A 56,437-nucleotide genomic window follows, 5' to 3' on the forward strand; every position below is an offset into this window, starting at 1 on the left:
CAAACCCCCCAAAACCCCCCCTATACCCCCAAAAAACCCTGTAACACCCGCCCCCCCCCCCCCCCCCCCCCGCAATTCGCCCCTGTAACCCGGAAAAAACCGGCTGCAAGCGGCAAATTCCCGCTATCCACCCCTGTAACCCGGAAAAACCCGGCTGCACGCGGCACCCCCCCCAATCCGCCCCTGTAACCCGGAAAAACCCGGCTGCAAGCGGCAAATTCCCGCGATCCGCCCCTGTAACCCGGAAAAACCCGGCTGCAAGCGGCAAACTCCCGCAATCCACCCCTGTAACCCGGAAAAACCCGGCTGCAAGCGGCAAACTCCCGCTATCCGCCCCTGTAACCCGGAAAAAACCGGCTGCACGCGGCAAACTCCCGCAATCCGCCCCTGTAACCCGGAAAAACCCGGTTACACGCGGCACCCCCCCGCAATTCGCCCCTGTAACCCGGAAAAACCCGGCTGCAAGCGGCAAACTCCCGCAATCCGCCCCTGTAACCCGGAAAAACAACGGTTACACGCGGCACCCCCCCGCAATTCGCCCCCGTAACCCGGAAAAACCCGGCTGCACGCGGCAAACTCCCGCTATCCGCCCCTGTAACCCGGAAAAACCCGGCTGCAAGCGGCAAATTCCCGCGATCCGCCCCTGTAACCCGGAAAAACCCGGCTGAAAATGAAAAATCCCTGCTCACCGATTCGGCGGGCAGGGATACGCAATGTTACAGGTTTCATAGACGTTTCCAGCGTCTTACGGCGCAATATTCTGAAGCCTTTACCTCCCTAAGACGCTCTGGCCGTCTTAAGACGATTACGCGCGGGAAATGTACTTGCCTTCGCGGGTATCGATCAGCAGCACATCGCCTTCGTTGATGAAGAGCGGAACCTGGACGTTCAGCCCGGTCTCGAGCTTCGCATTCTTGGTGGCGCCGGTCGCGGTGTTGCCTTTGATGCCCGGCTCGGTTTCCGTCACCGCCAGCTCGACGCTGTTCGGAAGGGTGATGCCGATGATCTCGCCTTGGTAGCTGGCGATGTTGACGCTCATGTTCTCTTTGAGGAAATTGATTTCCCATTCGAGCTGCTTCTTGTTCAGTTCGAATTGGTCGTACGTCTCGTTGTCCATGAACGTATATTCGTTGCCCGAGTTGTAGAGATACTGCACCTGCCGGTTCTCGATCATCGCGCGGGCTACCGTCTCGCCCGCCCGGAACGTCTTCTCGACGACGTTGCCGTTGCGCAGGTTTTTGAGCTTGGAGCGCACGAACGCCGCGCCCTTGCCCGGCTTGACGTGCTGGAAGTCGGTGACGGAATAGATGTCGCCGTCAACTTCGATGGAAAGGCCTGTCTTAAAATCGTTAACCGAGATCACTGAAAGTTCCCTCCTGTGGTAATGCCGCTCCTTAGTCCAGTACGATAAGTTCTTTGGGGGAGCGAGTAAGAATTTGGATGCCGGTATCCGTAATGACGACGTCGTCCTCGATCCTCACGCCCCCGAAGCCGGGAAGGTAGATGCCGGGTTCGACCGTCACGGTCATGCCGGGTCTCAGCACGATGTCTCCGGTTCGGGAAAGCCTCGGCTCTTCATGGATCTCCATTCCGAGACCGTGGCCCGTCCCATGGCCGAAATGGTCACCATAACCATACCTTGTGATGATGTCTCTCGTCAAGGCGTCGCCTTCACGCCCCATCATCCCGGGCTTCAAATGGTCTAACGCGGATTGCTGCGCTTCCTTGACGATGGCGTAGATTTCCTTATGTTTGTCGTTGGGCTTGCCGACGACGACGGTCCGGGTCAAATCGGAGCAGTAACCTTGGTAGTAGGCCCCGAAATCGAGCTTGACGAACTCGTTCGCGCCGATCACGCGGCCGCTCGCGACGCCGTGCGGCAACGCCGAACGTTCGCCGGATGCGACGATCGTGTCGAAGGACGGACCGGAAGCGCCCAGCTTTCGCATGAAGGTTTCCATTTCCGCCGCGACCTCAAGCTCGGTGACGCCGGGTTTGATGAAGCCGAGAATATGCTCGAACGTGCGGTCCGCCACCTCGGCAGCCTCCCGCATGACGCCCAGCTCAGCTTCTTCTTTCACCATGCGCAGCTCCTCGACGATCCCTCCCGCCGGAAGCAATTCTGCCGGTGCATAAGCCTTGACCCAGGACGCGTGCTCCGCGAACGTGACGTGGCGGTCTTCGAACAGAAGCTTCTCGATTCCCCACTCTTTCAGCAGGTCCGCGACGGTCGCCTTGATGTCGGGTCCATGTTCAACGATCTCGTAACCGTGCGCCTGCTTCGGAGCCTGCTCCCGATAACGGAAGTCCGTAATCAGAGCCGCCCGGTCTTCCGACAACAGCAGCACGCCCGACGTCCCCGTGAAACCGGACAAATACCTCCGGTTGACGCCGCTGCCGACCAGCATCGCCGTGGCGCCGGCCTCCGCGATTTTCCCCCGCAAATGGCGAACCCTTGCATTCGGCATCCCGAATCCCCCCTTAATTCCGGATATGATGGAGCAGCGCGGTCAACCCCAATTCGTAGCCTAGCGATCCGAAACCCGAGATTTGACCCACCGCGACAGGAGCCGTAACCGAAACGTGCCGAAACGCTTCCCGCTTGTGGATGTTCGAAAGATGGACCTCGACTACCGGCAAACCGACCGCAGCCAATCCGTCCCGCAAGGCGTAACTGGTGTGCGTAAGCGCCCCCGGATTGATCAGAATGCCGTCATGCCTTCCGTAAGCGGCATGGATGGCGTCGAGCAGCGCGCCTTCATGGTTGGATTGGAAAAATTGCAGCTCCGCTCCGAGACGATCCCCATGCTCCCTGAGCCTGTTTTCGATGTCCTGCAGCGTCATGGAGCCGTAAATCCCCGGCTCCCGAATGCCGAGCATGTTGAGGTTCGGTCCGTTCAATACGAGTATACTGGGCATAAGGTCGAATTCTCCTCCGCTTCCGCAGCCTTCCAGCCGGTATCGTTCACCAGAAGATTGTATCACAGCGGGAAGCGGAAGATAATCCCTTTATGGGGACGGTTAAGCGCCGGCCAGCTTCCTTTCGCGTTTCACGTCTTCATGGTACTCGAATGCGATGCTGTAACCGATGAACAGTCCCCAAACCGTAAAGAGGCACAAATCCGTGAGAATGCTGTTCCATCCGATTTTCCTGAGCGGCGGAACGGCCCCGATCGCGGGACCGACCGCCAGGTAGAACACGGCCCACCAAGCCGCACCGAACATCAGCCCCGGCAAGGGGCCCCGCAACGGCTTGAGCAAAGCGTAATAGACAAACGCTGCGACAATGGACATGACGATGAACAGAACGTATCCGACCGTCTGCCAGTAACCGCTTGCCAGTGCGCTTCGCCGGACCCACGGATCCGCCAGGAAAGCCGCCGGCACGCTGGTAAAATTCAGCGCTACGGCCAGCCAGCGGACGAACCCCCAAATGATTCCGGCAAAAAAGCCGATTTTCAGGCAATAGGCAATAGGCTCCGTTACGGCACCTTCCCCGCCGCGCCGGGAAGAGGTCGTTCCCGTTTCCTCGCCTTGGCGGGATGAGCCCGTTCCCGCGTCCTCGCCGCCCCGCGGGGAAGAGGCCGCGCCTGCGTCCTCCCCGCCCCGCCGGGAATCGGAAGTACCCGACATTCGATCCACCTCGATTCCATGCAAATGTTACCTTTAGGCTTCCCGCTCCCTTTCTTCCTTACTCCCCATACCGGCGGCCTCGTTGCCTGTGGCAATCTCCCATGCGATCTTGTAAAATAGATGTACATTCGAATGAAGCAGGTGAAAAGGCATGTCCCAAACGCCCGCCGTTTACGGCGGACAAGCCGTGATCGAAGGTGTCATGTTCGCCGGCCGGCACGTGAACGTGACGGCAGTCCGGCGCAAGAATCAGGAAATCACCTTCTACGAAGTTCCGAGGAAAGCTTCGTCCTCGTTCGTCAGAACCGTCAAGAAAATCCCGTTTATCCGCGGCATCGTCGGCATCGTCGAATCCGCGGCCAAGGGCTCCCAGCATCTGACCTACTCCGCCGAAGCTTACGCCGAAGACGAAACGGGACCGGACGAGGCCCCGGCCGAGAAGAAGGAAACATGGAACCTCACGATGATCCTCGGCGTCGCGGCGGTCGGCGTGCTGTCCTTCCTCGTCGGGAAATTCGTGCTTACCCTCGTGCCCGCGGCTTTGGAAGACATGATCTTCGGACGGGCATTCGAGAATAGAATATTACACAACCTGCTTGAAGGCGTTATCAAAATCATTCTTCTCCTCGCCTACTTGTGGGGGATCTCCCAGACACCTTTAATCAAACGCCTGTTTCAATACCACGGAGCCGAGCACAAGGTCATCAGCGCCTTCGAGGCCGGTCATGAGCTTACGGTCGAGAACGTCCAGAAGATGAGCCGGCTCCATTACCGCTGCGGCAGCAGCTTCATCATCTTCACCGTAATCGTCGGCGTCATCATTTATTCCTTTTTCAGCTGGGACTCCATGGGAGAACGTCTTCTGCAGCGGATCCTGCTGCTGCCCCTCGTGCTTGGCGTATCGTATGAAGTGCTGCGGGCCACGAATGCCGTACGGGACATTCCCGTGCTCCGCTGGCTCGGCTATCCCGGCCTCTGGCTGCAGCTGCTGACCACCAAGGAACCGACAGACGACCAGGTTGCCGTTTCCATCGCTTCGTTTAACCGGATGAGAGAATTGGACCGACAGGTGAATCCCGTGCAGCAATCCGTCAGAGTTTGACTTTAGAGGAGGAATCGCTTTGCAAAGCCGTTTCCACCCGATGTTTTACGTGATCCTGCCGCTTGCCGTGTTAGGTTTCGCGACCCAGTTCGAAACGCTGGTCCGATCGCTTGTCGTGCCGATCGCGATTATCGCAGTGCTGTTCGTCCTCTATTTCGTGATGCAGAAACGCCCCATCCGCCACCGCAATGCCCGGCCTGCTCCGCGGCAGACGCGGCGGCAGCCGGAGAAGTTAAAGCCGAAACGTCAGGCTTCCCCGTTCCGGGTCATCGAAGGACGCAAGAACCGGGACGACGAGGAGCCGCCCCGCTACCACTGAACAACCCCCCTCAGAAGAGACGCGAAGCTCTGCAGCTTGTTCCGAGAGTTCGATAAAGTAAGGGGGAGCCCCCGAGAATGGAAACCGCCTCACTGCCGATCGCCGGCAGGAGGCGGTTTTCCGTATCCGATCAGTTCGGCTTGACCTCGGTCCTGAGCTTGCCCGTTCTCCGGTCCCACAGGCGGAAAAACTTCTGCCCCGCCGCAAGGCCCGCTTCGTAGAGGCCTGCGCTCGCCTCCGGTTTCAGGTCGAATTGGGTCGTTTCCACCCCCATCGTGGGAATCCGAATCGTGCGGACCCACTTCTGCTCTTCGATATAACGTTCGTCATGCGCCCCGAGCATCGTTTCGAACATCGCCTGGAACATGGTGATCGGGCCCGAGATCCGATGCTGCTTGGCTTCCGTGCGCCCGATCATTTGGAAGCCGATAACCGGAATCGCGTTCTCTTCCGAAGCGTCTTTCTCGAACAGCCACAGTGGAAAATTACTCAGCAGCCCCCCATCCACGATGTAGGAGAACCTTGCCCGGACGGTTTCCCGCGAGCGGGCCTTCCTCGGACGAAGCGGCTGCCGGAGTACGACCGGGTCGAAGAAATACGGTATGCTGGTGCTCATCCGGATCGCTTTGGCGACCGGAAACCGGGACGGATCCATCCCGTACTCCGCGATATCGTCCGGCAGCACGAGCAGCTTGCCGTTCGTAATGTCCGAGGCAATGATCCGGACTTTCCCCCCGGGCAAATCGCCGAACACGCGCACTCCCTTCGCGGCCAGCAATCGTGCGACCCATTCCTCCAGGGCATCCCCTGCGTAAAGCCCCTTGCGCAGCAGCAAGCGGACGGCTGGACCGATGATACTCACGTTGAAAATGGGAGCCCGCTGCATGAACGACTTGAACGGCGTCGACTGAATAATCTCCCTCATCTCCGTCGCCGTATATCCTGTCGCCACAAGCGCGGCCACGATGCTGCCGGAGGAGGTCCCGGCCACCCGGTGGAATCGGACGCCAGCCATTTCGGCGGCGCGAACCGCGCCGGCAAGCGATATTCCCCTGACCCCGCCGCCTTCGAAAACCGCGTTGACCAGCGTCGATTCCACGGGTCATCCCCCTTTTCGCTCCCGAAGCCTCATAAGCCCAATCTATGCGGGCATTCCCGCCTCTAAAACCAGATGGCAAAAAGAACCCGGCAAAACGCCTCGAAGCTTGTCTTTTTTTGAAGATAAAGTCAAAGGGAGGCCTCCGATAACGACAAAAAAACCGCCCGTGCCGGGAAGGCATGAGGGCGGCAAAGGCCGTAAAACCATGGATGGTCAGCGGATCGCGAGCGGGCTGTTCTGGACGGATGCAGCCGGCTTTCGGCATACTCGTTGCCCAGGCGCCCCGCGATGATATACGGATATCCGTGGCCGAGAATGCGGTTCGGATCGTCGTTGCGTCCCCGGTCGCGTCCGTGATCGAGTCCCCTTGAAACAGGATCGTTCTTGGCGAAACGTTGCGGCTCATCTTCTCCGTCGCCTCTCCCAAGTCAAACGCCGATGCCATCCTTCTCGGACGGACAGACGTTTTGCCGCAGCGATCCGGAGGAGCATCGTGCGAACGATGCTTCCATGAATCATTCATAAAAACGGACTATCCCCGGCCATCCGTGGATGAGCGGCCAATAGTCCCGTTTCAATCGTTCTCCAGTTCTGCGCGGATCCGCTGCAGCTCCGCCTGCCGGGATTCGTCCCGGTTGAAGTACTCGACCAGCGTCTCGATGCAGGTGATCGAATCCCAGCTCAAGTGGTGCTCGATTCCTTCCACGTCGCGGTAAATGTTCTCTTCCTGCACGCCGATCATTTTCAAGAAAGATTCGAGCAGATGGTGGCGGTCCACCAGCCGCTTGCCCATTCTCTTGCCCTTGTGCGTCAGAATGAGGCCCCGGTACTTCTCATAGATCAGATAGTTGTCCTTGTCCAGCTTCTGGATCATCTTCGTGACCGATGAGGGGTGCACCTCGAGACCTTCGGCGATATCGGATACCCGGGCGTAACCTTTCTCGTCGATCAGCCGGTAGATCCGTTCCAGGTAATCTTCCATACTCGGGGTCGGCACGCCGAGCCCCCCTTTCCTCACGGTCGCTTGCTTAATGTATCATACACTGCTCCGGGGGCGGGGGGCAAGTCCGGTATCGGCGGAAACGGCCTAAAACTTCAACCACTCCGGCGTAATGCTCTGCAGCCAGATCGTGATGATGATCATCCGGTCCGTGAACAGCAGAATGCCCATCGCGACCATGAGGGCGCCGCCGATTTTCATCATCGTACCCGAATATTTCAGGATCCACCGGGTGGAGCCGATGAAGAAGGCCAGCACGAAAAAAGGAACGGCGAACCCGAGCGAATAGGCCGTCGTAAGCCCTGCCCAAGTTCCGGGGTTACTCGCCGCGAGCAGGATGATCGAGGACAGGATCGGCCCAATGCAAGGAGACCAGCCGGCCGAAAAACCGACCCCGAATACGAACGAGCCCAAATAACCCGCGGGTCTGGAGGAAACGTTGAGCTTGCGCTCCTTCAGCAGCAGCTGCGGCTGGAAAACCCCGAGCAGGAACAAGCCCATCAGCACGATGAGAATGGCCGAGATTTGCCGGATGACGTCCTGGTATTCCCGGAATGTCTCCGCGAAGGCGTTGGCGCCGTACCCGAGGGCGAAAAACACCATGGAGAAGCCGAGAATGAAAAAGAACGTATGCGCCATCGTTTTCACGCGGACTTGCGCGCTCGTATCCGTCTTGATCTGCGTCACGGAAATCCCGGTGATATAAGACAAATAGGAAGGATACAAGGGCAGGCAGCAAGGGGAAATGAACGATGCGAAGCCCGCGGCGAAGGCGATTCCTACGTTAACGTCGGCCATGCGGACGGTCCCTCCTTTCTTATACGCGCGTCATGCGGGTTCTCAGCGTGAGCGATACGATGAGCATGGCGATCAGCAGAAGCACGACCGTCCCGCCAGGCGCCAGATTCCACACGCCTGCGATCCAGAGGCCGGCCACGACGGCCGCCTCTCCGATCGCGACCACGATGACCACCGCTTGCCGGAAGCTTCGCGACAAAGCCAGGCTGCATGCGGCCGGAATGGTGAGCAGCGCGGAAACGAGCAGCGCGCCGACGATTTTGATCGCGGCGCTGATGACCAGCGCCGTCAGGATGCTGATCATGCTGTTGAAATAGCGGACGGGCAGTCCGTTCACGGCCGCCGCGTCTTCGTCGAAGGAGAGCAGGAACAGCTCCTTGCGGTGCAGCAGCACGACCGCGAGCACGACGGCGGTAACGGCCGCGATGACGATCAAGTCCACTCCGTCCAATGTGTAGATGCTGCCGAACAGGTAGGAATTCACGTTCAGGTTGAAACTCATGCCGAGCGTGAACAGAATGGACGCCAAAGCGATACCGCCCGACATGATAATGGCGATCGACAGCTCCGCGTACGTGCGGTACGTCCGGCGGAGCTTCTCGATTCCGAAAGCGGCGGCAATGGCGAATACAAGCCCGACGGCGACGGGGTAGACGCCGACAAGGAACCCGAGCGCAACGCCGGCGATGCTGACATGGGAGAGCGTGTCCCCGATCATGGCGAGACGTCTCAGCACGAGAAACAGCCCCATGAGAGGGGCTGTCACCGCAATGAGCGCGCCGCCGATAAGCGCTCTCTGGAAAAATTCCGCGGTAAGCAGATCCAACGGTCGTTAACCTTCTTTCCGTAAGGTATGAAGCAGGTCCGTTTCCGCGCAGTCTTCGAGATCATGCGAATGGCGAACATAGAAAGACAATTTGCCGGTCCTCTCCTTCGGTTCTTCCCCAAGGTAGGAGCGCACCATATCCATATCGTGGGACACCATCAAAAACGTAATGTCATGCTTCTGATGCATGTGGCGGATCAGATGGAAAAAGTTCATTTGCGTTTCGGCGTCGATCCCGGTCAGAGGCTCGTCGAGTATGAGCAGCTTGGGGTTGCTGATCAGCGCCCGTGCCAGAAACACCCGCTGCTGCTGGCCCCCGGACAGCGCTCCAATCCTCTTGTCCGCCAAATCCTCGATTTGCATCGTGCGGAGCGCGTCGTCGCAGCGGTGCTGGTCCTCCCGGGTCACCCTCCGGAACAGCTTCCTACGCCCGAACAAGCCGGACAGGACCACTTCGCGCACGGTGGCGGGAAACAACGGATTGAACTGGCTGCGTTGCGGCACGTAACCGATCAGATGACGATCCTTGAATTGGTCTGCCGGCGCGCCGAACAGCTCGATCCGTCCGGAATCCGGCTTCAGCAGTCCGACGATCAGCCGCAGAAGCGTCGATTTGCCCGCGCCGTTCGGACCGATCAGGCCGATGAAATCCCGTTCCTTCACGCTGAAGGACAGGTCCGTGAGCACGGGTTTCGCGCCGTAGGAGAACGAAACGCGGTCCAGCGTGATGATTTCGCGATGGCAGCCGGGTTGAACCGCGGGGGCAATCGTCATGGCGTTATTCTCCTCCTTCCCGTCGGGGCCCGTTCGAACGTTTTCCTTCTATTGTAATGCCTTCTGCAGGTTTTGCAAATTGCGCCTCATCAAGCTGAAATAGTCTTCTCCGGCCTTCTCCTGCTCCGGCGTGAGCCCTTCCAGCGGATTGAGCACGAGCGTTTCGGCGTTCGTCTCCTTGGCGATCGTCTCGGCCAGGTTATTGGACACCAGCTCTTCGAAAAAAACGGCCTTGATTCCTTTATCCTTGATGAATTGGATGATATTCACCATGTCCTGCGCTCTCGGCTCCGCTTCCGGCGACAATCCCATGATCGCCGTCTGATGCAGCCCGTAATCCCGGCACAGGTAGGCGAAAGCCTGGTGGGACACGACGATGTCGCGGCCTTGGTACGGCGCAAGTCCGGCGGCGAACTCCGCGTCGAGCGCGTTCAGCTTGTCTTTCAGCGCGTTGTATCGGCTCTCATAGGCGTCCTTATGCGCCGGGTCTGCTTGAAGGTAGGCGTCCCGGATATTCCCGGCCATAAGAAGGGCCGATTTGGGGCTTACCCACGTATGCGGATCGACGTCCAAGGCATGCCCGTCATGCGCTTGTTCTCCTTCTTCGCTCGCATGGTCGTGCTCGTCCTCCGGCGCTCCCTCGATCAGCGCGATGCCCCGGCTGGCCTCCACTTTCAGCAATTGGCTGCCCGAGCCCGCGCCGCTTAAGAAATCGTCCGTCCAGCCTTCCAGTCCCGCGCCGTTATAGACGAATAGCCGGGCCTTCGAGGCCAACTGGAGATCTTGGCTTTTGGGCGTCCAATCGTGCGGCTCGACGCCCGCGGGGACCAGGTTCACGACATGCGCGTCTTCCCCGCCGATTTCGGAGGCGAGAAAATAGAGCGGATAAAACGTGGTCACGACATTCACTTTGCCGTCGGCGAGGGAATCGCTCGACCTTCCGCAACCGCCAAGCACGAGGGCCGCGGCCAGCACGGCAACAAGCGCGGGAAGGAATGCCGGGCGAAAACGACCGTTCATTACACTGGAAATCGTCATATTCTACCCCTTAATCGTAAATATTATGATTAGGATTATAGAGTCGCCATTATCCGATGTCAATAAAAAAGACGGGCCGCGCTCGCCCGCAAGCGACGCTTGCTCGTCTTTTTCGCCGGCCGTACGATGTTTAATTTACATTGTATCCGTAATAATAGATACCGCTATTCGCCGTATAATAAACAGCGACGTAAATAGAGCCAGTCGAGGCCGTGCTGAACCATACGGTGGATTCTCCGACCGGCTTCGTCGCAATAACACTGCCATTGCTGTCCAATACAGACATCGACATCCCGGAATAGCCGCTCAAGAAATGCGATCCGGAGGGCACATTGGTGATCTTCCAATAGTCGACCGTATCGCTGCTGTTGACGGATCCGCCGGCTCCTTGTCCGTAATTGTAGACGTTGGCTTGCCCTAGGGTGTTATTCGACTCGGTTTCGCTCGCAGCGAACGCGGTGGTCGCAAAGCCAAGCAGCATAGCCATCGACAACATCCACAGTCCAATCTGTTTGCGCAAAACCTTTTTCATCATTCTCCACTCCCTCTTATGATCAAAAGATTCCGGCCGACAGATCTATTATAATCGTTAATAACTGAAATTTTTGTCATATTGTCCCTTGCACCGATAGGGACCTTCCGAATATCATGAAAGCCCTCACATACCAGAAGTTTGACTCATTCTTGGGATTCCGCATACCGATATATCGAAGAAAGACTACTTTTTCGTAAAATTTACGAAAAAGTAGTCTCCGACAAACATCCGTTCTTATTTCACCACGGCACCGTTGGGCATGCTGTCCGGCACCGTCGCCAGCGTCAGCTGTCCGTCCTGCGACGCCGCGAGAATCATCCCCTGCGACAGCTCGCCGCGAAGCTTCACCGGCTTCAGGTTCGTCACGCAGATCACTTTGCGTCCAATCATTTCTTCCGGCTTATAATGCATGGCGATGCCGGAGACGACTTGCCGACGCTCGAAGCCCAGATCGAGCTGCAGCTTCAGCAGCTTGTCGGCCTTCGGAATCGGCTCGCAGGCGACGACTTGCGCGACGCGCAGCTCCACCTTGGCGAAATCGTCGATGCCGATTTCCGGCTTCGACTCCGGCGCCTCCGCGGGCGGTGCCGCCGGTGCCGCTGCGGCACCGCCGCCTGCTTCTTTCCCCGGCTCGGGGGCCGGCGCGGGTGCGCCTCCCTGCATCGCCTGGGCGATCCAGGCGATTTCGTCCGCCATCTCCAGGCGGGGGAAGAGCGGCTCGCCTTTGTGGACCCGCGTTCCCGCGAGCGCGCCTCCGAACGACCGCAGCGACTCCCAAGCCGTATGACCGCCTTCCTCGATGCCGAGCTGCTCCCACATCCGGCGAGGCGTATGCGTCAGGAACGGCTGGATCAGGATCGACACGAACCGGAGCGTTTCCGCCAGATGCCCCATGACGGAAGCCAGTGCCGGCCGCTGGGCTTCGTCCTTCGCGAGTCCCCAAGGCTGCGTCTCGTCGATGTACTTGTTCGTCCGGCCGACCAGCGCCCAGATCGCCGAGAGCGCAACGGAAAACTCCATGTTTTCCATCGCGTTCTCCACCTTCTCCACCGTGAGATGAGCCATCGATTCCAGCTCCTCGTCGAACGGCGTGGCGCCTTTCTCGAACGCCGGGATTTCCCCGCCGAAGTATTTGTCGATCATCGCCACCGTGCGGTTGAGCAGGTTGCCGAGATCGTTCGCCAAGTCGTAGTTGATCCGCTCCACGAAATTGTCGGGCGTGAACGTGCCGTCTGAGCCGAAAGGCACTTCCCGCATCAAATAATACCTCAGCGCGTCCAATCCGTAGCGGTCGATCAGCGTGACGGGGTCGACGACGTTCCCTTTGGACTTGGACATTTTGCCGTCCTTCATGAGCAGCCAGCCGTGCGCGAATACCTTCTTCGGCAGCGGAAGTCCCAGCGCCATGAGCATGATCGGCCAGTAAATCGTGTGGAATCGGACGATTTCCTTGCCCACCAGGTGCACGTCCGCCGGCCAGAAATCGCGGAACCGCGATTCGTCCTCCGAACCGTAGCCCAGAGCCGTGATGTAGTTGGACAGCGCGTCGATCCAGACGTAGATCACGTGCTTCGGATCGCCGGGAACGGGCACGCCCCAATCGAAGGTCGTCCGCGAGACGGCCAAATCCTCCAGGCCCGGTTTGATGAAATTGTTGATCATTTCATTGCGGCGGGACTCCGGCTGGATGAACTCCGGGTGCTCCTCGTAATAGGCGAGCAGGCGGTCTGCGTATTTGCTCATGCGGAAGAAATAGCTTTCCTCCTGCACCCATTCCACCGGACGTCCGCAATCGGGACATTTGCCGTCCACCAGCTGGCGCTCCAGGAAGAACGCTTCGTCCGGCGTGCAGTACCATCCCTCGTACGTGCCTTTGTAGATGTCCCCTTGCTCGAGCAGCTTGGCGAAAATCTTCTCGACCGCCTGCTTGTGCCGGGGTTCGGTCGTTCGGATGAAATCGTCATTCGAGATTTCCAGCTTCCGCCATAATTCCTGAATGCCGGCCACGATATCGTCCACGAAACGCTGCGGCGTTTTGCCGGCTTCCTTGGCTTTGCGTTCGATTTTCTGCCCGTGTTCGTCCGTCCCCGTCAAATACCGCACCCGGAAGCCGCGAAGACGTTTGTATCGCGCCATAGCGTCGCCTGCTACCGTCGTGTAAGCATGCCCGATGTGCAGCTTGTCGCTGGGATAATAAATCGGCGTCGTAAGGTAAAAGGTTCGTTTTTCGTTCTTGTCGCCCATGTTCAGCCCATCCTTCATTCGTTAGTGGGAAAACAACAAAAGCTCCCGTCCCTATGGGACGAGAGCTGCCGCTCACGCGTTACCACCCAAGTTCCCCCCTTTCTCGCGAAAGGAGGCTCAGCCGGTCGAATCGACCGCATCCGTTATCGCCGGACAACCGCGCCGCGGACTTACGGAACGCCGAATACGCTCCCGCTCGTCCGAGGATCCTCCAGGACCATGTTCCGAAGCCGTCCCATGCCGGCTCTCAGCTTCCCCGGCTCTCTGGAATAGGCGATCGCCCCGTACTTATCCGTTCATCGGATTCCTTTATGGAAGTTCTTGACTTGCCCCCAATATACCGAAGCCGGCGATCCGTGTCAAGCCGAATCGCCGCGCGGCGGCACGGGGTCTAATCCGCCCGGGTGGAACGGATGGCATTTGCAGATCCGTTTCACGGCCAGGTAAGACCCTCTCAAGGGGCCATGTACTTCGATCGCTTCGAGCGCATATTGCGAGCACGTCGGCGCGAAGCGGCAGGTCGGCGGCTTCAGCGGGGAAATGAACTTGCGGTAGAACCGGATCGGCGCCTGCAGCGTCCTACGCGCGATCACGGCGATTTCCCGCCCGGAGCCGCCGAGCCTTCGGGCGATTCCCTGCATTCGCTGCAATAGCCGTAAATTTCGAATTTATGCTTGACAACCTGAAATCCGCCCGGCACTTCCGTCGCCGGCATCGGACAGGACCGGATCGGCAGCGTCTTCTCGCAATGCAGGCAGATCATGTGGTGGTGATGGTGGGGCTCCTCGCAGCTCAATTTGAACTTGACGCCTTCTTCGAAGACGAATTGTTCCACGATTCCCAAATCCAACAGTACCCGCAGGTTGCGGTAAACGGTATCGAAGCTGAGCCCCGGGTAAACCCGCTGCATATGGTCGTATACGTCCTTCGGCGTCAAATAGCCTGAGGTTGACGCGAACAGCTGGGCGAGCGTGCGCCGCTGTTCCGTAATCCTCAGTCCTTTATCCGCCATCTGCCGTACGATCCGTTCCGTTTCTCCCATTCGGCATCCTCTCCTGACCGGTTCCGGCTTCCCCGTCCTTCACCCCGCAACGGAGGAAGGGCGCTTTACGCGAACCACGTGTTGACGCTCCAGACGAGCCCTGCCAAAGACAAGGCGGACAAGCCCAGGAACAGGCCGCCCTGCCCCTTCCGGTGCTGGAACAGCCGTAAGACGCCCAGGCTGAGGAAAGAGCCGATCAGCAAAATAAACACCACGCCCGTTACGAACAGCGCAGGCGAAACGTTCGAAACATCGACCAAAGTCACTTTGATTGCCCCTTTACCCCGCCCAACCCGTGGACGGCGGTATCCGTTTATGCTTGGAATCCATGCATTCTCTAGCATTATACCGATTCAGGGGCGAATAAACAATTCCACTTCCTCTCTGTCGGCCGGCCGACGGCGAAAATGGATCAGAATCCGGTCCTCCTTCTGTTCGGCCACTCCCGTTCGCGGAAACACCCGGCAGGGAAAACGGATGGCGTGGATCCGCTGCTCCGGAAGTCCTTCCACTTTCAGACGTTCGGACGTCGCGAACAATCGAAGGCTGCGCATGTCGGTATTATTGGGCAGTCGAACCGTAACCGTCAGCTTCTTCGCGTTTTTGACCGTGTCGATTTGAACGAGCGAACTCGTTTCCATTTTGGCGCTTTCGGGACGGTCCTTCATCAGCCCTCGGACGATTTTGTCCAGCCATTCCCCGTCGTCTTGTTTCTCCCATTGTTCCACTAACTTCCAGGGCAAATCCTTGCCCAGCCAATTGCGGATTTCGCTCCAGTCCGGCAACGGCCCGCTTCCGAAAAAAGACGCCATGCGCGTCCCCCCCGTCGTAAACTTCCGTATCTCCATCCTATTCCGGAGCCGCGGAATCCGTGTCGCGGGCGGAGGACGGCGCACCTCTGGGCATCCGCCTTCATACACTGTACCAAGACCCCACCGCCAAAGGAGGCGTTGCGCCCATGCCAAGCATCGTCGGAGCCGTAAAAATAGTGAGCGCAAGCGGGGCCACTGTCGTCCAATTCGGGGATGCCCTGCAGATTCGACCTGTGAGCACATCCAAGACATACGCAGGAGCGGGTTCGTTCCTCACGGGCGATTTGTCCCGAACCGCCAATGCCGTGAGCGCTACGAATACGAACGATCCGGACATACAAGACGACTCCCCCAACCAAGTCGGCGGTGGCGCGGGAGGGACGGTCGTCTAATGGCGTGGAACATTTACCAGAACATCTCGATCAACTATATCCGGGTGGATTCCGTGACCAACTCTTCCGTTCTCCAGATCGGCAGCTCCGGCAGCATCCAGGCGCTGTCCCAGCTGTACAATACGGGAGGCTTCACCGGTCCGGCCCCTCAACTGACGGGGACGACCGCCCAGGAAGTGTCATTGGTGAGACTGCCGCTTCCCGTCTGAAAGGAGGCTTAGCCGATGTCTGCCGTCTACAATTGGCCCTATCCCTTCCCTGACGGGCCGGAAATCGCTCAGCGGCTTGCGCAGGCCGAACAAACCATCCGTCAGTTGACCGACCGGATCGGTCAACTCGAGCGGCAGTTGGAAGAACTGCGGAATAAACCGTCGCTGCACGTCGCATACCATTTCGACCAATTGAAGGTGAACGAATTGAAAGGCACGCTTAACGTCGGCCTATCTCCCCAAGGCGTTCAGGGCATCGATTCGTTCGAAACGCCCTTCACCGGCAATTGGCAGGTCACGAACGGAATGACGGCGGACGAAGCGGCTCAGCCGATCGGGCAGCTGCAGCAGCAGATGCTCGATTACATGGATCGGGAAGGACCGGGCGTGCTGTTCGGATTGGAGCAGAAATACGGCGTATCTCTCGGAGAAGACCATCGGCAGCGGGTATTGAACGATGTCAAAACCCAGTTGAAGGATCGGGTTCACTATTATGCCAAAACCTCGCCTTATCCGGCCGTGGGAACCGAAGAAGAACGGCGCCTCTGGGGCCAGTCGGTCATCGACAAGACGACGAAGGACGTCGGGATTGCTTTGACCACATATGTGGAAAGTTGGAAAGAAAAATACGGAGAGGGAGGCAAGAAACAATCATGAGACAAGGAGAGTTCCCGGTCGACCCGATCGTCATGAACGTGACGAACGGCCCCGTTTACGTCGGATCGATCCGGGTAATCGGAGCGGCGAGCTCCGCGGCCATCCTTGTGGGAGACGCGGAGTCCTTCCATCTCTACTCCTATTTCGACACTCCTGCCGAATCCTTGATCGTTGGACCGCTCGCCCCTCTGCCGCCCATGCCGGAAGAAGATATCGAATGAGCGTACAGAAAAGACTGTCCCGGGTCGGATCGTTAAGAATCGACAGCCTATTGTTCTCCACCGTGGCCCAACTGGGGGACAACGTCTTTACGGAGCTGAACAGCAAAGCCATCGCCCTGGCGCGGGCCATTCCCGATTTCGAGGGGGACGAAACCCGCTTCGCCGCCTACCCGATTTTCTTCCTCCCTCTGCGGGAGCTCCGGGGGGGACCGACGGTCCGGTTCAGCAGCCGGAGTCCCTGCGGCGAAATTCACGTCGGATCCGTGCGCGCCGTGGTCGCGGGGACTTCTTGCCTTCTCCGGCTCGGGACCTCGGAGACGTTTTTCGCCGAATCGCGAATCAAGCACATCCGGCAGTTCAACGACCGGATCGGGACATCCGCTGAATTCAGGGAACAGCAGCCGTCATAGGTGCAAACGCACAGGACAGCGATTGCCCTCCGCCATATGCTGAGACTGTGATACGACATCACAAACCTTTTACTCGGGAGGGTTGCACAATGGGTTACCCGATCGCAGGTGCTGGCGTCGGTTGTTATCCGGGATTCGGCTTCGGCGGCGCGGCGGCTTTCGTGCTTGTTCTGTTCATCCTTTTGGTCATCATTCTCAGAGCCGGAGTTTTCATCTAAAGCGCACCCTTCGCTCCGATAACCTTGCCGCGCCGCGGCAAGGTTTCCTTGAAGGTGTAGCCCCGCGGTTGCCGGGGCTCTTTTTTTTCATCGAAATATAAAAAGGGCTGACCAGAACCCTTCTGATCAGCCGTTTCTTGGAATTAGATGAAGACACCTGCGCGAAGGATGATGACCAGCAAAATGAAAAGAACGAGCGCGAATGTCGCAGCACCGCCGAAGCCGTATCCCGGATAACAACCGACGCCTCCGTATCCTACTCCGTAACCCACGAGATCACCGCCTTGATCGGATTGTGATTTGTCATCACATCCCTAACATATGGCAAGGACGAAAGTTCGGTCCATACAAGCGCATAGATCGGTCGGCTTTTCCGCACCAGCCCGGCATGCCCGCTTAACCGTTCGCGTTCATGGGAATCTTGCCGAGCTTCACCGCGATCTGGAGCTGCAAGCGGTCCTCGGAATCGTCCAGCGAGACGCCGAGGATGTTCTGGATTTTCTCCAGCCGGTAGACGACGGTATTGTAATGCGCGGACAGCTTCTCGCTTGTCAGTTTGATGTTGCCGTTGCAGCGGAAGAACATTTCCAGCGTCTCGGACAACCTCCCGCCGCCTTTGTGATCGGCTTGACGCAACGGATGGAAATACCGGTCCAGGAACTGCTCCCTCTCCGCGCCGGAAGGAATCATGAACAGAAGGGAATACACGCCCAGTTTTTCGTAAGTAAGAAGATCGTCCTTCATCCCGCAAATTTCCGAGATTTGCCGCGTTCGAACCGCCTGCATCCAACTCCCGTGGATGCCCGCGGGTCCCGGTACGGCCCTGCCGGCGAACATCCGGATATCCTGGCCTTCTACCAAAGGGCGCAATTCGTAGAGCAAACGCTCGAGCAGCCTTTCGGACGCGCCCGCGTCATCGGAACTGGGTTCGGAAGGCATCGGCACGACCAGCGCAAGATCCTTGCCGATCGGCGAAGCAAGCAATTCTTCGGCGCCGCGAAACTTCTCGGACCGAATACGGCGGGCGTATTCCCGGAGCATCTCCGGGACGGGGCCGGGAACCGGCCAGGCGACCAGCACCGCGCAGAGCGGGGTTTCCTCCGGCAAGCTGCAGCCGGCGACGTCCGCCCGCTGTCTCCAATCCGCCTCCGAGACGATTTTGCCGGAAATCCAATCCTGGAGGAATTGATCCAGATATTTGCCTTCCACTTCCTTCACGGCATCCATATTGGCCATTTCCATGCCGGCTAAAGCGGCCATCCGCTCAATGCTATACGTATCCAGCTGGGTAATTTCCTTGTCGCGTTCGAGCAGCACGAGGCAGGCCTGCTTCGAGCGCCGAACGGGAATCGCGCTGACGTAAACCCGGCTGCCTCCGACGGCGTTCGCGAAGCCGCTTCCCGAAATGCGGCCGATATGGCGGAAAGCCAATGCTTGCGCCATCGTCCAAGCCTCGGAGGGATCCATCGCGCGAAGGCTCAAAGACTGCCATGTTTTGCCGCTCTCGCGGATAATGGCCACGGGGTTGTGAAGCAAGGTTTCCACCGCGTCAAGGAACGGCTCGATACCGCTTCCCTCCAATAACAGGCGGGCGATCGTCTGGATCCGGTTCTGCAAATCGGCCAATTGGTCCGCTTCCTCACCCGGAATCCACCCGGAAGCTCCAGAAGGCGGCGGAATCAACGATCCTTGAAATGATTCCTTGCGGGGCATCATCGCCATGGCTATCCCTCCTTGGGTCGTCGAAGAAGTCCAGCGTTTCATATCGGACTGCAGCTTTACAATTATGTGATAATTTCTAACACAAATGAATTGTTAATGTATTCATCTGATCATTATTGTAATGTTATGTAACATTAAAATCAAATATTTTGACAAAAATAGTGGGAACAAGTTGCGGATATTTCACTGCGTTATGTTAGGTAACATGCTCGGCAAATAAAAAAGAAGCCGTTCCATGCCACAAACGGTTACACAGAACGGCTTCTTATGCGATTGCTTATGGCCGCGGGTACCCGCAAGCAGCGCAGAACTTCGCGGCCTCGCCGACCTGCGCCCCGCAGGACGGACAAGCCGCGGCCTCCGTCCGGGCGCGGTCCTCATCCCCCGGATCAACGGACGCCGGCCTTCCCGGTTCGCTCCAAGCGGGAGCCCGCTCCCCGTCTTGCGGCAACCCGACATCGGCCCAATCGGAGGCGGAAGGAGCCTCCTCCTGCCCGTCGCTTCGCATGGACTCCTCGATCGTTTCCGGGTGCGGGGACGAAGAGCCGTCTCCCATCGGCTCGGACGGCTCCGCCTGAACCGGCGGTTCCGGGAACGGATTCCCGCACGACGGGCAGAAGCGGGTATCATACGGCACCTTCTTGCCGCAGACGCATTCTTTCTCGTTGCGAAGCTGCATGATTCGCTGCTCGAGCGCTTCGATTTCGGCACGGATCGCGACGATTTCCTCGCAGGCGGGAATGACCGCGGACTCCGCCTTGGACAGATCCTTGGCCAGGTAACCTTCGAATACGGCTTCCCCCATCGTCGCGTACAGCTTCTCTATTTCTTTGCGCTTACTCGAAACTTGGGCATGCAGCCGGGTGATTTCCACCGTTTGCTGCGCTTTTTCGGTTGCGGTGGACACGCCTTTGCTGACGGTCTCCGTTATTTTTCGGAACAGACTCATCTGAACGCCTCCTTCTCCGATGTTATTATCTCATACGCGGACGTACGAAACATGGTTCCCGAATCGGATATCGCGGTGACCGGGGTCCCGAATCCCCGGAGCAACCGCGGGACTAGGGATTTCCGGACGGCCTCCTCCTGTAATCGGTCGGCGTGCAGCCGAACCATTTCTTGAACGCCTTGGAAAAGTAAAGCGCATCGGGATAGCCGACGGAAGCGGCAACCTCCTCGACCGTCAGCGCCTCCCGAAGCAGCAGCTTGGCGCGGTCCATGCGCAGCTTCTGCAAATAGCGGATCGGCGCCATCCCCATCTCGCTGCGGAAAAGCTTCGTGAGGTGCGTCCGGTGGTAACCGAGCTCCCTCGCCATCCGGGCGATGGACACGTTCCCCGCCAACTGAGCTTCCATCCAGCGGGCGGCGCGGTCCGCCTCTCTCGCCGCGATCCCCGCGCGTCCGTACGACGGAGGACCCTCCGGCCGGTTCCGCTTCGCCCAGCACGCGAACGCCAAGCCGAGCCACCCTTCCGCCTCCCATCCCGCCGTCCAATCTCCGCTCCGAAAGCTGCGATCGATCGCTTGCGCCGCTTGAAGCGCCGTTTCTCCGCCGCCGATGACGACGGGTTGATCGGGGGTCAATCCAGCCGTCTGAATCCAATGCCCGGCTTTCTGCCCACGGAAGGCGATCCAGCGGTATCTCCATGGATCATCCGCGTCGGATTGGTAGGTGTGCAGCTCCCCCGGGAAAATGAAGAAGCTGTCTCCCGCCTTAAGCTCGTACTGCCGGTCCCGGCACCGGTACGTTCCGGTTCCCTCGATCACGGTGTGGACCAAATAATAATCGAGCACCTGAGGCCCCATCCGATGCTCCGGCTCCGTCTGGGAATGCCCCGCGAACAGGACGGTGAGTTCCTCGCCTTCGCGCGGATTCGGATGCACCGCCATCGTGCTGAACCGTTTCTTCACCCGCCGCCCCCCTCTGTCAAGAAAACTACATTATTCCATATGATGAATCTTTCTTTCCATGGCGCGAAGAAGGCGCTTTCCCCTATTCTAAAACGCGTAGGAGCTTCATACAACAGCCTTTTCACAAGGGAGGATCAATATGGCCAAGATTACCTTTCTGGGTGCCGGAAGTACCGTATTCGCCAAAAATGTACTGGGCGACTGCATGCTCACGCCCGCTCTGCAGGATTTCGAAATCGCTTTGTTCGACATCGATCTCGAACGTCTGTCCGATTCGGAGCGGATGCTGAACAACCTTCGCCAGACATCCGGAAGCACGTGCCGAATCAAAGCCTATTCAGACCGGAAGGAAGCTTTGCGCGGCGCCAATTACGTCGTCAACGCCATCCAGGTCGGCGGTTACGCCCCGTGCACCATTACCGACTTCGAGGTGCCGAAGAAATACGGCTTGCGCCAGACGATCGCCGATACGGTCGGGATCGGGGGCATTTTCCGCAACCTCCGGACGATTCCGGTCTTGATGGATTTCGCCCGCGACATCCGCGAGGTATGCCCGGACGCCTGGTTCCTGAACTACACCAATCCGATGGCCGTTCTGACGAACGTGATGAACACCCACGGAGGCGTGAAAACGGTCGGGCTGTGCCACAGCGTCCAAGTTTGCGTAACCGACTTGTTCCGTAACCTGGGTATGGATCCGGAAGGCGTGCAATCCAAAATCGCCGGCATCAACCACATGGCCTGGCTGCTGGAAGTTACCAAAGACGGGGTCGATCTGTATCCGGAAATCAAACGCCGGGCGGCGGAGAAACAAAAAGAAAAGCACCATGACATGGTCCGCCTGGAAATGATGCTGCGGTTCGGGTACTACATCACCGAGTCGTCCGAGCATAACGCGGAGTACCACCCGTACTTCATCAAACGGAACTACCCCGAGCTGATCGAACGGTTCAACATTCCGCTGGACGAATACCCCCGCCGTTGCGTCAGCCAGATCGAGGGCTGGAAGAAAATGCGCGATTCCCTCGTGAACGATCAGAACCTGACGCACGAGCGCTCGCACGAGTATGCCTCGTACATTTTCGAGGCCATGGAGACGAACCGGCCGTTCAAAATCGGCGGCAATGTCATGAATACCGGGCTGATCACGAACCTGCCCCGGGAAGCTTGCGTCGAAGTCCCGTGCCTCGTGGACGCTTCCGGCATCAGCCCGACGTATATCGGCGATCTGCCTCCCCAATGCGCGGCACTCAACCGTACGAACGTCAATACGCAGCTTCTGACGATCGAAGCGGCCATAACGGGCAAGAAAGAGCATATTTACCATGCTGCCCTGCTCGATCCGCATACCTCCGCCGAGCTGTCGATCGACGATATCGTCTCGATGTGCGACGACTTGATCGAAGCCCACGGCGACTGGCTGCCGAAATTCCGATAAGCCTGCAGGCCGGAGAGCGTTGCCTGAATCGAGATCTATACGAAGAGGAGACCGATTCAGGTCTCCTTCTCTTCATCCGCAGATCGCCCGGGCAAAGCCGTGTCTTCCGCCGTTCGCAGCGGCCATCGCCCTATTCTACGCTCGTATTCCCATTACGACTGCCATCCTCCTGGCCCACGCGGCGACAGCGACGCCCAAGAATGTTCCTATAAATCGCAGATAAGCGTAGTTCAGCGATTTGGCGGACGTGGTTTGCATGCACAAGATGACGGAGATCGGCGCCAAAAAAGGGTGTTTGACCCGGCGAGCTTGTCCGCTTCCCAAGCGAATCCGCAAGAGGACGCCATCTTGAGCGAATAAACGGCCAACTCCGCGTACGTCTATCGCGAGAATTCGGAAACAAGCCGGCATCATGCAACCATCACTCTTCATCTTTCCACTTTTCCAGAAACGTTTAAATGGAATCAAAGAGGGAGAGAACTTGTTGGTGCTGGAGTTCTTCTGATGCATGCGGAGGAAATGGTTTTGACGATTCACGGGAACAGATTCAGATGGAAGGTACGATTCCGGGGATGAGGCGGCGAAACAGTTGCCGGTGTCGTTCGAGGAATGGGAGCGGCGAGCCAAGGAACTTCTTGCCGCGGCGCCGTTTGGTTACGTTTATGGAGCGGCAGGAGCCGGGGACACGAATCGTGCCAACGCGGAAGCCTTTCAAACCTTCCGTCTTCGGTGAGGTGACGCTAATGAACATTAATTTTATATGGGAAGCGTTAGTCATCTTGTTCGTCGGGTTCTGTTTGCTGAGGATAACCGGCAAAAAAACCGTTGGGGAAATGACAGGACTCGAAATCATCACCCTCTTGGCCGTGGCCTCCATTATTAGCCATGCCGTAACCGAAGTCGGGTTATGGAAGACGGTGATTACCTTATGCGTATTCGTATCTCTGCTGATTACGGTTCAGTTTCTTGCGATCAAGTTCGATTGGGTGGAGAAAATGTTCATGGGGAAAGCCACACTCGTGATTCAAGACGGGAAGATCGAAATGGCGAACCTGAGGAAGTTGCGCCTCTCCGTCGACCAATTGGAAGCGAAATTAAGAGAAAAAGGGATTTCTTCATTCCGTGATATCAAGACCGCAACCATCGAGATGAGCGGTCAATTAGGCTACGAATGGGCAAAGCACGCAAAACCTGTAACACACGGGGAAATGGAAAGGTTATTCGAATTCCTGCATTCGAACTTGCCGCCAAAACAACAAAAACAAAATGAAAACCTATTTCACGAAGTGACTCACGGAGGACATCGAAATCCTATTCCCCCGGAATTAGATTGATTCCGCCACATTCGTGTCAGTCGATCCTCTCTCGCTCCCTATGCAGCGCATACAAGGAAACGTACAGAATAAGAATCAACATCCCGATGAGGAACGTGAAGATGAAGGCGCCCGGGTTCAGCCCCTCGAGCACCCCTTCGATCAGGCGGAACGGACTGAACAGGACGTCCCAGCTGTTCAAGCGTTCCACCCGCCCCAGGTAAACGCCGAATCCTCCTAGGAAAGAGACCGCCGCGATGAACAGCCAGCCGATCCGCACGTCGGCGTAATGGCGAACGATGGCCTGAAAATGCCGCATGGACCCGTAGGCCAGCAGCAATCCGCACCAGGAAAACAGGAAGAAGACGACGAGGTCGTACCAAAGAATGAGGCTGTCCGGATGGTAAGGCTGGAAAATGACGTGGATGAAGTCCGTGGTCAAATAAGGCGCGTTAGGGTACAGCACCAGCCAGCCCGCGCCCAGGATCGGCAGCAGAATCGCTTTGACCGCGCCGCGTTTCTTCAATTGGATTTGGATCGCGGTCATGGAGAAAATGAGCGGCAGCCACGCGAGAAACAGGTTCCACAGCATGAATCCGAACGGATTGTCGCCCATTCGGATGATGCGCACGATAATGAGCAGGACGCAGAGGACGGAGATACCCCCGATAATCCCGTACACAGGGAAAGAAACGGGATCGGAGATTAGGCGATCCTGGGATCTTCCGCGAGATGCCGGCATTTGCGTTCCCTCCAATCGGTTCATTTCGCGCTCCAACAACCGGCCATACGAGCAGCCTACGCTTCATATTGCCCTATGTACGATTGAAACTGGCTCCTGCCGCTTTCAGCCTCCGTCTCCAACTGCCTTCGGTGGCGGCGCAGCCGCTGAAGGACATCGTTTACCTGGTCCGAATGGCGTTGAACGGAGTCGATCGAATCTCGGATTCTGCCCTGAACCATCCAATCGGAAATCAATCCGTCGAAAAAATAGTCGGAGAAGGTGAGAAAAGGCCCCGTTTGCGGAAGCTCGATGTCACAGGACATGGGAACGTCCTTCCATACGGGTAAGTTGGGCCATCGCTGCGTCTACTTTGCTTCGATGGCTTCCTTCTCCTCCCGGCCAACCCGCTCGTCCCACTTGCCGAAAAGTTTCAGCCAGAACTGTGAGAACGTCGAGGACGCCAACTGGCTTACGTCTTCCCGTTCTCGCTGCAGGGCACGCAGCCAGTCTTCCGCGATTCCTCGCTGCTCCTCGATATCGATTTGCAGGTGTGACAATCTGCGTTCTCCCGCCCGTTTAACCTCGACGTCCCGGAGACATTGCCGGAGATCCTTATTCCAAGCCTCTATCGGATTTTCCATACCCAAATATCCTGCTTCCCGCAAAAAAAGATACAAAATGTATATTCATTACCCACGATAATGATTTTTCACCTGGAATGCAAGTTGTTCTGAATCGTACTAACTCGCATACAAACTCGGAAATTTCGTAACCTTACGCAACTCTAGTTTTTAAACCCGTGCGATCACGAGATCCGGTACCTCCCTCCCTGCAGAATACCGAAGGCATTACGCCGGTCTCGCCGACTTAAACTCCGCCAACCGCTATATACAAAAAATCGTTCCGTCCCCCGCCGAATAGAGGGCAGGTACGGAACGATCTGTTTCCCACGCAATCCAACCCGCAACCGACCGTAGAAGCATCCCCTTCATGCCCAGGGGACGCTTCTGCTTTCCCGATCCGCGGAGGAGACGGACGCCGTCTCCAGCTGTTCCCGTTTGCGCACGTACAAGCACACGGTTTGGATATACGTGGCGTGAGACCACGTGAGCGGAGCGACCGAAAGCGGCGAGCCGTCCAGCGGGTGCAGCTGCTCCGGCAAATTGCCGCCGGGCAGCGCGCAGCCCGCGACCCGCTCGAGCGTCCGCTTCGGCTCCTCCAAATCGGCGAAGCTCCGCGCCGTTTCGATTCTGTACTTGGCCACCCACAGCGTGCAGATGATCCATGGGTTGCCCGGCGCCACCGCCGCGTCATCGCACACCCGGAAATAGTAATCCTCCGAGTACCGCGCAATGCCGCCGATTTCCGTGTTGACCGCCAGTCCCGACGCGATCGCTTCCATCGTGGATGCGACGCGCGGGTCCTCCGCGGGGAGCACGCCGAACTCGAACAGACCGAACAGGCTGCTTTCGAGCGTCATGTCCTTCGTCCAGCGGCCGTCTTGCCAGATCAATCCCCTGGCGAACCTACCCGCTTCTTGGTCCCACAAATGCCGGAGGATCCCGTTCTTGATCCGGTCGGCCGCCGCGCGGTAATGATCGCTGCGGTCGTAGTCGCCGAACAGGTCGGAGAAATACGCCGCCCCCATCAGCCCCCCGTAGACCGAAGCGGCGGTATAGGTCCAGATTCCGTATCGCTCCTCCCACAAATCGTAGCTGGGACGGGGAAGTCCGAGCGACGGCTCCATGTACTCGCATAAGAATTCGGACGCCTTGCGGACGAATTTGCCATACAGCGCCTGAGGCAGCTCGATCTCTCCGTGCCGGGCGTAATCCTGCCATAAAGCGTAAAGCACGAGCGCCGTTTCGTCCTCCTGAATCGGCAGCCTGGGTACGCCTTGCACGACGTAAGGATGCCAACTGGAGCCGACCGTTCCGTCCGGGTTGTATTTGTGATACAAGTAGCCTTCCGGCGACAAAACCCGCGCGCAGAAATGGAAGAACGGCGCGATCGTCCCGTGGTAGCCGGCAAGCGACATCGCGTCCGCGATCAAAGCCCCGTCACGCGGCCACATGTAGCTGTAATGGTCCCGGTTGTACTGCAGGATGTCGGAATCGTTGGCCGCTAGGATTGCCCCCCGGTCGTCGATTTGCGTCCGGACGATAAGCAGGCTGTGCTTGAACTGCCGGATGACCGGAGCAGGCAGATCGCCGAACTTGTTGCCGACGCGCGACAGCCAGTGGTTCCAGTAGATCACGATCCGGCTAAGCAGCTTCTCGGGATGGCTCTCCAGCACGTATTGGTCCAGCTTCTTCACTTCCTCCAGATCCGAGCCGACAGAAAACCAATAATAGACGGTGCTCTCCCCGCCGGGTTCGAGCCGAGTTCGAAAGCCGATCGTGCTGTCGACGGAGCCTTGGGCGATCGCGTTGCCGGCCAGCTCTCCGTCCTCCGCGTCGCGCCACGTCCCTTCGGCGGATCCGAAGCGTTTGATCCCGGTCGAGAACTGATGGATGCCCCCCGTGTCGGATCTTCCGTTAAACATGAAATACGAGGAACGCTTGTAATGGAACACGGTCCGGTTCCCCGGGTAGAAAGCCGCCGTGTCGCCCACCTCGTTCCCGTCGATCATCAGGTCCTGGTGGAAGAAGATCCGTACCTCCTTGGGCGTGTGGCCCAGATTGCGCACCACCACTCGCTTCAAATAGATGCAATCGCGCTGATGGATGCCGTCGTTCACGTGCAGCTCGATGCCGAGCCGTTCGTTCCTTGCCGTCACGTTCGTGACAAGGGAATCTTCGACATATCCGAGCTCCGTCTGCCAATCGGGGTCGTCCAACCACGCGAATTGCCCGTCGCACCAAACGCCGAACCGGCACATTTGGCCCCCCACGTGATTCAATTGTCCGACATACGGAAAATAGAGGTCGCGGATGAATCCGTGCCGGTCCAAGTTGATCAGCATTTTGCCGTTCCCAATCACCAAATGTCTCGCCATGCCGGCCCCTCACTCCTTCCCTTAACACCTCTTACGCATTTGCCAAACGGGCAACCCGGAATCAAGCTGACCTTAGCCCCGCCCTATCCCGCCTGCGCCTGATCCGCGAGCTGGCGGTACAACCGCTCGTATTCGCGCGCGGAAGCGTCCCAACCATAGTTCCTCTTCGCTCCGTTCGCAAGAATTTGTGCCCATGCCTCTTCGTCCCCGTAAAACGACAGCGCCCGCCTGAGCGTATACAGCATGTCGTGGGCCGTTGCCGGCCCGAAGCTGAAACCGTTCCCCGTACCGGTATATTCGTTGTACGATTCGACCGTGTCGCGCAAGCCCCCGGTTTCGCGCACGACGGGCACCGAACGGTATCGGAGGGCGATCAGCTGGCTTAATCCGCAAGGCTCGAACCGGGAAGGCATGAGATAAAGATCGGAACCCGCGTAAATCCGCCGGGCCAACCCTTCGTTGAATCCGAACCAGACCGCAAGACGCCCGGGATACCGCCGGGCAGCTTCCCGCAGCATCGCCTCGATTCCCGGTTCCCCGGAACCGAGGATCGCAAGCTGCGCCCGTTCCTCCGCCATCAGCCCCGGAAGCGCCTCTCCGATCAGGTCGAAGCCTTTCTGCCCCGCCAGCCGGGAGACGATCCCGATGAGCGGCGCCTGCCCGTCCTCCGCCAGGCCGAGCTCGCGCTGCAGGGCTGTCTTGTTCCGCCTCTTCTTCTCCCGCGAGTCGCGGTAAGGCACGGCCAGATGGGGATCGCGCATCGGATCGTATTCCTGCGTGTCGATGCCGTTCACGATGCCGACGAGATCCCCCGCACGCCGCCGGAGCACGCCGTCCAGCTTCTCTCCGAACGCTTCGGTCTGAATTTCCATCGCATAGGTCGGACTGACCGTCGTAAGCTTGTCCGCATACAGAAGGCCGGCCTTCATGCAGCTGGCCGCGCCATAAAATTCGAGGCCGTCGGAAGTGAACAGATCGTCTCCGGCCGAGAGCAGATCCTGCAGCAATCCGCGGGAAAACACCCCCTGGTATTGCAGGTTGTGAATCGTGAACACGGTACGGATATCGCGGTAACCGGGCCGGTTCGCGTATCTCGTTCGCAGCAGCAGCGGGATGAGACCCGTCTGCCAATCATGGCAATGGAGAATGTCGGGCATTTCTCCCAGCAGCTCCAGCGACTCCAGCACGGCGAAGCTGAAGAAGGCGAACCGCTCCGCCTCCTCCTCGCCATAGCCGTACAGGTAACCCCGCTTGAAATAATATTCATTATCCAGCAGCAGAAAACGAATCCCGTTCTCGAAGCACTCGAACAGGCCGCAATATTGGCGCCGCCAGCCGACGTTGACGAACGTGTATCCCAAATAAACCGCCCGATCCGAGAGCTCCCGGGGAATTTCCCCGTATTTCGGAAGCATGACGGTGACGTCGATACCCCGTTTCGCCAAACTTTTGGGAAGGGCGCCGACGACATCCGCCAGCCCCCCGGTTTTCGCGAACGGCATCGCCTCCGATGCCGCGAACAGAACCTTCACCACGCCACCCCCGTCTTAGATGACTTTTCTCTTGACCGCCAGGAACGGCAGGTCCGAAGCGCCACGCAGCTGCTGAAGCGGACGTATCTCTACTTCCTTGTCCAAAATGCAGTTCTCGAGGGAACCGTTCTCGCCCACGACGCCGTTCTGCATGACGATGCTGTTGCGCACGACGGCTCCCTTCCCGACCTTGACTCCCCGGAATAAAATGCTGCCCTCGACCGTCCCTTCGATGTCGCAGCCGTTGGCGATAAGGGAATGCGTAACGTCGGCGCTGCTGCGGTAACGGGTCGGCGGTTCGTCTTTGACCTTGGTGTACACCGGTCCGTTCCGGAAAAAGAGCTCGTGCCAGATGTCGGGCTTGAGCAGCTCCATGCTATGCCGGTAATATGCCGGGATGTTGTTGACGATCCCGAGCCAGCCTTCATGCAAGTACGCGCCCACGTTCAGCCGGTCCAAATTCGACATGACGGCGTGCCGCACGAAATGGTCCTGGCCCCGCGCCAGCGACGACTCCACCAAATCGAGCAGCAGCTCCTTGGAGAGGACGTACATTTCCATCGACACGATGTCGCTGGCCAACCTGCCGTAATGGTCCTGCATCTCCGTAATCCGGCCCGCGTCGTTCACCTTCGCTTTGCGGGCCAATCCCGTGACGCCTTCCAAGCCGCGATGGCAGACGACGGTGATATCGGATCCCCGCTGCCGGTGGTCTTCCAATACTTTGGCGAAGTCGACGTTGCTCACCATGTGACTCCGCGCGACGACCACGTATTCGAACGGGCTGCTGCGGGCAAAGTAGTCCCGGTGACGGTAGAAATGATACAAATCTCCTTTGCCGAAATCCGTTTGGTCCTCCATGGACGGCGGCAATACGAACAGGCCGTTCCCTTTGCGGTGCAAGTCCCAATGCTTGCCCGAGCCGATATGGTCCATCAGGGACCTGAATTTCGTGTGGGCGAAGACGGCGACCTTGGGAATACCGGAATTGACCATGGACGAGAGGGTGAAGTCGATGAGACGATAGCGGCCGCCGAACGGCACGGTCGCCAGGCAGCGATTCGCCGTCAAACCGCCCATTTCGTCCGCCTCATGGATCAGGTTGATTACGCCCAGCATCGGAAGATTCATACCGGTTCCACCTCCTGCAGCTTGGTTTCGTCCCTCAGGTTTTCCCCGCTGCCGACGACCGCGATCTCGACCGAATCGACGCTGCCGACTTTGCAGCCATCCCCGACGACCGCGTTCTCCCCGACGATGGCCCGGATGACGCGGGCTCCCGCGCCGATCGTCGCGCCGGGCATGACGACCGAATCTTCCACCAGGCTGCCTTCTCCGACGGTAACGCCGTGGAAGAGCACCGAGCGGTTCACATGGCCAGCCACCAGACAGCCTTCGTTGATAAGCGAGCTGCAGACCTTGGCATGGGGAGCGACATACTGGGCCGGCCGGTTCGGATTGACGGAGAAGATGCGCCAAGACCGGTCGTCGAGCTGCAAATCCGGCTCATCCGCCAGCAGGTCCATGTTGGCCTCCCACAAGCTCTCGACGGTGCCGACATCCTTCCAATACCCCCCGAAACGGTACGTAAACAATCGGGCTTGTTCCCGAAGCATCGTCGGAATGATGTCCTTGCCGAAATCGTTCGATGAAGTTTTCTCCGCCTCGTCCTTGATCAAAGCTTCCCGAAGCACCGGCCAAGTAAAAATATAGACGCCCATCGAAGCCAGATTGCTTGCCGGTTTCTTCGGCTTCTCCGCGAACTCGGTGATTCTGCCGTCCCCGTCGACGCTCAGGATCCCGAACCGGCTGGCGTCCGCCCACGGCACCGTAATTACGGCGATCGTGGCGTCGGCCCGGTTCCGTTTGTGCGCTTCCAGCATCAAGCCGTAATCCATTTTGTAAATGTGGTCGCCGGAAATGATCAAGACGTACTCCGGGTCGTACCTTTCGATGAATCCGATATTCTGGTAAATGGCGTTGGCTGTCCCTTTGTACCACGTGCCGCCCTTGGAACGGACGAACGGCGGAAGCACGTGCATGCCCCCGTCCCTTCGATCCAGCCCCCAGGAACTTCCGATCCCGAGATATTGATTGAGGACGAGCGGCTGATACTGCGTAAGCACGCCGACCGTCTCGATGCCGGAATGCACGCAGTTGCTCAAAGTGAAATCGATAATGCGGTACTTCCCCCCGAAATGAACGGCCGGTTTGGCCAAATCCTTGGTCAGGACGCCCAGCCGGCGTCCCTCCCCGCCCGCGAGCAGCATGGCGATGCATTCGTTGCGCCGCATACTCTGTCACTCCTCTCCCATGATAGATGCTGTCGGTATAGCAGGGCTCGCATGAGACCAATCGATCGGCGACCAGAAGAGAATCGCCAATTGGGGCAAGGGAATATCGATGCTGCATGCTTGGCCGTGCATCGGCCGGCCAACCGCGTGGACTTCGGATGGAACGGATAACCCGGTGCCCCCGAAATCCGCTTCGTCGCTGTTCAGCAGAAGCCGGTAACGGCCCGGATACGGCACACCGACGCGGAAATCGCCATAAGCGTTGCGGGAGAAATTGCATACCGCGACGACGGGCGGATCGCTCCCCATTCCTCTGCGGAGGAAGATCAGCACGGATTGCGCCGCATTGTGGACGTCGATCCAGGCGAACCCCTCCGGCGAGTGGTCCAAGCGCCACAGCGCAGGTTGGCCGGCGTAGAGTTGGTTAAGCTGGCGGACAAAGCGGTGCATGCTGTCATGCAGCGGATAGGCGAGGAGCATCCAATCCAGTCCGGCGTCATCCTTCCACTCGTCGAACTGACCGAACTCGCCTCCCATGAACAGCAGCTTCTTGCCGGGATGCGCCATCCAGTATCCGTACATCAGGCGAAGGTTGGCGAATTTCTCCGGGTAGGATCCGGGCATTTTGTGGAGCAGAGAGCGTTTGCCGTGCACGACTTCATCGTGCGAGAAAGGCAGGACGTAATTTTCGGAATAGGCGTACCATAAAGAGAAAGTCAAGAGCGAGTGGCGGGCGGGTCTAAGGTGAGGGTCGGTTTCCATGTAGCGGAGCAGATCGTTCATCCAGCCCATGTTCCATTTGTAGTTGAATCCGAGGCCTCCAAGGTAAGTGGGCGAGGTGACGGCGGGATAGGAGGAAGAATCTTCGGCGATCATGAGGCTCTCGGGATAATGGCGGAAGACGGTTTCGTTCAAGACGCGGAGAAAACGAAGAGCTTCAAGGTGTTCCGTCGTTCCATGCTTGTTCAGCGTCTTCATGCCGTCCGGCTTGTCGAAATGGAGATCGATCATGCTGGCGACCGCATCCACGCGGATTCCGTCGATATGGTACGCATCCAGCCAGAACAGTGCGTTCGAAACGAGGAAACTGATCACTTCCGGCTTGCCGAAATCGAAGGCGAGCGTCCCCCACAGCGGCTTCTCCGCGCGGCGGGGATCGAAGTCCTCGTAGAGGGCGGTGCCGTCGAAGAGGCGGAGGCCGTGATCGTCCTTGCAGAAGTGGCCTGGAACCCAATCCAGGATGACGCCGATGCCGCGCTGGTGGCAACGGTCTATCAGCTTCATGAGACCTTCCGGCGGGCCGTACCGGCTCGTCGCGGCAAAATAGCCGGTCGTTTGGTATCCCCAGGATCGGTCCAAGGGGTGTTCCGTCAAAGGCAGGACCTCGATATGGGTATAGCCCATGGAGGCAACGTAATCCGTCAACTCTTCCGCCAACTGATCGTAAGTGCGGAAGCATTCCGGCGCGTCCATCCTCCAGGAAGAGAGGTGCACTTCGTAAATCAGCATCGGGTTCCCGTACGGCGGACTCCGGCGTTTGCGCTCCATCCAGTCCGCGTCATGCCAGACATACCGGTCCAATCGGGCAACGACGGAAGCCGTATTCGGCCTGAGTTCGCTGCGGAAGGCGAACGGGTCGGCTTTGAGCCTCCGTTCCCCGCGGCTATCGGTCAGCTCGTATTTATACCGCTCTCCCTCGCCGATGCCGGGCACGAACAACACCCAGACGCCGGTCGTTCCGGCCAATTCCATCCGATGGCCCGAGCCGTCCCAGCCGTTGAAATCGCCGACGACCGATACGGATCGCGCATTCGGCGCCCATACGGCGAACCGTACCCCTTCCCGGCCATCCGATTTCGCGAGGTGCGCTCCAAGGGTCAGGTAAGCGCGGTACAGCTGCCCCGTGTTGAACAAATAGAGATCTTCTTGGGAAATGTTGGTAGGCGGGGCTAGCACGGTAAGTCACCTCCCGTCGATCGGAATCGAATATCAGCAACCCAGATGCGTCTTCACCCTCAAATGCGTAAATATTTTGTCATTTTTTCTGACAGATAACATTAATCTTACATTCATTATAGCGAATTCGATGGTAAAATACATCCACAAATCTAGGATATTGGAGAAGTTAGCCAAATCATTCTTCTTTTCCGGATAAGCCTGCGTACGCAAGTAATAACGACTTCGTCGTCCTGTAAGGACATAGAATGTCGTTTTTATCGTAGATCATTCAGAAATGAATAGGCGTGAAACTTATCAATTCCGAATGATCGAAAAAAACCGCCGTCTGATTTGCGGCGGTTTTCCGGCGATTCTGCAGTCTCGGGTTGACCCGGCTCAGAACGGAGGCAGGTTGTCCAAATTGTTGTCCTCGCGTCCGTCCGGATCGGAGCGCAAGTGCTCGTCCCCGTCCCGTCCGCGGAACACGTTCACGTTCGCGATCTGGTTGTTCTTGGCCATTAGCTGGGCGGTTTTGTAGTCGACCACTTGGCCCGACGACAGCTTCAGCTCCACAATGTCCCCGTCTCCGTTCTTGCGCACCGCCACCACTTCGTCAGGCGGGTTTTGGTTTTCCATGGCAAGCACCTCCCGCTTATAGGATGCAAGAGGGAACCGAAATTTATCCTCGATCCGCTTTTGGAATTTTTCCTAAAAAAATTTGTGAAAACCGATACCGGAAGCTCGAAAATATGTTATACTGAAAGCGCTACCAAAGCAACATATTTCCGGAGGGGGATACGATGGACATGAGCGGGGCAACGCGGGACAAGAACGTTTACGAAGATTTCGAACCGAGAACGGACACGCTTTTTTTCAAGGTCGATTCTTCCCACGGTCTGGTCAGCTTTCACGGCCGAAACTACAATATCAAAAAGAGACTTTCCGCCGATGAGAGAAACCGCCTGATGTCGGATGCCGCCTTTTTCCGACTGGATTCGAACTGCTACGTTAACGCGGGCAAGATCAGCCGCATGGAAGACGATGCGATCTGCTTCGGGGATACGAACAAGCGGATTCCCTGCTCCAAACGGAAGCAGCAGATGATCCTGAACCTGCTGTCTTCCTCTGCCAGAATTTCGGGGTCTTAACGGAAAAATCGCGATTCCTCCCAACCTAGAGGCGGGAAGAATCGCGATTTTTCGTTAAACGGCGCCCGGGTCTTCGCCCGTCCCCGTCCGGAGCCATTCGGCCAATTGCAGCCGGCCTCGCCGGAGGAACGTTTTGACCGTATTCTCGGGGCAGCCGAGCTGCCTTGCGATCTCCCGGCAACTGGAATGGCCGTAGACGCGCAGGCAGAAGGCGCTCCGAACCGGCGGCCGGAGCCGCATCAAGAGCCCGTGCACGGTTCGTTCGTACTCCCGGTCGAGGATCGTCTGCTCCGGCTCGCGGGCATAGACAGCCGCAGGTTCTCCAAGCAGACGGGCATTCCGCCGCTTGCGTCGCCACTCGTCCACGAACAACCGGTAACCGGTCCGGGACAACCACGCTTTCGAATGCTCCGGAATTTCGCTCTGCTGGCACAGTCGGAGGAAAATTTCCTGCACCAGGTCGTCCGCCTCTTCCCGGTTTCGGGTTAAGGCGAGCATGTACCGGCGCAGCTCAGGGGCGTGCATCGCGTATAACCCGTCAATCTCCTCCGCCGCCCGCCGCATGGGCCCGTTCACCTCCCGCCTTCGGACCGCGCTCCGCAGGTTCGCCGGGCGGCCCGATGGTCACCCGCCCGCCTTCGAACGCGAGAACCGCCTTGTCGCTCACGTTCATCGCTTCCAGGAACGTTTTCGGAATTTGCAGCCGGCCGAGCCGGTCGATCACGACGAACTCCGTATGCCGCGACCCGAAACGCGGCTCCGTGCCCCCCTCTTCCGAAGCGGATAACCGTTCCGATTCGGATCCGGAACCTTGAACGGCCGCCGAATCTCCTTCCCGCCTCAACCATTCGGAGCTCGTCAAGCCGTCGCGGATCGCCACGACGCGGTCGACTTTGTCCGCGACGGACATATCGTGGGTGACGATGACGATCGTCACGCCCATGTCCCGGTTCAGCGCGCGGAAAATGTCCAGAACCCGCTCCCCGGTCGCGCTGTCGACCGAACCCGTCGGCTCGTCGGCGAGCAGCAGCCGCGGCCGGTTGGCCAGCGCGATCGCAATCGCCACCCGCTGCTGTTCGCCCCCGCTGAGCTGCGTGAGCCGGTTGCCCATCCGGCGCTCGAGTCCGACGGCCGCCAGCAGCTGTCGCGCGTATGTCCGGTCCGCCTTGCCGCGGATGAGCATCGGCAGCTCGACGTTTTGCAGAGCCGTCAAGTACGGAACGAGATTGCGGGCATTGTTTTGCCAAATAAACCCTACCGTGCTTCGTTTGTACTCGATCAGCTGTTCGGGCGACATCTTCAGCAGGTCCCAGGACCCGACGACCGCAACGCCGGCGGAAGGCCGGTCGAGCCCGCCCAAAATGTTGAGCAGGGTCGACTTGCCGCTGCCGCTGTTGCCGATAATCGCCATCATTTCGCCTTCCGCCACCGTCAGGTTCAACCCCTGCAGCGCGACGACCTCGATCTCGTCCGTTTTGAAAATTTTGACCAAACCTTCGCAGCGGATCATCTCTCTCCTCCCTTCCGTTCGACGCGCGCGTCACCGTTCTTCGCCCAGCTTCACCGCCTGCGAAACGCGTAAACGACGCAGCTGCAGGATCAGCAGGCAAGCCCCCGCCCCAAGCATGATTCCCGTGGCGGCATACAACTTCAGCGTATCCTCCGCTTCGAAGACGACGCGGAACGGCGGCACCTGACGCGCTCCGTCGCCCGCCGCCTCCTGCAGGAAGGGCAGGAACAGCCGGCTGGCCAGGCTGCCGAGCCCGATGCCGACCGCCACCGACAAGCCGGTCGTGAACAGCTGCTCGAACAGCAGCATGCCGGTCAATTGCCCGCGCGTGAGTCCGGTCGCGCGCAGGATGCCGAGTTGGACGACCCGGCGGGACAAGGCGAATAACCAGAAGATCAAGTAACCCAGAAACGATACGAGCAGCGTGATGAGAAATCCGAGGCTCAGGATGCCGTACACGCCTCCTTGAGCCGGATGGTTGCGCCGCGCGATCAGCTCGCCCCTCGCATCGTCCGCCTTCGTTACGGCGATCCCGCGATCCGCCAGCGTCTCGAGCACGGGAGCCAGCTTCGCCCCGTCTTCGAGATCGAGCCAAACCTCGTACGGGATTTTCTCGATTTGCCGATACAGATACTCCAGATTCGCCACGATGAACGGCGATTCGTCCGGATACAGACTGGGCCAATACGGCACGATGCCGACGACGGCGAGATCGACCGCTTCTTCGTTGCCGTATCCGACGGAAACGCGCAGCAGATCGCCTTCCTTCAAGCCGTACCGCTTGGCGAAACCGTCGGATACGAGCGCCGCCTGCTCGGCCGAGCCGAGCGCGTCGAGGTACAGGTACGGCGGATACGGGTACAAGTCGTCCCGGAACCAGGCCGCGCGGTAGAAATCGGCGTTGTCGATGCCGACGACGAGCGCGGTGCCGGCGGACTTCCCGCCGATCTCGACTTTGGCGCCGCCGGCTTTCATGACGCGCGTTGCGCTCGCGACACCCGGCAGGTTCCGGTACGCGCCGAACGGGGGCTCCGTATAGTAGAGCTTGTTCGCATCGTTCTCATCTTGAACGCTTTCCCAGGCCGTTTGCAGCACGGCATCGCTTCCGTACTGGTAGTTCACGCGATCCGAAGCGTTCCGGTCGATCGTCCTCGCCGCCGATGCGTCGTAAACGCCGAGTCCGATCGTGAGGATGAGCAGAATCATGATCGGATAGAAAACGGCAGCGGAGCGCGAAAGCTGGGTCAGCGTGAGATACAGGGCGACCGGCATTCGCCTTCCCGCCAGGGCGTTCCAAATCCGAAGCAATAGCGGAAACAGCCGAAGACAGACGAGGCCGGAAGCGAAGATGAGCAAAGCCGGAATGACGAAAATCGCAGGCTGAATCGTATCCGCCCCGGCGGCTCCGCCGGTGTCCGCGGCCGCGAGGCGACCGGTGCGAAGCAAATACCAGCCGGCAGCCGACGCCGCCAGCAAGGCGACGTCCAAATAGAACCTTTGCCAAATCGGCGGTTGGTCTGCGCGCGCCCGGCTTTGGGCATGCTGCACGACGGACGTTCCCGCATACGCGCGGATCGGCGCTATCGTTGCCGCGACGGCCAGCAGAGCGGCCACCCCTCCGAACAGCCAGGCGGCGGGCGTGAAGCCGACCGGTATCGACTTGCGGCCGACGAAAGCCAGGAAACCGCCGGAAGACCCGATCGCCTTGGCCAGATACCAGGCCAGAGCCGGTCCGGCCAGCAAAGCCGCGGCGCCGAGCATGGCCGCTTCGATCGCGTACAGCGCCGAGATTTGCCGCGGGCTTGCGCCGCGGCTTTGCAGCACGGCGATTTCGCCTCGCTGCCGGATGAGCGATTGCCTGGCGCACAGCGTGATAAAGTACAGCACCATCGCCAGCACCGGCGCGGCCAGCGCGAACAGCATGGCTTGCAGCATGAGGCTCGTTTGCCGGAATTCCTGCAGCATTCCGAGGAACGAGAGATTCACCTTCGTGTCCTCCAACATGCCGTTCAAGGTGATTTCGAGCCGCTGCAATTGGTCGATGAGCGGCGATAAGTCGCGGATCCGAATGTCCTGGAGATCGAAAGCGTAATACCAGCCCGCCGAACCAAGGACAAGCTTGGAAGTGCCGAGCAGCGTGTCCGTCATCGTTGAGGCGCTGACGAGCAGCGTTTCGGCCAGCTTCTCCTTTCCGTCGATGGCCAGCCGCAAATCGGTTTCGTCCTTGAGCTTGTAGACGCCGACGATCCGAACGGCCAACCGTTTCGTCTTGCCGCCGCGATCCTTCGCTATATAGGTGAAGGTGTCGCCGATTTTCCAGCCGTACCGGTTCATCGTCTCGCCGAGCGCCGCCGCCTCCACGAAACCGTCCCGCACGCCGTCGCGCGGCATCTTCCCTTCCGTCAGCTCAGCGAGGTCGGAAATCCCGCTTTGCCAAGCCAGCTCCATTCGCACCAGCCGGCCGGAAGCGCCTTGGCGGGCATCGGCGGATCGAACGGCCGACATCGGCAAGCCGAAGCGGGCCGAGTACGCGAGCGCCGGAAAGCCGATCTTTCCCGGAAGCGCGCCTTCGATCCACGCATTCGCGTCCTCGAGAGCCTGCGCATCGCCATCCTCCATGTCCGAAGGCTGGTATTTCAGGTATAAGGAAGCCGGAGGCAGCCCTTTCGTTTTCTCCTGCAGGGTGCCGGCCACCAGCCGCTTCAGCGTCCCGTCCGCGTACATCGGGATGCTCATCGCGAACGCCGCGGCAACCGTCAATCCGAGCAGCGTCCCGAGCGTGAAGCCGCGGTTTTGCCACATTTTCAGGAGCAGGTACGCGAGGATCCGCATTATTTCCCCACGACCTTCTGGCCCTCTTGCAGCCCGCTGATGATTTCGACCTCGGTCGACGTTTGCGCTCCGATTTCCACGTCGACTTCGCCTTGGGCCCCGTCCTTGCCTGCTACGAGCACGTAATTGCGGCTATTTTGCTTCCGCAGCGCAGACAGAGGGATGGTCAGCACGTTCTCGCGGCGTTCCACGATGACGGAAGCGGAGAGCGGCGTCCCGTATCCGGATTTCTCGGGCCGCTTCTGCAAGTCGATCAAGACGCTGGAGTCCAGCGGCTGCCCGTCTTCGCCGCCGTTCCCCGAATCAACCGGCAGCCTTCTGACCTTGCCGGCGTAATCTCCGGCCGCGTTCACGCTGACGATCGCGTCCATGCCCGGAGCGATGTCCTCCAAGTCGTCGGAAGAAAACTCCACCGCGACGACGAGCGATTTCATGTCCGCGATCTGGCCGATTTTCTCGTAAGCCTTGGCCAAATCGCCTTTCTCCGCGGTGAAGCTGACTACCGTGCCGTCATAAGGAGCCGTCAGCTTCGCCTCCCCCAACTCTTCCCGTAAATCCGCGAGCTCCTCCTTGAGCAGCTCGTAATCCAGCTGCCGCTTGCGCAGCGCGGAATCCTCGTCTCCGCCCGATTGCCGCATCGCGTCGCGGAGATCGAGCTCGGCCTTCGCCAGCTCGATTTCCTTCCGGCGGATGTCGCGCGCCGTGTCGCCCGTGTCGAGCTCTGCCAGCACCTGGCCTTTCTTCACGCGCTCTCCCGACTTCACGTACACTTCGGCGATCCGCCGGTTGTCTTGCGAGAAAAACAGATTTTCCTCCCGCTCCGACAACAGCTTCCCCGAACCGCTCGCCTTGATCTCGAGCGTTCCGCGCTTCACGGGATACTCGGGCTTCTGCGAGATTTTCGGCGTCCGGATTTGCGGCAGCTGCTCCTGCTCTTGCTCCTGCGGCAGCAAGGAGCAGCCCGCGGCCAGCGACAAACACGCAGCCGTCAGCGCGAGCCGGGCCGCAAGCGCCAAGCCGGGCGCCTTATCCTTCCGCGATCCGGCCGTCGACCATTTGATAAACAACATCCGCCGCCTCCCATAGCGTGGAATCGTGCGTCGTCATGCAAATCGCGATTCCTTCCGTTTCGACGATCCTGCGGAACGCCTCGATCATGCGCGCGGCCATCTGGGAATCCAGCTCCGCGGTCGGTTCGTCCGCGAGCAGCAGATGGGGCCGGTGGGCGATCGCCTTGGCGATCGCCACCCGCTGCTGTTCCCCCCCGGACATTTCGGAAGGGCGGTGCAGCGCCCGCTTCGACAGGTTCACCAGGTCGAGACAGTGCGCGACCCTCTCCCTCCACTCCGAGCGGGGAACGCCGGCCATCCGCAGCGACAGCTCGACGTTCTCCCATGCCGTCAGCAGAGGGAGAAGCGCGAACGTTTGGAAAATAAACCCGATTTCGCGCCTCCTCACCAACGTCAGCTGCTTGTCGTTCCACTCCCGGTACGGGCGGCCCCGAAACCAAACGTCCCCTTCGGTCGGCCGGTCCAGCCCACCCAGCACGTTCAGCAGCGTCGTTTTGCCCGATCCGGACCGCCCCTTCAGCATCGTCAACCGGCCGGCCTCCAGCCGCAAGTCGATGCCGTCCAGCACCGTGACGTCCCGTCCGCCTGCCGCGAACGTTTTGCGAACCCCACGCACGTCCAAAAGCGCATGCGTTTGCCCCAAACCCTCTTCCATTACGGCTGATCCGTCTCCAGTCCGGCCTTCGTGAGCAAGTCCTGCCCCTGGCTCTGGATCGCCTGAAGGGCCGCTTCCAGCATTTCCGTGCCGTCCACCGTTTTCTTGACATGCTCCGAAACCAGCGAGGCGAACGACGCCACGAACTCGGACGGCAGCGATTGCAGCAGCGTCTGCGAATTGGCTCCGAGCGCGTAGAATGCAGCCGTGTTTTTCCCTTCCGCTTCTTTCTTGTACGCCGTTCTGGATGACAGCGACCCCATCGACTTCGAGCCCGCTTTGGCCAACTGCTCTCCGTTCGTGTATTTGAGCAGCTCCCATGCGGCAGCCAGGTTCGGGGACGACGCGTTAATCGCCAATACTCCGTCCACGCTGTACCCGCCGGCTACGTCGGGCTGGGACGGATCGACCGGTAAGGTGACCATGTCCCAATTGAACGCTTGCATCGGAGCGGGGTCTTTCCCCGGACCGCCTCCGCCTGCCGGAGCTTTGGCGGTGACGCGAATGCCCCCGCCCGCCGTTTCGCCGAGCATGCCCATCACCATCGGTCCGTCGATCGTCATCGCCGCTTGACCGGCCATGAATCTCATGGCGTTCGGGCCCATCATGAACACCTTGCCTCCGCCGGCTCCCCGGATGCTCATCCGCGGACCGCCTCCGGATCCTCCGTCTTCGCCGCTTCCAGGCATGAAGATGCTGCCGGATTTATAGCCGTCGATCACCTGCTGGAATACCGCCTTCCATTCCGGCGTATCGATCGACACCTTGCCCGAATCGGTATCCGCGTATTGCAGCCCCTTCGCTTCGCCGATCATGCGGATGAGCTCGAACGCGTTGTCGATCTGAGAGGAAGGGAATAATCCGGAAATCGAATCCTCGTCGTCCTTCTTCACCGGGAACCGCGCCGCGAGCTCAAGCACCTCGTCCCAGCTCATGCCGTCCGTCGGGTAAGGAACGCCGTATTTGTCAAACAGGTCTTTGTTGTAGTACAAAGCCTGGCTGTTGAACGTGGGGCTGAGCCCATACAGCTTGCCGCCGCCGCGGGCTTTCAGCAAATCGATCACCCCGGGCACGAAGGCGGACAGATCGTATTCGTCCTGTTTGACGGCGGCATCCAGATCGTAAAGCTTGCCACCTTGCGCCAGCTTCGCGTATTGCTCCTCCGTCAAATAAAGGACATCCGGCTGCTGCTCCTCGAGAAGCTTCTCCATGGCCGTCACGGGGTCGTCCGCATCGAACACCGCTTGAGTAGGGATCACTTCCAGCTGCATATTCGGAAACATGGCCTGAAACGCGTTCCCCACCTGCATGAGGAAAGCTTGCTCGTCAAAATAGGCGACCTTGAGCGTCCCCTCCTCGTCTTTGTCCAACTTGCCGAAGGCTTGCTCCTTCTTCCCGCCCGTCGGGGAGCACGCGGTCAGCAACGCCGCCAGCAGCATCACCGCCAGCGCCCCCGATTTCCATCTCCGTTTGATCATTCTTCTCCTCACCTTTCTTGGCTTGATCCAACCATGGCCCAGTATGCCGGGGATTTTTTAGAAATCGGTTAGAAAAGCTGAAAGGAAGCTGAAAAAACGGTTAAAGGAAGTTAAAAAGCGGGGCGTCTGCCAAAAAAAGCAACCGCCCCCTCGGACCCCACTAACGCGAATGGCTCGATATTTTCGAGTAACTCCCGCCCCGCCCCTCTATCACAGTCAAAAAAAATCCCTCCACCCCGAGATGGGGAAGAGGGACGCGTTCAAGGTTTATGCCGGTAACGTGATCCGCACCTGGGTTCCGACCGAGAGCTTGCTCTCCACCCGGATTTTGCCCCCATGGCGCTCGACGATCCACTTCGCGATGGCCAGGCCGAGTCCCGTACCGCCTTCCTGGCGCGTCCGGGCTTTATCGCTGCGGTAGAACCGGTCGAAAACGCGAGACAAATGCTCCGGCGCGATCCCGATGCCCGTGTCTTCGATCTCCAAAAACACGGAGTGGGGAAGCTTGCGGCAAGCGATACGGACGAGCCCGCCTTCCGGCGTGTACTTGATCGCGTTGTCGAGCACGATCGTGAGCAATTGATGCAGCCGCTCTTCATCCGCTTGGATCGGAACGGAGCTATCCGTCTCCGCCTGGAGGATGATATCCTTCATTTCGGCCAACGCCTGCAGCTTGTTCACGCAGTCCTGGATCACGCGGTCCATGAGCACGGTTTTGATGTCCAGCTCCATGACCCCCGCATCCGATCTCGCGAGCGTGAGAAGCCCGCCGACCAGCTTGCTCATCCGTCGCGCTTCCTGCAGCACCGTGGAGACGTGCTTGCTGTCCTGCTCGATCGTGTGATCGGGATGGCGAAGCAGCAATTCGGCATGCGCCTGAATGACCGATAACGGAGTCCTTAGCTCGTGTGACGCGTCCGAGACGAACTGTTGTTGTCTCTCCATCGAGATCCGGATGGGCGTGAGGGCGCGGTTCGCCAAATAAAATCCCGCACCGACGGCGACGAGGAGCCCCGCGATGCCGCCGAACAGGAGGATGTTCTGCAAACGGTGCAACATGCCGATTTCGGCGGTCACGTTGGTCAGGATTTGCTGATAGGCGACGGCATAGGTCGTCCCGTTCACGCTGGCCACGAGCAGCGAATTCGTTGGCGCCATCCGAACGCGGAAGTACGCATCGCCCAAATTGACGGTTTCCGGCGTTTCGGCGAAACGGGTCGGCACCAACCGATCCAATTGCTCGTCGGTGAAACTTTCGATTCCCGGCATCGGAATCGGTTTCAGATTCTTCGTCCAATGCAGCTGGATGACCGGGCGCTCCGTCTGGCCTAAACGGAGCGTGACGAAGGGTTTGCGGGACAGATCCGAATCCGACTGCGCATCGGCAAAATTATCGCTCAAGGCAGGGGCGGGCTTCGTTTCCATGACCCCGCTTTGGATGCCGGTCATCGAACGGTCGACTTGCGCGAACAGCATCTCTTTCATGAGCCAGTAAACGGATAGATTCAACGAAATCAAAATCACGGACAGGACCGCCGCGTTGCGGATCGTGAGCTCGATTCGGGTTCGTTTGATCATGAGCTTCTCACCTTCATCATGTATCCGACTCCGCGGATCGTATGGATATGCCGGTCGCAGCCGAAGGGCGACAGCTTTTTGCGCAAATAGTGCACATAGACGTCCACGACGCCCGGTCCCGCATCCGAATCGATCCCCCATACCCGGTCCTGCAGCTGCTCCTTCGTGAGAATCTGCTCCCGATTCAGCAGCAAATATTCGAGCAAATCGAACTCTTTCAGCGTCAGCTTGAGAGGCTCTCCGTTGGCATAGCCCTCCATCGACTGCCGCTTGACGGCGAGCGGACCATAAGCGATTTCCCCATCCGAAGAGCCGCCGTACTGCCTGCGCAGGAGCACCCGGATCCGGGCGAGCAGCTCCGGCATGGCGAACGGTTTGACGAGGTAATCGTCGGCGCCGGAGTCGAGCCCCCTGACGCGGTCCTCCACGCCGTCGCGCGCCGTCAGAAGCAGGATCGGCGTACCCATCCCCTGAGCACGCAGCTCGGCAAGCACCTCCAGGCCGGACATGGCGGGCAGCATGATATCCAGGATGATCAAATCGTAAATCCCTTGCTGCGCCTTGTACAAGCCTTCCGCCCCGTCATCCGCCCAATCGGCGTGATAGGCTTCTTCTTTCAGTACCGTCACCACCGCGTCCAGCAGCGGCCGGTCGTCCTCGACCACCAAGATCCGCAATCGGGTTGCCCCTTTTCACATCATTTTCCAAGTCCATCAGACCCATTGTAAACGACGAACCTTAAGAAATGCTTAGAAAAATAGGCCAGCCCGAAACCTCTGGCTGACCTCATCGCTGGCATATACCGGATCAGGGCATCAGCTCCAGGATCAGCCCTGCCGTTTCCTCGATCGCTCTCTCCGTGACGTCAATGACCGGGCAGTTCAGCCGTTTCATGATCTCGTCGGCAAATTGCAATTCTTGCGTGATCCTTTCCAGGGATGCGTAATTCGCCCGGCTGGGGAGTCCCAGCGCTTTCAAGCGTTCCGTGCGGATTTTGAGCAGCCGCTCCGGCCGCATGGTCAAGCCGACGATCAGTCTCTTGGCGGAAGCGGCGAACAACTCCTCGGGAGGCCTCACTTCGATCGTTAGAGGGTAATTGGCTGTTTTGATCCCCCGGGAAGCCAAATAAATGCCCACGGGCGTTTTCGAGGTGCGGGACACCCCGACGAGCACGACTTGAGCTTCGAGAAAACCCCTTGCGTCCTTCCCGTCATCGTATTTCACCGCGAACTCCACGGCTTCGATCTTCCGAAAATAGGATTCGTCCATTTCGTGAAGCAATCCCGGCTTATACTTGGGCGCATCGTTAAACGTATCGATGAAGGCCTGCATCATCGGTCCCATCACGTCGACGGACCGGACGCCCGCACGGATCGACTCTTCGCGCATCGTATCCCTGAGCTCCGGCTGAACGAGCGTGTAGGCGATAAATCCTCCCTCGCGCGCCGCTTCCCGGATGAGGGCTTTGACTTCCTCTTCCTCCTTGATGTTGCCAAACCGCTTGATGACGACCTGCTCCGCCGCGAACTGGCGGGCCGTCGCCTTCGCGACCGCTTCCGCCGTTTCCCCCACGGCGTCCGAGCATACGTAGATCATTTTCGGCCGAGCTTCCGGCATGCCTTCTCCCCCTACCCGACTACAATTCCGACGACAGGTCGACCAATACCTGCGTCATGCTTGTCTTCGTAATTCGTCCTACGACCTCAAGCCGGCTGCGGTCCGCGGACCCGTCCGCCGGTTTGACGACCGGCAGGCCGCCGACTTGGTGCTCCAGCATTTTTTTGGCTGCTTCCCACAGCGTATCCTCCGGCCCGATGGTCGCGATGCGGGGAAGCCGGGTCATGACCATGCTGATCGGAATGCCCGCGGCGCCCGGATTCCCGAGCGTAACTTTCAGAAGGTCTTTCAGGGATACCATGCCGGATAACAGACCTTGCGAATCCGTGACCGCGAGCATTCCCGTGTTCTCCATGAACAGCTCGATCACGGCGTCATTCACGGTGGCCTGTTCCGTGATGGCGACGGGACGGCTCATCCGGTCCTTGACTTTGAGGGTAAGCAGCTTGTCCTTCAGCTTGCCCACGGCCGTCTGCTCTTTGCCGAGAAAATACCCGACTTTCGGTTTGGCATCGAGATGCCCCAGCATGATCAGAACGGATAGATCGGAGCGGATCGTCGGCCGGCTGACCCCGAGCGACTCCGCGATCTGTTCCCCGGTGACCGGGGCGTGTTTCTGTACCAATTCGATGATTTCCAGCTGTCTCGGCGTCAGTTCGATCGGTCTCTCTCCCTTCGAGCATAGAACATTCCCCACAAAGTGACGATGCTTCTTCGCGGGGGCCCCAGAAAGTACTCGGTATACGCAACAAAGCTTCACTTCACTTTTTGGGGATAAAGCCAGGGGGAGCCCCCGTGCAATAAGAAAGCCGCTTCGGGCGGAAGCGGCGGCCGTTCATCCTTATTTCGGAACCTTCTCCCAATCCTTGAGGAACCGTTCGATTCCGACGTCGGTGAGCGGGTGTTTCCATAAGGACGGCAGCAAGGAACCCGGGATGGTGGCGATGTGCGCGCCGGCCAGCGCGGCGGCTTCCAGATGAGCGAGGGTCCGGATGCTCGCGGCAATGATTTCGGTCGGCATGCCGTAAATGTCGAGAACTTCGCGGAGCTCGCGGACAAGCTTCATGCCCTCGACTCCGATGTCGTCCAGACGTCCGACAAACGGGCTGATGTACGCAGCGCCGGCCTTCGCTGCCATCAAGCCTTGCGCGACGCTGAAAATCAAGGTTACGTTCGTCTTGATGCCTTCTTGGGCCAGTTGGTGGGTCGCTTCCAGCCCGGCTTCGGTCATCGGCAGCTTGATGACGACGTTGGGAGCCCATTGCGCGATTTCGTGCGCTTCCTTCAGCATGCCTGGGGTGTCCAACGCGACGACCTCGGCGCTGACCGGCCCTTTGACGATGGAGGTGATCTCCTGGATGACGTCCTTGAAGACGCGGCCTTCCTTGGCGATCAACGAGGGATTCGTCGTCACGCCGTCCACGAGTCCGAGTTTGACGATTCGCTTGATTTCTTCGACATTGCCGGTGTCCAAGTAAAACTTCAAGTCCGCTCATCCTTTCGATCCCGTCTGGAGATTTTTGGCGTTGACTCGCTTGAATTAGTGTAACATACATCGATTTATGATACCATTTATATCTTTCGGCAATATAGCATGCCCCATTATCATGCCTGGTTAATCGACACCGCTACATTTCTTTCCGGCTGGTTCAAGAACGGCTTGCTCGGCAAGTAATGCTGCGCGCGAATGTAACGGATCGTGCGCGTCTTGGCCCGCATGACGATCGAGTGGGTTTCGGCCCTCTGGTCGGGCAAATAACGGACGCCTCCGAGGAATTCCCCGGGCGTTACGCCTGTCGCGGCGAAAATCACGTCTCCCGTGCCGACCATGTCGCTCATCGAGAGCAGCTTGTACGGGTCGGAAAGGCCCATCTGCACGCATCGCTGGTACTCCGTGCCGTCCGCGGGCATCAGCCTCCCTTGCAGCTCGCCGCCCAGACATTGCAGAGCCGCTGCGGCGAGAACGCCTTCCGGCGCGCCGCCGGAACCGACGTACAGGTCGATACCCGTTTCCGGGAACGCCGGCGCCATGGCCCCCGCCACATCCCCGTCGCTCAGGAATTTGATCCGGACGCCCACTTTCCGGAGCGTTTTCACGATCGTCTCGTGGCGAGGCCGATCCAGCACCATGACGGTCAAATCGGCCACCGATTTGCCGAGGACGTTCGCTGCGGTCTTTAACGTCGTTTCCAAGGAATCCGTCAGCTTCACCTTCCCGGCGAGCAGCGGCCCGACGGCCAGCTTCTCCATGTACATATCCGGCGCGTGCAGCAGTTGGCCTTTACTGGCGACGGCGATGACCGACATCGCGTTGTTCAGGCCTTTGGCGACGATATTCGTACCCTCCAAGGGATCCACGGCGACGTCGACTTCCGGGCCGTTCCCGCTGCCGAGTTGTTCCCCGATATAGAGCATGGGGGCCTCGTCCATTTCGCCTTCCCCGATGACGACCGTTCCCCTGATGGAAACGGAATCGAGCATCGATCTCATCGCGTTGGTCGCCGCCTCGTCCGCTCCGATTTTCTCGCCCCGCCCCATCCAAGGCGCGGATGCCAATGCCGCAAGCTCCGTTACGCGTACGATTTCAAGCGCCAGTTCTCTCTCCATGCAAGTCAGCCTCCACGGGATCGCGACGGATCCGTTTTACTATATTGTATAACATATATATTTATATGATACAATATATAAGACGGTTATTCAGCTATATTGTGGCAAAAAAGAGGCGCCAGGGAACGGGTCCCTCGGCGCCATGTGAGTTGTGTCGTTTAGTACCTCTGTAACCCGGAAAAACCCGGCTACACGAAGCAAACGCGCGCTTTCCACCTCTGTAACCCGGAAAAACCCGGCTACATGAAGCAAACGCGCGCATTTCATTTCTGTAACCCGGAAAAACCCGGCTACACGAAGCAAACGCGCGCTTTCCACCTCTGTAACCCGGAAAAACCCGGCTACACGAAGCAATCGCGCGCATTCCACCTCTGTAACCCGGAAAACCCGGCTACATGAAGCAAACGCGCGAATTTCACCTCTGTAACCCGGTTAACCCGGCTACATGAAGCAAACGCACGCATTTCATCTCTGTAACCCGGAAAAAACCGGCTGCACGAAGCAAACGCGCGCTTTCCACCTCTGTAACCCGGAAAAACCCGGCTACACGAAGCAAACGCGCGCATTCCACCTCTGTAACCCGGAAAAACCCGGCTACACGAAGCAATCGCGCGCATTCCACCTCTGTAACCCGGTTAAACCCGGCTACACGAAGCAAACGCGCGCATTCCACCTCTGTAACCCGGTTAAACCCGGCTACATGAAGCAAACGCGCGCTTTCCACCTCTGTAACCCGGAAAAACCCGGCTACACGAAGCAAACGCGCGCTTTTCACCTCTGTAACCCGGAAAAACCCGGCTACATGAAGCAAACGCGCGCATTCCACCTCTGTAACCCGGAAAAACCCTGCTGCACGAAGCAAACGCGCGCATTCCACCTCTGTAACCCGGAAAAACCCGGCTGCACGAAGCAAACGTGCGAATTTCACCTCTGTAACCCGGAAAAACCCGGCTGCATGAAGCAAACGCGCGCTTTCCACCTCTGTAACCCGGTTAAACCCGGCTAACCGTAGCTCACGGGGAGTAACTTTCTTCCTTTACTCTAGCGTAAGGTACTACGAGCAACTCCAGGCAACTCAATAATGTGCCCACTTTTTTATCTAAGGTCCAGAACGCGCGTGTTTAACCGCCGTGACCCGCAAAACCGGGACTACTTCAAATACTCTCTCGCCTCGGACAACGCAGCGATGAGTCTATCCAGCTCGCCCAAGCTTTCGATTTCAACGGTGACGTAACGCGGACGATATCCGCTGCTCGCTGCTTCAAGCTGGACGCTTTTCCGTTCCGGGTCCGCCTGGACGTCCAGACATTCCGTTGAATACAAGTTCCGATAGGCCAAAATAGAATCCCCCCAACGTATCGCGATTCCTATGATTCCCAGCGAGCATACGGCAAAATCTTGGAAAAGGAGTGACTCCCTGTATTTTACCGGAACAACCGCATCTCCAGCTAGACCTCTTTTTACCGGAACAACCGCATCTCCAGCTAGACTTCTTCTTTACCGGAACAGCCGCATCTCCAGCTAGACCTCATCTTTACCGGGAACAACCGCATCTCCAGCTAGACCACATCTTAACCAAAACAACCGCATCTCCAGCTAGACCTCTTCTTTACCGGAACAACCGCATCTCCAGCTAGACCTCTTCTTTACCGGAACAACCGCATCTCCAGCTAGACTTCATCTTTACCGGAACAGCCGCATTTCCAGCCAGACCTCTTCTTTACCGGGAACAGGCCGCTTATCTCTCTGCACGCATTTCTTTTCGCGCACGCCCCATATCTATAGATACTTCATCGATATACTTTCCACGTGGCGGAGATGGCGTTTCATGTGCCGCGCCGCTCCGTCCGCGTCCCTGCTCGATACGGCTTCGAAAACCGCTTTGTGCTCCGTAAGCAGCCGCTCGGCGACGGAACGGTTCGCGTACAGTTCGACGCGGCGTACCTCCCGGATCGCGTTTTCCAGCTGAGAGACGATCGAGTCGAACAAACCCCGCAAAATCGGATTGTGCGTCATTCCCGCCAGAGCCGCATGAAACGCAAGGTCCGTACGTTCGCCCGCCGCATCGTCTCCGATGAAGTGCTCCATTTCAGACACGATCCTGCGCATCTCAGCCAAATCGCCGTCCGTCCGCTTCTCCGCCGCGATGGAAGCGTTGGAAACCTCGAGGGTGCGCCGCGCTTCCAGCAAATGCAGGAGCGTCTCCCGGTTCATCCGGAGCGATTCGAGCTCGGGCGGCACCACACCCGCCGGCCGAGGACCGAGCACGCGGGCGCCGCCGCCTTGGCGAATGTCGATGAGCCCCATCGCCTTCAAGGCGCTGAGCGCCTCACGCATCGTGGAACGCCCTACGCCGAAACGCTCGGCAAGCTCCTTGGCGGAGGGCAGCTTGTCTCCCGGCGTAAGCGTGCCGTCCTCCATCATCGCTTTCAGCCTGGCGGTTATCTCCTCGTAGTGGTTGCGTTTCGTCAACCGGGCGATTTCCATGCTTCCCGCTCCTTCGCTTTCCAGAGATGAATCTTAACGTTATCCCACGACAAGAGCGTATACGATGCCCGGCCCGTGCACCCCGATCGTCAGATCGTTCTCGATGTCCGCCGAGCGGCTCGGACCCGAAATAAAGTGGATGCCCGCCGGGAGGTTCTCCCTTCCCGCGGCGTCGAAATCGGGCAGGATCTCGCCGAGCCTCGTCTTCAGCCGCCCGATCGGAATGATCGCCATCAGAACCGTAGGCAGCAGGCTGACCGAACGCCCCTTATCCTTCGACGACAGCACCGTGATCGAGCCCGTGTAGGCAGCCGCGTAATCCGCGACGACGACGCCGAAATCCGCTTCCGCCGCACGGGCTTTCCAGTCTACGCCAATATCCCGGTTCCATACGGATACTTGGGCGCCGGGCGGCAAGGCCTCATCCAAGCCCAGCGCATCCAACTCGGGGACGTTCTGACGAATCACGTATTTGGCCCGCATCTCCTCCGCTTTCTCCGCGATAAACCCGCGAACGGCCCCCATGTCCGGCAGACGGACGGCATATCCTCCGACCAACCGGAAGTTCTCCGAAAACCGCTCCACCCGTTCCTCCAACGGCCACTCGAACTCGTTCCAAAACGCCGGAGCTCCCCGAAAGGGATGCGCTGGCGCCTCCGTCACCCGGGGACGTCTAAGCTTCGCGGCAATCCCGTTCATGAACGCTTCCTGCTTGGCCCGAGATGCCGTCTCCATCTTCTTCAGCCACTCGCGGTGCTCCTCAGCCTTCCCCATGCGAATGCCCTCCCTTGCCGTTCTCCCGTTCCCGTGCGGCCCGCTCCATTCTTTCCTTCATGGTCGGATCCATCTCCCGCAAGTCCGACCGGATCTCCTGCTCAAGCGTCGCCCAGCGTTCGCGGAAAGTCTCCTTCGCCAGGCTCGGAGCCACCCGGTACGCATTCCACCCTTTCAATGGGCCAACCTTCAACCGGATTCCGCCCTCGCGGACGACCAGCTTCTGGCCGATTCGTCCCAGCTTAAGCGCGGTCCGATAGCGCTTCACGTTCCCCATTACGGCGGCGAAGCCCTTCATGCCGGCGGTTTCAAGGGCATTGCCGCGGCCCGCTTCCACTTTACGCCGCCGCAAATAGATCAGCATTTCGTGCAGCGGAATCTTCACCGGGCAAGCTTCATAACAGGCGCCGCACAAGCTGGAGGCGTTCGCGATGTCGTCCCACTCGGCGACGTTCTTCTTCAGCGCCGGCGTCAGCACGGCCCCGATCGGCCCGCTGTACGTCCCGCCGTAAGCGTGGCCGCCGATGTGCCGATAGACCGGACATGCGTTCAAGCAAGCGCCGCACCGGATGCAGTTCAGGAGCTCCTGGAATTCGGGATCGCCGAGCTGCAGAGACCGGCCGTTGTCCACGATGATGATGTGCATCTCTTCCGGCCCGTCGCCGTCTGCGACCCGTTTCGGCCCCGTGATGCCCGACATGTACACCGTCAGCTTCTGTCCGGTCGCGGACCGCGGCAGCAGCGTCGCCATCACTTCGAGGTCTGCCCAGGACGGGATGATTCTCTCCATGCCCATAAGCGTGATTTGCGTTTTCGGGACGGTCGTGACCATCCGCGCATTGCCCTCGTTCTCGAACAACACCATCGAACCGGTTTCCGCAATGGCGAAATTGCATCCGGTCATGCCGATGTCCGCTTCGAGGAATTTCTCGCGCAGCTTCTTGCGGACGAACCCGGCCAGCACGGTCGTATCGGGCGGAAGCGTCTCCCCCGCCTCGGCGGACAGCAGGTCGGCGATCTGATACCGGTTTTTGTGGATGGCCGGGATGATAATGTGCGACGGGGTTTCCCCGGCCAACTGGATGATGTATTCCCCAAGGTCCGTCTCGATCGCCTCTACTCCGATGGAGTCCAGCGCATGGTTCAAATGCAGCTCTTCCGTCACCATCGACTTCGATTTGACGACCGTCTTCGCCCGAACGCGCCGCGCGATCTCGAGCGAAATCCGCACCGCCTCTTCCCCGGTTTCCGCGAAATGCACGTGCACGCCGTTCTTCCGGGCATTATCGGCGAACAGGTTCAGATAATAATCGAGGTGGGCGATCGTGTGCAGCCGGATTTGCCGGCCTCTCTCCCGCCACTCGTCCCAATTGCCGTGCTGCTCCGCCGCCGCTTTTTTACCGTTACGCAGCCTTTCCGTCGTGAACTTGACCGCCTTGCGGAGGAATTCGTCGTTCAGCGCCAGTCCCGCCCGCTCCTTCACGGTCGTTCCGCCTTTGTCCGTTCCGCTCATGCCCGTTTCACCCCTTCTTCCAGCAGTTCGGCCAAATGCAGGACCTTCACCTTGTCGCCGCGGTACCGCAGATTGCCCGCGATATTCATCAGGCACGCCATGTCAAGCCCGACCAAAACTTCCGCTTCGGTCTCCCGTACGTGATCCGCTTTCTCCGTCACCATCGCTCCCGATATATCCGCCATTTTGACCGCGAACGTACCTCCGAAGCCGCAGCAATCCTCCGCAAACGGCAATGGCACAAGCTCCAGCCCCCGAACGTGCCGCATCAATTCCAGCGGCTCGTCCTTGACGCCGAGCAGCCGGCTCCCGTGGCAGGAAGGGTGGTAAGTGACCTTATGCGGGAAGACGGCGCCAACGTCCTTCACCCCGAGCACCTGGACCAGGAATTGGGTAAACTCGTACGACTTCCGCTGAAGCTCCTGCGCTTTGGGCAGCCATTCCGGATCGTTCTCGAACAGCTTCGGGTAGTGGTGGATCATGCCGGTGCAGGAGCCGGACGGGGAAATGACGAAATCGCTGTCCGCGAACGCTTTCAATATCGTCGCCGCGCTCTCCCTCGCTTCTTTCCAATACCCGCTGTTAAAGGCCGGTTGGCCGCAGCACGTCTGAACTTGCGGGAAATCGAGGCGCACCCCGTACCGGGCAAGCAGACGCACCATCGCTTCCCCGACGCGGGGGTAGACGGCATCGCTCAAACAAGTGATAAACAAGGACACTTTCAAGTCAGGCACCCTCCATCCGTCCATTCATATGATTGTCAGGTTGTCAGACAAGTTCGATTCAAAAAAGAAGGGATCGCTCCCCCCTCGATCGGCGCTTATACTCGGATCGTCTCGATCCGTTTTTCCTTCAACATGTCTACCGTTTCCTCCGCAGCGCTCCGGTCGGTAATGACGGCGTCGATTTCGCCCCAGTCGGCGACGTGCGTAAACGCCTGCACGCCGATTTTGCTCGCGTCGGCAAGCAGGATGACTTGGTCTGCAATCCCGATCATCCGCTGTTTGACGCGCCCTTGCAGTTCGTTCGACTCGCTGACGCCCCGCTCCGGATGCACGCCTTTGCAGGAGAAAAACAGTTTATCGACATGATAGGCCTCCAGCGAACGTTCGGCCAGCGGCCCGACGAATGACAGGGAGCGCTGGGCCAGCAGCCCGCCGGTGGAGATCACCTCGATCTTCTCCTTCGCGGCCAGCTCGGTCGCGACTTTGATCGAGTTCGTCAGCACGGTAAGCGGTATGTCGGGCAGGGTACGCGCCATGTACCAAGCCGTCGTGCTGGCATCGAGCAGGATCCTGTCCTTCGGCCGGATCCGGCCGACCGCCGCTTCCGCGATCCGCTTCTTCTCCTCGGCATGCTGGATTTCGCGTTCCGCATACGGGATTTCCGGTTGCGGCGCGGGACCCGTCTGCACGCTCACCGCTCCGCCGTGGGAACGGCGGAGGCGCCCAGCCGCCTCCAGCCGGTCCAGGTCCCGGCGGATCGTCTCCTCCGTCACCTCGCACAGCTCGCTGAGCTCGGTGACCCGGATGCTCCCTCTTTCGTTCACCAGCCGAACGATTTTCTCGTAACGTTCCGCGACCAGCATGACGTCCCTCTTTCCAATCTTATTCGGTCGGCAGCCCGGTTACGAATCCCCAAAAAGTGACGAGTGCCTTCGAAGTCAATTCCGATTCCTTTTTTGGGGCCCCGAAAGCTCCGTTATATGAAGAAAACGTCCGTACGCCTCCGTCCAAACCTCCGCCGCTTCCGGCTCGTAGTCCTTCACCGGGAACGACTCCCGGATGACCCGCCTGGCTTCGGCCATATCCCGGAAGTGTCCGCCCGCGATCCATTGCACCGCCAGATTGCCGATGGCGCTTCCCTCCGCGGGTCCGGCCCACACCGGCTTCCCGATAGCGTTCGACGTCCACCTGCAGAGAAGCTCGTTATGGATGCCGCCGCCCACCATATGCAGGCCGCCGAACGTGCGGCCGGACAGGGACTCGGTCAGTTCGAGCACATACCGATATTTTAAGGCAAGACTCTCCAAAATGCACCGTACGATTTCTCCCGGCTCCTCCGGCGGACGTTGGCCGGTCTGCGCACAGTATTGCCGGATCCTCGCCGGCATGTCTCCCGGATGCAGGAACAGGGGGGCGTCCGGTTCGATGAACGCTGCCAGCGGCTTCGCTTCACCGGCCAACCGGACCAGTTCGGGGAACGAGTAGTCGGCTCCTTGGCGCGCCCACTCCCGGCGGCTTTCCTGCAAAATCCACAAGCCCATGATATTCTTCAGCAGCCGGTACGTCCCCGAGACGCCGCCCTCGTTCGTGAAGTTGAGGCGCCGGGCCCGTTCGTCGATGACCGGCCGGTCGATTTCGGTCCCCAGCAGGGACCACGTGCCGCAGCTCAGATACGCAAAATCGCGGTCCAGCGCCGGAACGGCCGCGACGGCGGAACCCGTGTCATGCTCCGCGACCGCGATCACCGGAATCGCCCCCAGATCCAACTCTTCCCGAACCGAAGCCCGGAGTACGCCTGCCGGACTGCCCGGCTGCAGCACCTGGGCGAACCACGAGGCGGGCAGCCCCAGCCTGCCGAGCAATTCGCCGTCCCAACCGCCGGTCAGCGGGTTGTACAGCTGCGTCGTCGTGGCGTTCGAGAATTCGCTCCATTTCTCCCCGGTCAGGAAATAGCGAAGCAGATCGGGAATCATCAGGAAATGCCGGGCTTGCTCCAGCAAGGGGGATCCGGCTTTCTTCAAAGCATAGAGCTGAAAAATGCTGTTGAACGGCAAAAACTGAATGCCGGTACGCGCAAACAGCGTTTCCGCCGGAATCTCCGCGAACAACTTCTCCATCATGCCGTCGGTGTGGCGGTCGCGGTAATGGAACGGATTGCCGAGCAGCCCTCCGTCCGGACCGACGAAGCCGAAATCCACCGCCCAGGAATCGATCCCCAGGCTGTCCGGCACGATGCCGAGATGCTTCGTTTTCAGCAGGCCCTGCTTGAGCTCGTGATACAGACGGAGGATGTCCCAGTGCAGGCGGTCGCCCACCTGCACCGGATCGTTCGGAAACCGGTGGACTTCCTCCGTCTCGATTCGCCGGTCCGTCAACCGGCCGAGAAGCGCCCGTCCGCTGCTCGCGCCGAGGTCAAATGCGAGAGTATACGACAATGCCCATCACCCTTCGAAACGAGATCGATCAACCTCGCTGCAGCAAAACTTCCTTCTCGTATTGTTTCACTTCCGCGATCCACGTCTCCCGCACCGGCACGCCTTTTTTCGCGCAATAATAGTCCCAGACCGCCCCGAACGGATACGACTTGAACTCTTCCGTCAGCGCAAGACGCGTGGTGTAGTCGCCCCCCAGCTCCGCCTTCTTCAAAGCTTCCACCGGTTCGAGCATCGCGCGGAGCAGCGCCTTGATCGTGTTGCGCGTCCCGATGACCCACGCCGCGACCCGGTTGATGCTGGCGTCGAAGAAGTCGAGGCCGATATGCGTGATGCCGAGCAGATCGTGGCGCACGAGTTCGCGGCCGATGTCCAGCAACTCGTCGTCCAGGATGACGACGTGGTCGCTGTCCCAGCGCATCGGACGGCTCACGTGCAGCAGAATGCCGCTGGCGAACAACGCAAGGGAGGACAGCTTGTTCGAAATGACTTCCGTCGGATGGAAATGGCCGGCATCCAAGCAGATCAGTTTGTCGTTGCGAAGACCGTAGCCCATATAGAACTCGTGGGAACCGACGACGTAAGCTTCCGAACCGAGGCCGAACAGCTTGCTCTCCACGGCGTCGAGGTTGTGCTTCGGGTTCAGCGGTTCCGCGAACACCTCGTCGAGCGATGCCTTGAGGCGCTGACGGGGTCCCATGCGGTCCACGGGAATGTCCTTGAAGCCGTCCGGAACCCACACGTTCGTCACGCAAGTTTGGCCGAGTTGTTCGCCGAAATAAGCGCCGATCTTCCGTGAAACCCGGCAATGGT

Annotated in this window: 62 protein-coding genes (1 of these 62 cut by a window edge); 12 read left to right on the plus strand and 50 right to left on the minus strand. The window is 59.1% G+C overall.

The features are described 5' to 3' along the window. Window positions 1–805 precede the first annotated feature (805 nt). The 4 genes from efp to GE107_RS12120 form a co-directional block, all read right to left on the minus strand. The gene (efp, locus tag GE107_RS12105) at window positions 806–1,363 is read right to left on the minus strand and encodes an elongation factor P (RefSeq protein ID WP_219640237.1); all 558 of its coding nucleotides are present in this window, start codon (window positions 1,361–1,363) and stop codon (window positions 806–808) included. A 31-nt stretch (window positions 1,364–1,394) separates the two neighbouring features. Continuing rightward, window positions 1,395–2,468 (minus strand): M24 family metallopeptidase, encoded by a 1,074-nt coding sequence (locus tag GE107_RS12110; RefSeq protein WP_219640238.1) that lies wholly within the window; start codon window positions 2,466–2,468, stop codon window positions 1,395–1,397. Window positions 2,469–2,481: 13 nt separating this feature from the next. After that, window positions 2,482–2,919 (minus strand): type II 3-dehydroquinate dehydratase, encoded by a 438-nt coding sequence (aroQ, locus tag GE107_RS12115; protein ID WP_219640239.1) that lies wholly within the window; start codon window positions 2,917–2,919, stop codon window positions 2,482–2,484. Between the two features lie 102 nt (window positions 2,920–3,021). Continuing rightward, entirely contained in the window at window positions 3,022–3,633 is a 612-nt protein-coding gene (locus tag GE107_RS12120) for a YqhR family membrane protein (RefSeq protein ID WP_219640240.1), read from the minus strand. Between the two features lie 151 nt (window positions 3,634–3,784). On the opposite strand from GE107_RS12120, the gene GE107_RS12125 reads away from it, so the two are divergent. Further along, window positions 3,785–4,735: a DUF1385 domain-containing protein gene (locus tag GE107_RS12125; RefSeq protein WP_219640241.1), complete on the plus strand. Its 951-nt coding sequence runs from the start codon at window positions 3,785–3,787 to the stop codon at window positions 4,733–4,735. Between the two features lie 19 nt (window positions 4,736–4,754). Continuing rightward, window positions 4,755–5,054, plus strand: a complete 300-nt coding sequence (locus tag GE107_RS12130) for a hypothetical protein (RefSeq protein ID WP_219640242.1) — start codon at window positions 4,755–4,757, stop codon at window positions 5,052–5,054. A gap of 130 nt (window positions 5,055–5,184) precedes the next feature. On the opposite strand, the gene GE107_RS12135 is transcribed toward GE107_RS12130, so the two are convergent. The 12 genes from GE107_RS12135 to GE107_RS12190 form a co-directional block, all read right to left on the minus strand. Continuing rightward, a complete protein-coding gene (locus tag GE107_RS12135) occupies window positions 5,185–6,153 on the minus strand; it encodes a patatin-like phospholipase family protein (RefSeq protein ID WP_370636383.1) in 969 nt (322 codons plus the stop codon). A 574-nt stretch (window positions 6,154–6,727) separates the two neighbouring features. Continuing rightward, complete coding sequence (gene mntR, locus GE107_RS12140; RefSeq protein WP_219640243.1) at window positions 6,728–7,150, minus strand: transcriptional regulator MntR; 423 nt, start codon at window positions 7,148–7,150, stop codon at window positions 6,728–6,730. Between the two features lie 90 nt (window positions 7,151–7,240). After that, on the minus strand, window positions 7,241–7,951 hold the full coding sequence (locus tag GE107_RS12145; RefSeq protein WP_219640244.1) for a cytochrome c biogenesis CcdA family protein: 711 nt from the start codon (window positions 7,949–7,951) through the stop codon (window positions 7,241–7,243). Between the two features lie 19 nt (window positions 7,952–7,970). Continuing rightward, the gene (locus tag GE107_RS12150) at window positions 7,971–8,777 is read right to left on the minus strand and encodes a metal ABC transporter permease (protein WP_219640245.1); all 807 of its coding nucleotides are present in this window, start codon (window positions 8,775–8,777) and stop codon (window positions 7,971–7,973) included. Window positions 8,778–8,783: 6 nt separating this feature from the next. Next, entirely contained in the window at window positions 8,784–9,551 is a 768-nt protein-coding gene (locus tag GE107_RS12155) for a metal ABC transporter ATP-binding protein (RefSeq protein WP_219640246.1), read from the minus strand. A gap of 48 nt (window positions 9,552–9,599) precedes the next feature. Continuing rightward, complete coding sequence (locus tag GE107_RS12160; protein WP_255570428.1) at window positions 9,600–10,589, minus strand: metal ABC transporter substrate-binding protein; 990 nt, start codon at window positions 10,587–10,589, stop codon at window positions 9,600–9,602. Window positions 10,590–10,719: 130 nt separating this feature from the next. Beyond that, window positions 10,720–11,124 (minus strand): hypothetical protein, encoded by a 405-nt coding sequence (locus tag GE107_RS12165; RefSeq protein WP_219640247.1) that lies wholly within the window; start codon window positions 11,122–11,124, stop codon window positions 10,720–10,722. Window positions 11,125–11,358: 234 nt separating this feature from the next. Further along, window positions 11,359–13,368: a methionine--tRNA ligase gene (gene metG, locus GE107_RS12170; protein WP_219640248.1), complete on the minus strand. Its 2,010-nt coding sequence runs from the start codon at window positions 13,366–13,368 to the stop codon at window positions 11,359–11,361. Window positions 13,369–13,727: 359 nt separating this feature from the next. Then, window positions 13,728–13,961: a membrane protein insertion efficiency factor YidD gene (gene yidD, locus GE107_RS12175; RefSeq protein WP_370636385.1), complete on the minus strand. Its 234-nt coding sequence runs from the start codon at window positions 13,959–13,961 to the stop codon at window positions 13,728–13,730. After that, the gene (locus GE107_RS12180; RefSeq protein WP_219640250.1) at window positions 13,958–14,410 is read right to left on the minus strand and encodes a Fur family transcriptional regulator; all 453 of its coding nucleotides are present in this window, start codon (window positions 14,408–14,410) and stop codon (window positions 13,958–13,960) included. Before GE107_RS12180 ends, yidD begins: the two co-directional genes overlap by 4 nt. 65 nt (window positions 14,411–14,475) lie before the next feature. Beyond that, on the minus strand, window positions 14,476–14,676 hold the full coding sequence (locus GE107_RS12185) for a hypothetical protein (protein WP_219640251.1): 201 nt from the start codon (window positions 14,674–14,676) through the stop codon (window positions 14,476–14,478). A gap of 87 nt (window positions 14,677–14,763) precedes the next feature. Further along, the gene (locus GE107_RS12190) at window positions 14,764–15,222 is read right to left on the minus strand and encodes a hypothetical protein (protein ID WP_219640252.1); all 459 of its coding nucleotides are present in this window, start codon (window positions 15,220–15,222) and stop codon (window positions 14,764–14,766) included. 146 nt (window positions 15,223–15,368) lie between these two features. Between GE107_RS12190 and GE107_RS12195 the strand changes: the two genes are divergently transcribed. From GE107_RS12195 to GE107_RS12220, 6 genes are all read left to right on the plus strand, one after another. Continuing rightward, a complete protein-coding gene (locus tag GE107_RS12195) occupies window positions 15,369–15,614 on the plus strand; it encodes a spore germination protein (protein WP_219640253.1) in 246 nt (81 codons plus the stop codon). After that, entirely contained in the window at window positions 15,614–15,823 is a 210-nt protein-coding gene (locus GE107_RS12200) for a spore germination protein GerPB (protein ID WP_219640254.1), read from the plus strand. Before GE107_RS12195 ends, GE107_RS12200 begins: the two co-directional genes overlap by 1 nt. A gap of 15 nt (window positions 15,824–15,838) precedes the next feature. Continuing rightward, a complete protein-coding gene (gene gerPC, locus GE107_RS12205) occupies window positions 15,839–16,480 on the plus strand; it encodes a spore germination protein GerPC (protein WP_219640255.1) in 642 nt (213 codons plus the stop codon). Beyond that, window positions 16,477–16,701 carry a spore gernimation protein GerPD gene (locus GE107_RS12210; protein WP_370636386.1) on the plus strand — a complete coding sequence of 75 codons (225 nt, stop codon included), beginning with the start codon at window positions 16,477–16,479 and terminating at the stop codon, window positions 16,699–16,701. Before gerPC ends, GE107_RS12210 begins: the two co-directional genes overlap by 4 nt. Continuing rightward, entirely contained in the window at window positions 16,698–17,111 is a 414-nt protein-coding gene (locus GE107_RS12215; RefSeq protein ID WP_219640256.1) for a spore germination protein GerPE, read from the plus strand. Before GE107_RS12210 ends, GE107_RS12215 begins: the two co-directional genes overlap by 4 nt. 89 nt (window positions 17,112–17,200) lie before the next feature. Next, entirely contained in the window at window positions 17,201–17,329 is a 129-nt protein-coding gene (locus tag GE107_RS12220) for a sporulation protein YjcZ (protein WP_219640257.1), read from the plus strand. A 143-nt stretch (window positions 17,330–17,472) separates the two neighbouring features. On the opposite strand, the gene GE107_RS12225 is transcribed toward GE107_RS12220, so the two are convergent. The 4 genes from GE107_RS12225 to GE107_RS12240 form a co-directional block, all read right to left on the minus strand. Then, window positions 17,473–17,601 carry a sporulation protein YjcZ gene (locus GE107_RS12225; protein WP_219640258.1) on the minus strand — a complete coding sequence of 43 codons (129 nt, stop codon included), beginning with the start codon at window positions 17,599–17,601 and terminating at the stop codon, window positions 17,473–17,475. Window positions 17,602–17,725: 124 nt separating this feature from the next. Continuing rightward, the gene (locus tag GE107_RS12230; protein WP_219640259.1) at window positions 17,726–19,051 is read right to left on the minus strand and encodes a PucR family transcriptional regulator; all 1,326 of its coding nucleotides are present in this window, start codon (window positions 19,049–19,051) and stop codon (window positions 17,726–17,728) included. A gap of 277 nt (window positions 19,052–19,328) precedes the next feature. After that, window positions 19,329–20,000 (minus strand): zinc ribbon domain-containing protein, encoded by a 672-nt coding sequence (locus tag GE107_RS12235; protein WP_219640260.1) that lies wholly within the window; start codon window positions 19,998–20,000, stop codon window positions 19,329–19,331. 112 nt (window positions 20,001–20,112) lie between these two features. Then, window positions 20,113–20,961: an AraC family transcriptional regulator gene (locus GE107_RS12240; protein WP_219640261.1), complete on the minus strand. Its 849-nt coding sequence runs from the start codon at window positions 20,959–20,961 to the stop codon at window positions 20,113–20,115. A 139-nt stretch (window positions 20,962–21,100) separates the two neighbouring features. Between GE107_RS12240 and melA the strand changes: the two genes are divergently transcribed. Beyond that, the gene (melA, locus tag GE107_RS12245) at window positions 21,101–22,399 is read left to right on the plus strand and encodes an alpha-glucosidase/alpha-galactosidase (protein WP_219640262.1); all 1,299 of its coding nucleotides are present in this window, start codon (window positions 21,101–21,103) and stop codon (window positions 22,397–22,399) included. 135 nt (window positions 22,400–22,534) lie between these two features. Here the strand turns inward: melA and GE107_RS27140 are convergent, their stop codons facing one another. After that, entirely contained in the window at window positions 22,535–22,909 is a 375-nt protein-coding gene (locus tag GE107_RS27140; protein WP_370636398.1) for an FUSC family protein, read from the minus strand. Window positions 22,910–23,091: 182 nt separating this feature from the next. Here GE107_RS27140 and GE107_RS12255 point away from each other — a divergent pair, with 182 nt between their 5' ends. Continuing rightward, window positions 23,092–23,733, plus strand: coding sequence for a DUF421 domain-containing protein (locus tag GE107_RS12255; RefSeq protein ID WP_370636388.1), 642 nt, complete (start codon window positions 23,092–23,094; stop codon window positions 23,731–23,733). 16 nt (window positions 23,734–23,749) lie between these two features. On the opposite strand, the gene GE107_RS12260 is transcribed toward GE107_RS12255, so the two are convergent. From GE107_RS12260 to GE107_RS12300, 9 genes are all read right to left on the minus strand, one after another. Continuing rightward, entirely contained in the window at window positions 23,750–24,454 is a 705-nt protein-coding gene (locus GE107_RS12260; RefSeq protein ID WP_219640264.1) for a DUF1361 domain-containing protein, read from the minus strand. Between the two features lie 56 nt (window positions 24,455–24,510). Then, window positions 24,511–24,759, minus strand: a complete 249-nt coding sequence (locus GE107_RS12265; RefSeq protein WP_219640265.1) for a hypothetical protein — start codon at window positions 24,757–24,759, stop codon at window positions 24,511–24,513. Window positions 24,760–24,801: 42 nt separating this feature from the next. Next, window positions 24,802–25,077, minus strand: coding sequence for a hypothetical protein (locus GE107_RS12270; RefSeq protein WP_219640266.1), 276 nt, complete (start codon window positions 25,075–25,077; stop codon window positions 24,802–24,804). A gap of 347 nt (window positions 25,078–25,424) precedes the next feature. Then, the gene (locus GE107_RS12275; RefSeq protein WP_219640267.1) at window positions 25,425–27,434 is read right to left on the minus strand and encodes a glycoside hydrolase family 15 protein; all 2,010 of its coding nucleotides are present in this window, start codon (window positions 27,432–27,434) and stop codon (window positions 25,425–25,427) included. 83 nt (window positions 27,435–27,517) lie between these two features. Beyond that, window positions 27,518–28,966: a glycogen synthase GlgA gene (glgA, locus tag GE107_RS12280; protein WP_219640268.1), complete on the minus strand. Its 1,449-nt coding sequence runs from the start codon at window positions 28,964–28,966 to the stop codon at window positions 27,518–27,520. Between the two features lie 15 nt (window positions 28,967–28,981). Continuing rightward, window positions 28,982–30,097: a glucose-1-phosphate adenylyltransferase subunit GlgD gene (gene glgD, locus GE107_RS12285; protein ID WP_219640269.1), complete on the minus strand. Its 1,116-nt coding sequence runs from the start codon at window positions 30,095–30,097 to the stop codon at window positions 28,982–28,984. Beyond that, complete coding sequence (locus GE107_RS12290) at window positions 30,094–31,260, minus strand: glucose-1-phosphate adenylyltransferase (protein ID WP_219640270.1); 1,167 nt, start codon at window positions 31,258–31,260, stop codon at window positions 30,094–30,096. The genes glgD and GE107_RS12290 overlap by 4 nt, the downstream gene beginning before the upstream one ends. 6 nt (window positions 31,261–31,266) lie before the next feature. After that, window positions 31,267–33,216 (minus strand): 1,4-alpha-glucan branching protein GlgB, encoded by a 1,950-nt coding sequence (gene glgB / locus GE107_RS12295; protein WP_219640271.1) that lies wholly within the window; start codon window positions 33,214–33,216, stop codon window positions 31,267–31,269. Between the two features lie 378 nt (window positions 33,217–33,594). Further along, complete coding sequence (locus GE107_RS12300) at window positions 33,595–33,834, minus strand: DUF3892 domain-containing protein (protein WP_219640272.1); 240 nt, start codon at window positions 33,832–33,834, stop codon at window positions 33,595–33,597. A 170-nt stretch (window positions 33,835–34,004) separates the two neighbouring features. On the opposite strand from GE107_RS12300, the gene GE107_RS12305 reads away from it, so the two are divergent. After that, the gene (locus GE107_RS12305; protein WP_255570429.1) at window positions 34,005–34,346 is read left to right on the plus strand and encodes a LytTR family transcriptional regulator DNA-binding domain-containing protein; all 342 of its coding nucleotides are present in this window, start codon (window positions 34,005–34,007) and stop codon (window positions 34,344–34,346) included. 54 nt (window positions 34,347–34,400) lie between these two features. On the opposite strand, the gene GE107_RS12310 is transcribed toward GE107_RS12305, so the two are convergent. From GE107_RS12310 to glpX, 12 genes are all read right to left on the minus strand, one after another. Then, the gene (locus GE107_RS12310) at window positions 34,401–34,910 is read right to left on the minus strand and encodes an RNA polymerase sigma factor (RefSeq protein ID WP_219640274.1); all 510 of its coding nucleotides are present in this window, start codon (window positions 34,908–34,910) and stop codon (window positions 34,401–34,403) included. Further along, window positions 34,885–35,856, minus strand: a complete 972-nt coding sequence (locus GE107_RS12315) for an ABC transporter ATP-binding protein (protein ID WP_219640275.1) — start codon at window positions 35,854–35,856, stop codon at window positions 34,885–34,887. Before GE107_RS12315 ends, GE107_RS12310 begins: the two co-directional genes overlap by 26 nt. Before the next feature lie 30 nt (window positions 35,857–35,886). After that, window positions 35,887–38,688, minus strand: a complete 2,802-nt coding sequence (locus tag GE107_RS12320; protein ID WP_219640276.1) for an ABC transporter permease — start codon at window positions 38,686–38,688, stop codon at window positions 35,887–35,889. Further along, window positions 38,688–39,758: an efflux RND transporter periplasmic adaptor subunit gene (locus tag GE107_RS12325; protein ID WP_219640277.1), complete on the minus strand. Its 1,071-nt coding sequence runs from the start codon at window positions 39,756–39,758 to the stop codon at window positions 38,688–38,690. The genes GE107_RS12320 and GE107_RS12325 overlap by 1 nt, the downstream gene beginning before the upstream one ends. Then, window positions 39,715–40,413, minus strand: a complete 699-nt coding sequence (locus tag GE107_RS12330) for an ABC transporter ATP-binding protein (RefSeq protein WP_219640278.1) — start codon at window positions 40,411–40,413, stop codon at window positions 39,715–39,717. Before GE107_RS12330 ends, GE107_RS12325 begins: the two co-directional genes overlap by 44 nt. After that, window positions 40,413–41,891, minus strand: coding sequence for an extracellular solute-binding protein (locus GE107_RS12335; protein ID WP_219640279.1), 1,479 nt, complete (start codon window positions 41,889–41,891; stop codon window positions 40,413–40,415). Before GE107_RS12335 ends, GE107_RS12330 begins: the two co-directional genes overlap by 1 nt. A gap of 267 nt (window positions 41,892–42,158) precedes the next feature. Continuing rightward, complete coding sequence (locus GE107_RS12340) at window positions 42,159–43,469, minus strand: sensor histidine kinase (protein WP_219640280.1); 1,311 nt, start codon at window positions 43,467–43,469, stop codon at window positions 42,159–42,161. Further along, complete coding sequence (locus GE107_RS12345; RefSeq protein WP_219640281.1) at window positions 43,466–44,146, minus strand: response regulator transcription factor; 681 nt, start codon at window positions 44,144–44,146, stop codon at window positions 43,466–43,468. Before GE107_RS12345 ends, GE107_RS12340 begins: the two co-directional genes overlap by 4 nt. 130 nt (window positions 44,147–44,276) lie before the next feature. Next, on the minus strand, window positions 44,277–45,086 hold the full coding sequence (locus GE107_RS12350; RefSeq protein ID WP_219640282.1) for a pyruvate, water dikinase regulatory protein: 810 nt from the start codon (window positions 45,084–45,086) through the stop codon (window positions 44,277–44,279). A 19-nt stretch (window positions 45,087–45,105) separates the two neighbouring features. Beyond that, a complete protein-coding gene (locus tag GE107_RS12355) occupies window positions 45,106–45,783 on the minus strand; it encodes a helix-turn-helix transcriptional regulator (RefSeq protein ID WP_370636392.1) in 678 nt (225 codons plus the stop codon). Window positions 45,784–45,927: 144 nt separating this feature from the next. After that, complete coding sequence (fsa, locus tag GE107_RS12360; RefSeq protein ID WP_219640283.1) at window positions 45,928–46,572, minus strand: fructose-6-phosphate aldolase; 645 nt, start codon at window positions 46,570–46,572, stop codon at window positions 45,928–45,930. Between the two features lie 119 nt (window positions 46,573–46,691). Further along, window positions 46,692–47,693, minus strand: a complete 1,002-nt coding sequence (glpX, locus tag GE107_RS12365; protein ID WP_219640284.1) for a class II fructose-bisphosphatase — start codon at window positions 47,691–47,693, stop codon at window positions 46,692–46,694. A gap of 445 nt (window positions 47,694–48,138) precedes the next feature. Here glpX and GE107_RS12370 point away from each other — a divergent pair, with 445 nt between their 5' ends. Further along, window positions 48,139–48,699, plus strand: a complete 561-nt coding sequence (locus tag GE107_RS12370; RefSeq protein WP_219640285.1) for a hypothetical protein — start codon at window positions 48,139–48,141, stop codon at window positions 48,697–48,699. 143 nt (window positions 48,700–48,842) lie between these two features. On the opposite strand, the gene GE107_RS12375 is transcribed toward GE107_RS12370, so the two are convergent. From GE107_RS12375 to rhaA, 8 genes are all read right to left on the minus strand, one after another. Beyond that, on the minus strand, window positions 48,843–49,031 hold the full coding sequence (locus GE107_RS12375) for a hypothetical protein (protein WP_219640286.1): 189 nt from the start codon (window positions 49,029–49,031) through the stop codon (window positions 48,843–48,845). Between the two features lie 441 nt (window positions 49,032–49,472). Beyond that, on the minus strand, window positions 49,473–50,180 hold the full coding sequence (locus GE107_RS12380) for a FadR/GntR family transcriptional regulator (protein WP_219640287.1): 708 nt from the start codon (window positions 50,178–50,180) through the stop codon (window positions 49,473–49,475). Window positions 50,181–50,219: 39 nt separating this feature from the next. Next, window positions 50,220–50,954, minus strand: coding sequence for a LutC/YkgG family protein (locus GE107_RS12385; protein ID WP_219640288.1), 735 nt, complete (start codon window positions 50,952–50,954; stop codon window positions 50,220–50,222). Beyond that, window positions 50,941–52,467 (minus strand): LutB/LldF family L-lactate oxidation iron-sulfur protein, encoded by a 1,527-nt coding sequence (locus GE107_RS12390; RefSeq protein ID WP_219640289.1) that lies wholly within the window; start codon window positions 52,465–52,467, stop codon window positions 50,941–50,943. Before GE107_RS12390 ends, GE107_RS12385 begins: the two co-directional genes overlap by 14 nt. Beyond that, window positions 52,464–53,192 carry a (Fe-S)-binding protein gene (locus tag GE107_RS12395; RefSeq protein ID WP_219640290.1) on the minus strand — a complete coding sequence of 243 codons (729 nt, stop codon included), beginning with the start codon at window positions 53,190–53,192 and terminating at the stop codon, window positions 52,464–52,466. Before GE107_RS12395 ends, GE107_RS12390 begins: the two co-directional genes overlap by 4 nt. Window positions 53,193–53,287: 95 nt before the next feature. Then, a complete protein-coding gene (locus tag GE107_RS12400) occupies window positions 53,288–54,055 on the minus strand; it encodes a DeoR/GlpR family DNA-binding transcription regulator (protein WP_219640291.1) in 768 nt (255 codons plus the stop codon). A 75-nt stretch (window positions 54,056–54,130) separates the two neighbouring features. After that, entirely contained in the window at window positions 54,131–55,627 is a 1,497-nt protein-coding gene (locus GE107_RS12405; protein ID WP_219640292.1) for a rhamnulokinase, read from the minus strand. 28 nt (window positions 55,628–55,655) lie between these two features. Beyond that, window positions 55,656–56,437, minus strand: partial view of an L-rhamnose isomerase gene (gene rhaA / locus GE107_RS12410; protein WP_219640293.1) — the 3' portion only. It continues 481 nt past the right edge of the window; the window shows 782 of its 1,263 coding nt (coding positions 482–1,263); its start codon lies off the right edge, out of view; its stop codon occupies window positions 55,656–55,658.

Source organism: Cohnella sp. CFH 77786, assembly GCF_019400745.1.
In the GTDB taxonomy this organism is placed as follows: Bacteria; Bacillota; Bacilli; order Paenibacillales; family Paenibacillaceae; genus Cohnella.

Excerpts from the sequence above, each read along its gene's own strand:
- GE107_RS12215 (WP_219640256.1), top strand. The coding sequence starts at position 16,698 with ATGAGCGTACAGAAAAGACTGTCCCGGGTCGGATCGTTAAGAATCGAC.
- aroQ (WP_219640239.1), bottom strand. The coding sequence starts at position 2,919 with ATGCCCAGTATACTCGTATTGAACGGACCGAACCTCAACATGCTCGGC.
- GE107_RS12330 (WP_219640278.1), bottom strand. The coding sequence starts at position 40,413 with ATGGAAGAGGGTTTGGGGCAAACGCATGCGCTTTTGGACGTGCGTGGG.
- GE107_RS12320 (WP_219640276.1), bottom strand. The coding sequence starts at position 38,688 with ATGCGGATCCTCGCGTACCTGCTCCTGAAAATGTGGCAAAACCGCGGC.
- GE107_RS12315 (WP_219640275.1), bottom strand. The coding sequence starts at position 35,856 with ATGATCCGCTGCGAAGGTTTGGTCAAAATTTTCAAAACGGACGAGATC.
- GE107_RS12265 (WP_219640265.1), bottom strand. The coding sequence starts at position 24,759 with ATGTCCTGTGACATCGAGCTTCCGCAAACGGGGCCTTTTCTCACCTTC.
- GE107_RS12350 (WP_219640282.1), bottom strand. The coding sequence starts at position 45,086 with ATGCCGGAAGCTCGGCCGAAAATGATCTACGTATGCTCGGACGCCGTG.
- GE107_RS12400 (WP_219640291.1), bottom strand. The coding sequence starts at position 54,055 with ATGCTGGTCGCGGAACGTTACGAGAAAATCGTTCGGCTGGTGAACGAA.
- GE107_RS12310 (WP_219640274.1), bottom strand. The coding sequence starts at position 34,910 with ATGCGGCGGGCGGCGGAGGAGATTGACGGGTTATACGCGATGCACGCC.
- GE107_RS12260 (WP_219640264.1), bottom strand. The coding sequence starts at position 24,454 with ATGCCGGCATCTCGCGGAAGATCCCAGGATCGCCTAATCTCCGATCCC.
- GE107_RS12195 (WP_219640253.1), top strand. The coding sequence starts at position 15,369 with ATGCCAAGCATCGTCGGAGCCGTAAAAATAGTGAGCGCAAGCGGGGCC.
- GE107_RS12390 (WP_219640289.1), bottom strand. The coding sequence starts at position 52,467 with ATGAGCGGAACGGACAAAGGCGGAACGACCGTGAAGGAGCGGGCGGGA.
- GE107_RS12160 (WP_255570428.1), bottom strand. The coding sequence starts at position 10,589 with ATGACGATTTCCAGTGTAATGAACGGTCGTTTTCGCCCGGCATTCCTT.
- GE107_RS12230 (WP_219640259.1), bottom strand. The coding sequence starts at position 19,051 with ATGGCGATGATGCCCCGCAAGGAATCATTTCAAGGATCGTTGATTCCG.
- glgD (WP_219640269.1), bottom strand. The coding sequence starts at position 30,097 with ATGAATCTTCCGATGCTGGGCGTAATCAACCTGATCCATGAGGCGGAC.
- GE107_RS12165 (WP_219640247.1), bottom strand. The coding sequence starts at position 11,124 with ATGATGAAAAAGGTTTTGCGCAAACAGATTGGACTGTGGATGTTGTCG.
- GE107_RS12300 (WP_219640272.1), bottom strand. The coding sequence starts at position 33,834 with ATGGAAAACCAAAACCCGCCTGACGAAGTGGTGGCGGTGCGCAAGAAC.
- GE107_RS12210 (WP_370636386.1), top strand. The coding sequence starts at position 16,477 with ATGAGACAAGGAGAGTTCCCGGTCGACCCGATCGTCATGAACGTGACG.
- GE107_RS12385 (WP_219640288.1), bottom strand. The coding sequence starts at position 50,954 with ATGGGGAAGGCTGAGGAGCACCGCGAGTGGCTGAAGAAGATGGAGACG.
- GE107_RS12275 (WP_219640267.1), bottom strand. The coding sequence starts at position 27,434 with ATGGCGAGACATTTGGTGATTGGGAACGGCAAAATGCTGATCAACTTG.
- GE107_RS12155 (WP_219640246.1), bottom strand. The coding sequence starts at position 9,551 with ATGACGATTGCCCCCGCGGTTCAACCCGGCTGCCATCGCGAAATCATC.
- metG (WP_219640248.1), bottom strand. The coding sequence starts at position 13,368 with ATGGGCGACAAGAACGAAAAACGAACCTTTTACCTTACGACGCCGATT.
- GE107_RS12335 (WP_219640279.1), bottom strand. The coding sequence starts at position 41,891 with ATGATCAAACGGAGATGGAAATCGGGGGCGCTGGCGGTGATGCTGCTG.
- melA (WP_219640262.1), top strand. The coding sequence starts at position 21,101 with ATGGCCAAGATTACCTTTCTGGGTGCCGGAAGTACCGTATTCGCCAAA.
- GE107_RS12380 (WP_219640287.1), bottom strand. The coding sequence starts at position 50,180 with ATGGAAATCGCCCGGTTGACGAAACGCAACCACTACGAGGAGATAACC.
- glpX (WP_219640284.1), bottom strand. The coding sequence starts at position 47,693 with ATGGAGAGAGAACTGGCGCTTGAAATCGTACGCGTAACGGAGCTTGCG.
- GE107_RS12120 (WP_219640240.1), bottom strand. The coding sequence starts at position 3,633 with ATGTCGGGTACTTCCGATTCCCGGCGGGGCGGGGAGGACGCAGGCGCG.
- GE107_RS12190 (WP_219640252.1), bottom strand. The coding sequence starts at position 15,222 with ATGGCGTCTTTTTTCGGAAGCGGGCCGTTGCCGGACTGGAGCGAAATC.
- GE107_RS12370 (WP_219640285.1), top strand. The coding sequence starts at position 48,139 with ATGAAGCAAACGCACGCATTTCATCTCTGTAACCCGGAAAAAACCGGC.
- GE107_RS12270 (WP_219640266.1), bottom strand. The coding sequence starts at position 25,077 with ATGGAAAATCCGATAGAGGCTTGGAATAAGGATCTCCGGCAATGTCTC.
- GE107_RS12125 (WP_219640241.1), top strand. The coding sequence starts at position 3,785 with ATGTCCCAAACGCCCGCCGTTTACGGCGGACAAGCCGTGATCGAAGGT.
- GE107_RS12220 (WP_219640257.1), top strand. The coding sequence starts at position 17,201 with ATGGGTTACCCGATCGCAGGTGCTGGCGTCGGTTGTTATCCGGGATTC.
- GE107_RS12290 (WP_219640270.1), bottom strand. The coding sequence starts at position 31,260 with ATGCGGCGCAACGAATGCATCGCCATGCTGCTCGCGGGCGGGGAGGGA.
- GE107_RS12145 (WP_219640244.1), bottom strand. The coding sequence starts at position 7,951 with ATGGCCGACGTTAACGTAGGAATCGCCTTCGCCGCGGGCTTCGCATCG.
- GE107_RS12110 (WP_219640238.1), bottom strand. The coding sequence starts at position 2,468 with ATGCCGAATGCAAGGGTTCGCCATTTGCGGGGGAAAATCGCGGAGGCC.
- GE107_RS12325 (WP_219640277.1), bottom strand. The coding sequence starts at position 39,758 with ATGTTGTTTATCAAATGGTCGACGGCCGGATCGCGGAAGGATAAGGCG.
- gerPC (WP_219640255.1), top strand. The coding sequence starts at position 15,839 with ATGTCTGCCGTCTACAATTGGCCCTATCCCTTCCCTGACGGGCCGGAA.
- GE107_RS27140 (WP_370636398.1), bottom strand. The coding sequence starts at position 22,909 with ATGCATCAGAAGAACTCCAGCACCAACAAGTTCTCTCCCTCTTTGATT.
- GE107_RS12235 (WP_219640260.1), bottom strand. The coding sequence starts at position 20,000 with ATGAGTCTGTTCCGAAAAATAACGGAGACCGTCAGCAAAGGCGTGTCC.
- GE107_RS12180 (WP_219640250.1), bottom strand. The coding sequence starts at position 14,410 with ATGGGAGAAACGGAACGGATCGTACGGCAGATGGCGGATAAAGGACTG.
- GE107_RS12305 (WP_255570429.1), top strand. The coding sequence starts at position 34,005 with ATGAGCGGGGCAACGCGGGACAAGAACGTTTACGAAGATTTCGAACCG.
- GE107_RS12200 (WP_219640254.1), top strand. The coding sequence starts at position 15,614 with ATGGCGTGGAACATTTACCAGAACATCTCGATCAACTATATCCGGGTG.
- GE107_RS12340 (WP_219640280.1), bottom strand. The coding sequence starts at position 43,469 with ATGATCAAACGAACCCGAATCGAGCTCACGATCCGCAACGCGGCGGTC.